Source organism: Streptomyces sp. Sge12 (assembly GCF_002080455.1).
Taxonomy (GTDB): Bacteria; Actinomycetota; Actinomycetes; order Streptomycetales; family Streptomycetaceae; genus Streptomyces.
Genome location: NZ_CP020555.1, coordinates 4,803,832 through 4,861,502, shown reverse-complemented (window position 1 = coordinate 4,861,502; position 57,671 = coordinate 4,803,832). Strand labels below are relative to the sequence as shown.

Below are 57,671 nucleotides of genomic sequence, written 5' to 3'. Positions count from 1 at the left end.
GCGGAAGGAGAAGGACTCCGCGATGATCGCGAAGACGAGGACGCCGACCGGCCAGTACCAGGCCTCGATCGGGTGCGGGTGGTTGATCTTCTCGATGCCCTCGTAGATGGCGAACATGCCACCGACGGTGAAGAGCACGATGGAGACGAGGAAGGCGTAGATGTAGCGCTCGCGCCCGTACCCGAAGGGGTGTTGCGGCGTGGCCTCGCGCTGGGCCTTCTTCCCGCCGAGGAGCAGCAGCCCCTGGTTCCCGGAGTCGGCCAGCGAGTGGACGCTTTCCGCGAGCATCGACGAGGAGCCGCTGAAGAGGAATGCCACGAATTTGGCTACAGCGATGGCGAGATTGGCGGCGAGTGCCGCCACGATCGCCCTGGTACCGCCCGACGCGCTCATGGGTGCAGGATGTCCTTCCTAGCCACTGACTACCGGCCGCACATTGTTGCAGCCGGTGGGACGGACGCCACGTCAGACCACCACGGTGGCACGGAAGACCGTCCCGCTTCCGGACAGTTCGACCTTTTCGCCCGCCGGTACGAAGACCGACTCGCCGGGGGCCAGGGTCAGTTCGCCGACGTGCGGGGAGCCGGCCGTGCACAGCAGGATCTGCGGGGTCTCGTGCGGGAGCACGCGGGAGGCGCCGCCGGGCGCGAGCAGGAAGCGGGAGAGCCGGAACTCGTCGATGGGGGTCTCGTAGACCTCCTCGCCGTCGCCCTCGGGGCGCAGCAGGTTCGGCTCGCCCGGCTCGAACTTCGCGATCCGCAGCAGTTCGGCCACGTCCACGTGCTTGGGGGTGAGTCCGGCGCGCAGCACGTTGTCCGAGTTGGCCAGCAACTCGACGCCGAGTCCGTCGATGTAGGCGTGCGGGACTCCGGCGCCGAGGAACATCGCCTCGCCGGGCTGGAGTCGGACGTGGTTGAGCAGCATGGCCGCGATGACTCCCGGGTCGCCCGGGAAGTGGTGGACGAGAGTGGCGTACGGGGCGTACGGGCCACCGAGGCGCGTCACGGCCGCGGCGACCTCGTGCACGGTGTGGGCCATCTCGACGCGGTCGGCGGTCAGTACGGCCGTCAGCATCTCGCGCAGGGCCGCCTCTTCGGGGTGGGCGCGCAGCAGGTCGACGTACGGCTTGAGGCTGTCCACGGCAAGGCCGGCGAGGAGCTCCGCCGCGTCCAGTGGCGGCCGGAAGCCGCACAGCCCGTCGAACGCGGTGAGCGCGCAGATCATTTCGGGCTTGTGGTTGGGGTCCTTGTAGTTGCGGTGGTCCGCGTCGATCGGGACCCCGCGGCGCTCCTCGTCCTCGAAGCCGGCCCGGGCCTGGTCCAGGTCGGGGTGGACCTGGAGGGAGAGTGGGGCGCCGGCGGCGAGGATCTTGAACAGGAAGGGCAGCCGGGGACCGAACCTGGCGACGGTGGCGGCGCCCAGCTCGCCCTCGGGATCGGCGGCGATGACCTCGGAGAGCGCCTGCTCGCCCGCGCCCCGGTCGAGGCGGGAGGGGGCGCCCGGGTGGGCCCCCATCCACATCTCGGCCTGGGGCTCACCGGTCGGTTCGACACCGAGGAGCGCGGGGATCGCCGTGGTGGATCCCCAGGCGTAGGGGCGGATCGTGTTCGTCAGGCGGTCCATCGTCGTCTTCCTGGATAGAGCTGGGTACGTGCGTGCCTCAGCTGTGTCCCCCGGAAGCCAACGCCAGGTAGGCGGTGGCGAAATCCGTGACGGCGAGGAGTTCGGCGAGCTGCTCCAGCTCGACGCCCTCCTCCGGTTCGAGCTCGCTGACGGCCGTGTCGTGGCTGTGGGCGAGTTCGCGTGCGGCGGGGGCGGCGGTGAGGCCGCCGGTCGGCCGGTCGCGCAGCAGGACGATGCGGGCGCGGAGGGCCTGGGGCTCTTCGACCCGGTCACGGAAGAAGTCGTCGGGGTCGGCGCCGGCGGCGAAGGACCCGGCGAGCAGGACGCCGTGGGCGGGCAGCGCCTCGGGAAGCACCGCGGACAGGGCGGGGCGGCCGGCGAGCTCGGCGAGCGTGGCGGCGAACCGGCGGCCCGCGGGGGCGGCGCCGGTGCCCTCGCTCCAGATGAGCGGGAGGGAGTCGGCCAGCTCGGCGGCGAGGGTCTTGGCCGGGTTGGAGTAGGTGGCGATCGCGGGCCCGCAGCGTTCGGCCGTCCGGTCGAGCCGGTCGGCGACGAGCTGCAGGGTGTCCGGGGCGGCCGTGATCAGGCCGACCTTGTCGAGGAGCAGCAGCAGGGGCGTCAGCAGGGCCCACAGGGCGCCCGGTCCCGCCGCGGCGGACTCGTCGTACTCCTGGTACGGGGCCTTGGCCATCGGTACGAGGAGCCCGTGCGCGCCGTCCACCGCCTCGCTCAGGGGTGAGCGTTCGGGGGCGACGGCGACGACGGTGCAGCCGCGCCGGTAGGCCTGCTCGGCGAGGACGGCGAGCCCGGGCTCGGTGCCGTCGGTGGTGGCGAGGAGCAGCAGGTCGACGGGGCCGGCCCAACCGGGCAGCGCCCAGCGCAGCGCGCCGGCCGCGTGGGCGACGCCGGTGGGGTCCAGCCGGATGACCGGCGCGGAGGCCCCGGCGAGGGCGCCGAGCAGGTCGGCGACGCCGGTGGCGGCGGTGCCGGGGCCGGCGATCAGGACGGAGCGCGGGCGGCCGTCGGGACGCAGCTCGGCAAGGCCGGCCTCGTTCGCGTGCCGGGCGGCGGTACGGACTCTGGCTCCCGCCTCGGCCGCACCGCGGAGCAGGCCCCGGCGGTCGACGCGGGCGAGATCGTCCGGTGCGTCGAGGAGCGACTCGTCGAGCATGGCGGCCTCCGGCGGTGTTGACGGATCCAGGGTGGCGGAATCGGTCTCAGCGTCTGCGTGTGCCCTTGTTCCGGGGCGCGCGGCAGGGGGTCAGGCGGGGCGGCGGGCCTCGTCCACGAGGAGCACCGGGATGCCGTCGCGGACCGGGTACGCGAGGCCGCAGTCCTGGCCGGTGCAGATCAGCTCGGGGGCCGTCTCGTCGGCCGACTTGTCCTCGAGGGGCGAGTGGCAGGCGGGGCAGGCGAGGATCTGCAGGAGGCCGGCTTCGAGCGGCATGGGGCGGTTCCCTTCGGGCATGTGGGTGGGGCGAGGTCAGCGTACCGCCGAGTCCGTGGCGGTGCGGTGTCGTGGGGCGGGTCGGTCCGGCCCCCGGGGCCTGCGCCCCGGGGGAACCCGGCTCCGCCGGGCACCGGGCTCCGCCCGGACCCGCGCCTCAAACGCCGGCGAGGCCGGGATGGCCGGAGCCCGGACTTCGGCGGGGCTGGGGTCAGGCGCGGATGAGGGACAGGGCCTCGTCGCGGACCTTGGCCAGGGTGGCCTCGTCACGCGCCTCCACGTTCAACCGCAGCAGCGGCTCCGTGTTCGAGGCCCGGACGTTGAACCACCAGTCCTCCGCCGTCACCGTCAGACCGTCCAGCTCGTCCAACGTCACGCCCTCGGTACTGCCGTAGGCGGCCTTCACCGCCGCCAGACGCGCCCCCTGATCGGCAACCGTCGAGTTGATCTCCCCCGACCCCGCGTAACGGTCGTAGGAAGCCACCAGCTCCGACAACGGCCCGTCCTGACCACCCAGCGCCGCCAGCACATGCAACGCCGCCAGCATCCCCGTGTCCGCGTTCCAGAAGTCCTTGAAGTAATAGTGCGCCGAGTGCTCACCACCGAAGATCGCACCCGTCCTCGCCATCTCCTCCTTGATGAAGGAATGACCCACCCGCGTCCGCACCGGCGTCCCGCCGTTCTCACGGACCACCTCCGGCACCGACCACGAAGTGATCAAATTGTGGATCACCGTGCCCGAACCACCATTACGGGCCAGCTCACGCGCCGCGACCAGCGCCGTGATCGCCGACGGCGACACCCCCACACCCCGCTCGTCCACGATGAAACACCGGTCCGCGTCACCGTCGAACGCGATACCGAGGTCGGCGCCCTCGGCAAGGACACGGGCCTGGAGGTCCACGATGTTCTTCGGATCCAGAGGATTCGCCTCATGGTTCGGGAACGTGCCGTCCAACTCGAAGTACATCGGCACCACATCCAACGGCAGACCCTCGAACACCGTCGGAACCGTGTGACCGCCCATCCCGTTGCCCGCATCCACCACCACCTTCAGCGGACGGATCGAGGACAGGTCCACCAGACCCAGCAGATGCGCCGCATACCCCGGCAGACTGTCCAGCTCCGTGACCGTCCCCGCCACCGTGCCCGACGCCACCGCCGGCGCGCCCCCGTCCGACCACTTCTCCACCAGCTCACGGATCTGCGACAGACCCGTGTCCTGACCCACCGGAGCCGCACCCGCACGACACATCTTGATCCCGTTGTACTGCGCAGGATTGTGCGACGCCGTGAACATCGCACCCGGCAGACCCAGCGCACCCGACGCGTAATACAACTGATCCGTCGAACACAAACCGATCAACGTCACATCCACACCACGCGCCGCCGCACCCCGCGCGAACGCCCCCGACAAACCCGGGGAGGACGGCCGCATGTCATGACCGATCACGATCGCATCAGCACCCGTGACCTCGACGAACGCCGCACCGAACAACTCGGCCAACGACTCGTCCCACTCGTCCGGCACGACACCACGCACGTCATACGCCTTGACGATGTTCGAAAGATCTGCGGCCACTGCCTGCCCTCCTGAAGGTCCTGTGCGGTTCAGCAAAACCTACCCTGAACCGGGAGCAGCTCTTCAGACCGTGGGGGCGTCAGGAATCGGGCGATCTCAGGACGCGCAGGTGGCCGCGACGGGTCTCGCCGGTGGACTGGCCGCCCCGTTCGGAGCCCCCGGCCTCGGCCGCGCGCCCCGGCGGGCGGGCGGCTTCGCGTACTGCGTTGGCCAGGGCTTCGAGGTCGTCGCCGCTGGGGCGGGAGGGACCGGAGCCGTCGGACAGGCGCACGACGTCCCAGCCCCGTGGGGCGGTCAGGCGCTCGGAGTGCTCGGCGCACAGGTCGTAGCAGTGGGGTTCGGCGTAGGTGGCGAGCGGGCCGAGAACTGCGGTCGAATCGGCGTAGACGTACGTCAGTGTCGCGACGGCAGGGCGGCCGCACGCAGTGCGCGAACAGCGACGTACAAGGCTCACGACGTTGGACGGTACCGCACTCTTGACCGGGCCGCGACGACTCCACCGCCGCTCACTCCCCCGTGTCGTGCTCGGGGCTACCCTGCGGGGGTGACGGACACCCCTCTTCCTCCCTGCCCCGCCGAGCCCCCCGCGGGGGCCGCAGCCGAGCCGCGCCTGCGTCGGCGCGACCGGCACGGGCGCGGGATGCGCGGTCCGGTGGCCCCTCCTCAGGTGCCGCTGTCCGCGAGCCGGTCGGAGCTGTTCGGGGACCTCGTACGGGACTCCGTGGAGCGGCTGGAGCGGCGCTGGCCGCAGCTGGCCGACGTGGAGTTCCTGATCGGTGACGTGCCCGGCCCGCCGGGTGGCGCGGACGGCGGCTGGAACGACGAGGCGGTGCCGCTGGGCGCGGTGTCGGAGTCCCGCGAGGGGCGGCCGGCCCGGATCGTGGTGTTCCGGCGGCCGGTGGAGATCCGTACCAAGACGCGGGACGAGAAGGCGATGCTGGTCCACGAGATCGTGGTGGAGCAGGTCGCGGAGCTGCTGGGGCTCTCGCCGGAGACGGTGGACCCCCGGTACGGCCAGGACTAGCCGCCGTACCGGGGGCGTTGCGTCATCCGGTCATCGGGTCAGGACCGAGAGGTCCTGGGCGGCCTTGGGGACCGACACCGTGGAGTGGTCGTCCGAGAACCCCTGGACGGTGAACATCGCGATGCCCTCGTGCGGGAGGGACAGGGTGCGGGCCGCGTGGACCGGGCCGCCCGAGAGGGTCTCGACGGTGAGGGCGTAGGCGCCCTTGCCGCCGGCCGGGGCCAGGGTCAGCGTCTGGGTGGTGCCCGCCTTGACGGTGACCTCCTGGGAGGCCGGTTCGCCGCCGCCGGTGCCCGGCGAGGCGGTCACCTTGACCTTCGCGTCGGCGGCCGGTGCGGTGAGGGACAGCAGGGTCGTGTTCTCCTCGGGCCGGTTGTCGGCCACGGTGGCCCGGGTGCCGACCGGTCCGGTCGCGGGGATGAAGCCGATCTCCTGCTTGGCTCCGCTGCCGCGGACCACCCGGAGCGCCGCGACGACCGGGGCGGACTTCTTGGGGTCGGCGGGGGTCAGCAGCAGTGAGCCGGGCTCGCCGCGGGTCACGTCGCCCAGATCGACGGCCGCCGTCATCCCGGCCTTGACGTGCACCTGCTCGTTGCCCGCCGGGCTGATCGCGCCGCCCGGTCCGGCCAGCCGCACCTTCAGGTCGGCGTCCTCCTCGCCCGGTGCGAAGACGACCAGCCGTACGGAGGCGGCGTCCGCCGGGATGCCGGGCAGGACGACCGAGCCCGCCGGGTCGGCGGAGGCGGCCAGCCAGTCGGAGCCCACCTGCTCCTCCCCGACCTGCACGGATGCGCCCACGCGGCCCGCACGGGTCGTCACATGGGCGGTGGCGTCCGCGAGCTGGGCGCCCGGGACGAGGGACGACAGCAGCACGGTCTTGGAGGACTTGGGGTCGACCCGGATGCTCTCGCTGGCGCCGGCGTCGGGCTTGGCCGGTCCGTCGGGTCCGAAGAGCTTGATGTCGACGATGGCCGCGGCGTCGTCGGGGTTGGTGAGGTGGACGTAGTCCTCGCGCCCCTTGGCCGTGCTCACGGCGGGGAACCAGAAGTCGGTGCCGGGTGCCGTGCAGCCGGCGCCGAGGACGCCGCGGGTCCGGCCGACCGAGACCTTGGTGGTCAGCTGGGCGGTCCAGCCGGGGGCGAGGACGCCGTCCGCGCTGCCGGTGAGGGCGGGCGCGTCGGCGCCGCTGGCGGTGGCCCCGACGGGCTTGCCCGGCTCCTTGGGCTCCAGCACCGGTTTGGCGTCCTTGGTCGCACCGAGCAGCCGGGCCGAGCCCTTGCCCTCCCCGGTGGGGGCGCCGGGGGTGAAGGACGTGTACGTCGTCTCGGCGATGTCCGAGGAGCTGGGCCCCGGGCACACCAGCAGGGACCGCTCCACCGGCATCCGGGCCGCGGCCTTGCCGTCGGCCGCCCGTCCGTCGGCGGGGGGCGCGGTGAGGGCGGCGACGCCGGTGATGGCGGCGAGGGCCGCGGTCACCGCCGCCAGCGTCAGGGGTGCGCGCTGCTTCACTGCTGGGGGCTCCCGTCCGGACGCGGGTCGTGCGGTGCGTGGGGGTGGTGGGGGTCGTACGGCTGGTAGGGCTCGTACGGGTAGGCGTACTGCTGCTGGTCCGGGTCCTGGACCGGCTGGTGCTGCGGCTGCTGCGGGTACGGGACCTCGTAGACCGGTTGGCCCTGTTGGTCGTACTGGCCCTGTTGGTCGTACTGGCCCTGCTGGTCGTACTGCGGGTACTGGTCGTACGGGGCCGGCTGCTGCCCCTCGTACGCGTATCCGCCCTGGTCGCCGTAGGCCTGGTACGCGTACGCGTCCTCGCCGTACACCGGCTGCGCGGGGATCTGCGCGTACGGGTCGGCGTCCGCGGCGGTCTCCACCGGTGCGGGGGCCGCTTCGGCCTCGGCGCGCAGCCGGCGGGCCCGGCGGCCCTCGCCGGCCTCGCCCGGACCGGGCTGCGCGAAGATCGCGGCCTCCTCCTCGGGCAGGTCGTCGTCGAGCTGTGCGCGGCGGCCGGGCAGGGCCATGACCAGCAGGACCAGGGCGAGCAGGCCCTGGGCCCAGTACCAGGCGGTCCGCAGCAGGGAGTCCTCGTGGACGAGGTCGAGGCGGCCGCCGTCGGCGGGCAGTTCGAAGCCCTGCGCCCAGCCGTCGAGGGTCTTGGGCTTGAGGGGCTTGCCGTCGACGGTGGCCTTCCAGCCCTCGTCGGCGCGGTCGGCGATGCGCAGGACGCGGCCCGCCTCCCCGGAGGGGATCTTGCTGTGGGCCTCGACGGGACCGGCCGCGACCGGGATCGGGGCCTCGCCCGGCTTGCCGGAGACGATCACCGCGCGGGGCAGCCAGGGCTCGACGCCCCACAGGGCGGTGCCGTCCTGCTGGTGGCGACGGCTGAGGCCCGGGGTGGCGTCGAGGACGCGGCGGATCTCCTCGGGGCCGCCGGGGCGGAACATGACGAAGCGGATCGCGAAGGCGCTGAGCTGGCTGGACTGGTCGGCGCCGGAGCCGGCCACGAGGTTGGAGACGACCTTGTCGAGGCGGGCGTCGGCGCCGGTGCGGGCGGCGACCTCCGCGTCGCCGATCCGGCCGCCGGAGCCGCGGACGAGGCTGTAGGAGACGTGGGCGGGCGGGTCCAGGTCGAGGATCAGGGTGCGGGTCTGGTTGTCGTCGCCGCCCGCGTCCGCGACGAAGGCCGGGACCTGTACGGGGTCGCGGCGCTGGAGCGGGCCGTCGGCGCCGGCGAGCATCCAGGTGGCGGCGGCCACCAGCGGGCCCGCGGCGGCGGCCAGGGCGATCAGGGCGGCCAGCGGCTGGCGCCAGCCGAAGCTGCGCGCGGCGACGCGTTCGCGGGCCCCGTCGGCGCCGAGGGCGGCGGCCGCGAGCAGGGCGACCCCGTAGACGAGGGTGGCGGGGCCGGCCCAGGCGCTGCGGTTGACGAGGACGGCCAGGAGCAGCGCGGCCAGGGCGGCGGCCCAGGCGGTGCGGACGGCGAAGGCGCGGTCGCTGCGCAGCAGGGCGGCCAAGGCGGCGAGGACGATGCCGATGAGCAGCAGGGCCGCGCCGGTGCCGGGGCCGCCGGGGCTGACGGTGAGCAGGCCGAGGGCGTCGGCGGAGCCGGCTCCGTAGGGCAGTCCGGCCTCCTGGAGGAGGCGCCCGGGGTGCGTGAGCAGGCCCAGCGACCAGGGGGCGAGTACGACGAGCGGGACGCCGAGGGTGGCGAGCAGCCGCAGGCCGTACGCCTTCCAGTGCGCGCGGCGCAGGACCAGCGCGGCGGTCCCGAGGACGGCGGCGAGCGGCCATACGACGGGGGTGAAGGCGGTGGTGAGGGTGAGCAGGAGCGTGTACGTCCACACCGCGCGCCGGCCGCCCCGCCGCTCGGTGGCCTGCGCGCCGTCGGCGAGGTCGAAGGCGGCGACGGCGGAGCGGGCGAGGAGGGGGAGCACGACGGCGAGGACGGCGGTGCCGAGGCGGCCGCCGGCGAGGGCTCCGGTCACGGCGGGGAGGAAGGCGTAGGCGACGGCCGCCCAGGCGCGCAGCAGCCGGGAGGTGACGAGCGGCCGGGAGGCGAAGTAGGCGGTGAGGCCGGCGAGCGGGACGGATCCGACGAGCAGCAGGGTCAGGGCGGCCTGTGTGGAGCCGAACAGCAGGGTGGCGAGGGTGCCGAGGACGGCCAGGTAGGGCGGGGCGGGGGCGGTGGAGCCGGTGCCGACGGCGTGCCAGCCGCCGGTGTAGGCGCCCCAGAGCGCGGAGCCGCTGTCGGGGGCGGGCAGCAGGGCGCCGCCCATCAGGGAGCCGCCGCCGATCAGGCCGCGGCAGGCGGCGAGGGAGACGACCAGGAGGAGGCCGAAGAGGAGGGGCGCGGGGTTGCGGGCGAGCCGCTTGAGGCGGGCGAAGCGCTCGACCTCGGGGAGGTAGTCGCCGTCCTCGCCGGGGGCGTTCAGGATGCTTCCGCCGCCGTGGCGGCCGGCGGGGGCGGCGTCGGTGTCGCGGTCGGCGCCGAAGTAGCCGGCGAGCTGTTCGGCGTTGGCCCGCAGGGAGGCTCCCGGCGGCGGGAAGAGCGGGCGCAGTTCGGCGGCGGGGACGGCGGGCCTGCGGCGGGCCTTGCGGGCGGCGAGGACGCGGCCGGGCCGGAGCAGGGTGGCAAGCAGGCCGGTGAACTCGTCGACGGCCTGGCCGGGGGCCTTGCCGATGAGGTAGGCGAGGGTGCGCAGCACGGTGCCGAACAGGACGCGCAGCAGGACGTAGGGCAGGGCGCGGCCGGAGCTGTTGGCGAGGATCGTGTAGACGGCGCCGGCCTTGTCGACGCGGTGCGGGCCGGCGGCGGTGCGTCCGGCGCAGTCGACGGTGCGGCGTTCGCGGGCTGCTGCCTCGGCGTGCCGCAGGACGGCGTCGGGGGCGACGAGGACGGTGTGGCCGGCGCTCTGGGCGCGCCAGCACAGGTCGACGTCGTCGCGCATCAGGGGCAGGCGCCGGTCGAAGCCGCCGAGGGCGTCGTAGACGTCGCGGCGGACGAGCATGCCCGCGGTGGAGACGGACAGGACGGGGCGGACCTGGTCGTGCTGGCCCTGGTCCTGTTCGCGGCGGTCGAGGCCGGTCCAGCGGCGGCCGCTGCGGGCGATGGTGACGCCGGCTTCGAGGAGCTGCTTCTTGTCGTACCAGCCGCGCAGTTTGGGGCCGATGACGGCGGCGTCGGGGTTGTCCTCGGCGACGCGGAGCAGTTCGGTGAGGGCGTCGGGTTCGGGGGCGCTGTCGTCGTGCAGGAGCCAGAGCCACTGGACGGGTTCGCCGTGGGGGAGGTCGGGCAGGTCGTACGCGTCGTCGCGCCAGGTGCGGCTGACGGGGTCCCAGCCGCTGGGGCGCTTGAGGTACGGGAGGTCCTCGGGGGTCAGGGTGCCCGCGGAGCGCGCGGCCTCGTCGACCGCGGTGCCGAATCCGGTGCGGCGGGCGAGGTGCAGGACGCGGTCGTCGCCGAGGGCTTCGGTGAGCAGGCGCGCGGATTCGTCGGCGCTGCCGGTGTCGGCGGCCATGTGGTTCTGCGCGGGGCGTTCCTGGCCGAGGAGGCCGGCGAGCGTCCGGGGCAGCCAGCGGGCGCCGTCGTGGGCGACGAGGACCGCGGTGACGACGTGCCGGGGGAACTCGGGTGTGCCTGGGGCCTGGTAGGAGGCCGTCGACTGGCTGTGCAGGGACATCGCGGTACGGGCCCTCCGGCCGGGGGTCCGGGGGTGGTGTGCCCTCGGAGGCTGCTGGACAGCGCCCCACCCTAACGGCTGCCACGACAGCGGTCCGCCTCCTGCGGGGAAGGTGCAGGAGGCGGACCGTTTGCCGTGCCGTGTGCGATGCCGTGTGTTGTGCCGTGTCGTGCCGTGTGCCGTGCGGTGTCGTGCTTTCGATATGTCGTGCGATGTGCGGTAGGTGCCGGACCGGTGGTGGGTCGGCCGTTTCAGACCGCGGCCTTTTTCAGGCGGCGGCGTTCCCGCTCGGACAGACCGCCCCAGATGCCGAATCGCTCGTCGTTGGCGAGTGCGTACTCAAGGCATTCGGAGCGGACTTCGCAGGCGAGGCAGACCTTCTTGGCCTCGCGGGTGGAGCCGCCCTTCTCGGGAAAGAAGGACTCGGGGTCGGTCTGGGCGCAGAGAGCGCGCTCCTGCCATCCGAGCTCTTCGTCCGCCTCCTCGACCAGCAGTTCCTGAAACAGCTCGGTCATGTGCGCCCCTCGCTCTGTCTGTGCGTCCCCGTGACGATGTCGTCACTGATTGCTACGTAACGACACGAGTGAAATTACAAGTGCGTGGCTCCGGGGCAGTCAAGCCGAGATCTGCTATTGGGCCCCTTATTCACTCTGCGGAACCAAGCGTATGCAGTAAGTGTTCATATCGCCAAAAATCGTGACACATGCCACCGGCACCACGGGATGCCGTCTTTACCCGTATTCCACGCGCCACCTCCGAACAGGGTTGCGATCACGTCGGAGAAGCGGCGCAGATCACATTCAGGTCACGGATGTGAGGTTCAGGTTTGAGCCTCGACACAGCGCCAATCCCCTGCTTTGGCCTGCACAAACCTTTCTCCGGGCACGGTAACCGGATGAGGTGAAACTTTTACACCAAACCGGACATTGAGTTGACAGTCAGGCCCCCGAACCGTTCTCCTTGTTCCCATGTCAGCGCCCGCAGCCGCCACCCGGACCCCCATTCGTGGGTTCCTGTGCGCTGCCCAGGTTCGCTGTTGCTGTTGCAGCTGTTGATGCCCGCGGAGCCCCGGCTCCCGAGAGCTCCGGCCCGCCCCCGCAGCAACCGCCAGCACGACTGACATCCGTCGAGGTACCCCCCACGATGAACAGCACGTACAGCGCCACCCCCGCCGCCTCCGCCGCTCCCGCGGCCGTCGAGAGCGACCTCCAGATCGCCGGCGACATCCTCGCCGTCCAGCACCTGCTCCAGCCCGCCCGGGAACACCCGGCCACCGTCGCCGAGTTCGTCGGGCTGGCCCGTTCCGTCGCCGAGGACCGCGCCTCCTGGGAGCACCTCGTCCGGTACGACGCCACCACCCGCTGGTACCACCGGCTGCGCACCGGCCCCGGATACGAGGTCTGGCTGCTCAGCTGGGTCCCCGGCCAGGGAAGCGGCCCGCACGACCACGGCGCCTCCTCCGGCGTCATGACCGTCCTGGAGGGCGAGCTCACCGAGCACACCACCCGCGGCCGGCTCACCCACCGCCCCGGCACCCAGCGCGTCCTCGCCCCCGGCCAGGCGCACGAGGTCGTCAACGACACCCTCGACGGCGCGGTCAGCCTGCACGTCTACTTCCCCGGCCTGACCGAGATGCCGATGCACAGCTGCTCCCCGGCCGAATCGGCGACCGTACCCGCCTGACCCCCGAACGGCCCGACCACCGCCCCTCGACGACAGCCTCCGGCTGACAGACTGTCTGCATGCGCATCGTTGTTCTGGCCGGCGGTATAGGCGGCGCCCGGTTCCTTCGCGGTCTCAAGTCGGCAGTGCCCGACGCGGACATCACGGTCATCGGCAACACCGGTGACGACATTCACCTCTTCGGGCTCAAGGTCTGCCCCGACCTGGACACGGTGATGTACACCCTCGGCGGTGGCATCAACGAGGACCAGGGCTGGGGGCGCACCGACGAGTCCTTCACCGTCAAGGAGGAACTCGCGGCGTACGGGGTCGGACCCACCTGGTTCGGCCTCGGCGACCGCGACTTCGCCACCCACATCGTGCGGACGCAGATGCTCGGCGCGGGCTACCCGCTGAGCGCCGTCACCGAGGCCCTCTGCGACCGCTGGCAGCCCGGCGTACGGCTGCTGCCCATGACCGACGACCGGGTCGAGACCCACGTCGCGATCACCGAGGCGGGCACCGGCGAGCGCCGCGTCATCCACTTCCAGGAGTACTGGGTCCGGCTGCGCGCCTCGGTGGACGCGGAGGCCGTCGTACCCGTGGGCGCCGAGCAGGCCAAGCCCGCACCGGGCGTGCTGGAGGCCATCGCCGCCGCCGACGTGATCGTCTTCCCGCCGTCGAACCCGGTGGTCTCGGTCGGCACGATCCTCGCCGTCCCCGGCATCCGGGACGCCGTGGCCTCCGCCGCGGCGCCCGTCATCGGCCTCTCCCCCATCGTCGGGGGCGCGCCCGTGCGCGGGATGGCCGACAAGGTGCTCGCCGCCGTGGGCGTCGAGTCCACCGCCGCCGCGGTCGCCCTGCACTACGGGACCGGGATGCTCGACGGCTGGCTGGTGGACACCGCGGACGCCGGCGCCGTCGCCGAGGTGGAGGCCGCCGGCATCACCTGCCGCGCGGTGCCGCTGATGATGACCGACCTGGAGGCCACCGCGGAGATGGCCCGCGCCGCGCTGGAGCTGGCGGAGGCCTCGCGGTGACGGGGGCGCCCGCGTACGAGGTGCGGGCCGTCGAAGGGATACCGGAGGTCAGGCCGGGCGACGACCTGGCGAAGCTGATCACGACGGCCGCCCCCGACCTGCGCGACGGCGACGTCCTGCTGGTCACCTCGAAGATCGTCTCCAAGGCCGAGGGCCGGATCGTGGAGGCGGACTCCCGCGAGGCCGCGATCGACGCCGAGACCGTACGGGTGGTCGCCCGCCGGGGTCCGCTGCGGATCGTCGAGAACCGGCAGGGCCTGGTGATGGCCGCGGCCGGCGTGGACGCCTCCAACACCGCTCCGGGCACGGTGCTGCTGCTGCCCGAGGACCCGGACGGCTCGGCCGCCGCGATCCGCGCCGGCGTGCGCGACACCCTGTCCGTGGACGTGGGCGTGGTCGTGACGGACACCTTCGGGCGGCCGTGGCGCACCGGGCTGACGGACGTGGCGATCGGCTCGGCGGGCGTACGGGTCCTGGACGACCTGCGGGGCCGCACGGACGCGCACGGCAATCCGCTGAGCGCGACCGTGGTGGCGACCGCGGACGAGCTGGCCGCCGCCGGCGACCTGGTCAAGGGAAAGGCGGCCGGACTGCCGGTGGCCGTCGTACGCGGTCTGGCCCACCTGCTGGGCGAGGGCTCCTCGGCCCGGGACCTGGTGCGCTCACCGGCCGACGACATGTTCCGGCTGGGCACCTCGGAGGCGGTACGGGAAGCCGTGACGCAGCGCCGTACCGTACGGGCCTTCACGGCGGAGCCGGTGGACCCGGGCGCGGTCCGGCGGGCGGTGGCGGCGGCCGTGACGGCCCCGGCCCCGCACCACACGACGCCGTGGCGGTTCGTGCTGCTGGAGTCCGAGGCCTCCCGGGTGCGGCTGCTGGACGCGATGCGGGACGCGTGGATCGCGGACCTGCGGGCGGACGGCAAGTCCGAGGAGTCCGTCGCCAAGCGGGTCAGGCGCGGGGACGTGCTGCGGGCCGCGCCGTACCTGGTGGTGCCGTGTCTGGTGACGGACGGCGCGCACCACTACGGGCACGCGCGGCGGGACACCGCCGAGCGGGAGATGTTCGTGGTCGCCATGGGCGCGGGCGTGCAGAACCTGCTGGTCGCGCTCGCCGGGGAGCGGCTGGGGTCGGCGTGGGTGTCCTCGACGATGTTCTGCCGGGACGTGGTGCGGGAGGTGCTGGAGCTGCCGCAGGACTGGGACCCGATGGGAACGGTGGCGGTGGGGCACCCTGCGGCGGCCCCTGCGGAGCGCCCGGGGCGGTCCGCGGCGGACTTCATCCAGGTCCGCTGAGACACCAGCACCCGTTAGAAACGGCCGATGTCGCTGCGCGGCATCCGGGGCGCGCGGCGGGGCGGGGTGCGGCCCGCCAGGAGGATGAGGCGGGCCGCGCGGTGGCGCTGGCCGGCGTACGGGGCGAGGAGCTCCAGCATGGCGGCGTCGTCGGTGTCGCGGTCGCCCGTGAGGGCGAAGCCGATGATGCCGGGCAGGTGGAGGTCGCCTGTGGTGATCGCGTCCGGGGCGCCGTTGCTGCGCTGGAGGGTCTCGGCGGAGGTCCACGGGCCGATGCCGGGGACGGCCTCCAGCCTGCGCACGGCTCCGGGCAGGTCCATCGCGGCCGCCTCCTCCAGCCGGTTCGCCACGCGGACGGCCCGCAGGATCGTGTCGGAGCGCTTGGCGTCGACCCCGGCCCGGTGCCAGTCCCAGGAGGGGATCATCGCCCAGGTCCGCGGGGCGGGCAGGACGTACAGGTCCGGGTTCGGGCCCGGGGCGGGCTCGCCGTACTGGCGCACGAGGCGGCGCCAGGCGCGGTAGGCCTCGTCGGCGGTGACCTTCTGCTCGAGGACCGTGGGGATCAGGGATTCGAGGACCAGGCCGGTGCGGGTCAGGCGCAGGCCCGGGCGGCGGCGGTGGCTCGCGTGCACGAGGCGGTGGCGGGGCACGAACGCGGCGGGGTCGTCACCGGCGCCGAGCAGCGCGGGCAGCTGTTCCAGGAACCAGTCGGCGCCGGGGCCCCAGGCCTCGGCGGTGATCTCCGTGCCGGTCCCGGAGACCCGCAGGGTGGCGGCGAGGCCCTGCGGGCTGCGGCCGGTACGCCAGACGGAGCCGTCGGGGGTGGTGCGGAAGGTGGGGTCGGCGGGGCCCCGGCGGAGCGGGCCGAGGGTGAGCCCGAGGTCGACGGGCCCGTCGGGGGTCCAGCGGCGCTCCCTGGCCCCGGAACCGGCGGCGCCGCCCCGGCCCGCGGGTACGTCGGTCCGGCCGCCGCGGACGGCGGCGCGGGTCAGGGGATCGAAGCGGCCGGCCATGCCCCGAGCCTAAGCCGTCTCTTCCGGATCCTGTCGGGCCCGCGACGCCCGGCACCGCACCCGGCCGCGTTGCCGGGGCGCCCGAGGACGTCCGGTACGCGGTGCGCTCCTCCGCCTTGCCATGTACGGCAGCGGACGCCGCGGGCCCGGCCGACAGGATCCGGAGAGACGCCTGGCCGGGCCCGGCCGCGTCCCCCGGGGCGCCGCAGGGGGTGCGGGGCGGAGCCCCGGCAGCGGCACCGCATCCACGGACCCTGCGGACCGCCGGAGGCTACGGGCGGCCCTGGAGCTTGGCCGAGGCCGTGCGGGTCGCGCCCAGCTTGCCGTAGAGCTTCGTGCCCGGGCATTGGGTGGCGAAGCCGTCCCGGTGGCCCGCGATGACGTTCATCGACACGTTCCTGCCCTTGGGGTAGCGGTTGCCGCCGCCCGAGGTCAGGGTCGTCTTCGCGCGCGGGTCCCGGCCGAAGAGGCCGAGCTTCCAGGCGGTGAGGCGGGCGACCGCGTCGACCGCCACCGCCGGCGGGGCCGAGGAGGTGAAGGTGCCCAGCACCACGACGCCCATGCTGTTGGTGTTGAAGCCCATGGTGTGCGCGCCGAGGACCGCCTTGGAGACGCCGCCCGCGCGGCCCTCGTAGACCGTGCCGCACTTGTCGACGGCGAAGTTGTAGCCGAAGTCCCGCCAGCCGTTGCTGACCACGTGGTAGCGGTAGAGGCTGCGCAGGACCGCGGGGGCGTCCTTGCAGGCGTAGTTGTTGCCGGAGGCGCTGTGGTGGACGAAGGCCGCCTTCACCGTGCTCGTGTAGACGAAGCCCGGCTCGCGCAGGCCCTCGTTCGCGCCCCAGCCCTTGCGGGTGACGATCCGCGGGCGCGGGCCGATGTACGGGGCGGCCGCGGCGGTCAGTGCGCCGTCGCTGGCGAAGACGGCGTCGGCGGTGGAGTCGGCCTTGTCGAGTGCGGTGATCTCGTTCGCGCCGAGCGAGGCGTGCGGGACGTTCGCGGCGGAGGACTCCGCCGTCGCCATCGACATGGCGGGCACCATCTCGCCCTTGCCGTCACCGTCGCCCTCGGGGCCGGTGTTCTTGCCGTCGGAGCCCGTGGCGGGGACCTCCGCGCCCGGGTCGACGAGTTCGATCCGCATGCCCGAGGGCAGCCGGGAGGGGGCGCGGGTGGTGGGGGCGCCGGGCTCGGCCTGGACGCGGATCTCCACGCCGTCGGACTCGCCCACCCACAGCGGGGCGGTGGCGCCGCGGATCGGGCGGGAGCCGCGTTCCGCCGCGTCGGGGTCGGCGGCGTGCTCGCCGTTGTGGGTCTCGACGTCCTGCCAGTCCGACCAGGTGGCGGTGCGGACGGAGCGGGTGCGTACCTGGACCCGGCCGTTCAGTTCGGTGGCCGCGTCGTCCCAGACCACGCCGACCAGCGAGAACGTCTTGACCTCGCGTGCGGTCAGCCCCTGCGTCTCGGGGCGGCCCGCAGAGGCGCTCATTCCGGGGACTCCGGGTGCCCGCGTCGCCGAGGGCCCCAGGGGGACGAGCGGCAGCGACTGGGTGGACCCGGCGGGGGTTACGGGGGCGGACTCGGCCAGGGCGGGAGTGGGGAGCGCGAGGGGCAGGGCCAGTACGGCGGCCGTCGCGACGCCGATCGAGGAAGCAAGGAATCCACGCATGAACAGGATGGTGAGCACCCGGACCGCCGGGCGCCATCGGAGAACTGACGCTCCGTCCGACACGCCGTGGATACCCCTCCCCCGTACGGGGGAGCCGGCGGCCCCCGTACGAGGGACGGGCCCGCGTACCCTGTGCCGGGTGAACGCCATTGACCGCACCCCTGCCGACCTGCTGCGATCCGCGCTCGCCGCCGATCCGGGCCGCCCGCTCGTCACCTTCTACGACGACGCCACCGGCGAGCGCGTCGAATTGTCCGTCGCGACCTTCGCCAATTGGGTGGCCAAGACCGCCAATCTGCTCCAGGGGGATCTGGGGGCCGAGCCCGGGGACCGGCTCGCGCTGATGCTCCCGGCGCACTGGCAGAGCGCGGTCTGGCTGCTCGCCTGCGCCTCGGTCGGGGTCGTCGCCGAGGTCGGTGGCGATCCGGCCGGAGCGGACCTCGTCGTCAGCGGGCCGGACACCCTGGAGCAGGCCCGGGCGTGCGGCGGTGAGCGCGTCGCGCTCGCGCTGCGGCCGCTGGGCGGACGCTTCCCGCAGCCGCCGGCCGGTTTCGCCGACTACGCGGTGGAGGTGCCGGGGCAGGGCGACCGCTTCGCCCCCTTCGTGCCGGTGGACCCCGAGGGCCCGGCGCTGGTCGTCGACGGCGAGGAGCTCACGCACACGGCGCTGGTGGCCCGTGCCCGCGAGGACGCGGCGAAGCGGGGCCTCGGCGAGGGCTCGCGGGTGCTGACCGGGCTCGGCTACGACACCTGGGAGGGGCTCTCGGCCGGGCTCTACGCCGCGCTGGCCGCGGGCGGGTCCGTGGTGCTGTGCCGGAACCTGGACCGGCTCTCCCCGCAGGACCTGGCCCGGCGCGGCGAGAGCGAGCGCATCACCCACACCGTCTGATCGCCGGCCGGACGCCCTTCGCCCACACTGGTGAAGGGCAGGTACGGGCGATTTGTCACCCGCATGGCCCTAGACAGGCCCCTGCCCCCGGGCTGCTCCGGCCGCCCGGGGGCAGCATCGGCAGTGGCCGTGCTCACCCGTACGGCCGACGGCCTTGAGTCGTAGCGGCGAGGGGACGGACGCCAGTGACGGACAGCGCAGGCATACCGGGCGGCACCGACGCGGACGGGGGCGCGGGGCGGCCCCCGCGCGGCCGTGGGCGCCGGAGCCGCCTGCTGCGCCGCGTCGGGCTCGGAATGGTCCTGCTGGTCCTGGCGGGCACGGCCACCGGCTGGTGGCTCTACAACAAGCTCGACGGGAACATCACCGAGGACACCTCGGCCGCGGCCGAGCTGCGGCGCTACGAGCGCGAGCGCCCGGCCCACCTGGCCACCGGGGCCCAGAACATCCTGCTGATCGGCTCGGACTCGCGCTCCGGCAGGAACAACGCCGGGTACGGGCGGGACAAGGGCACCGAGCGCTCGGACACCACGATCCTGCTGCACCTGCCGCAGGACCGCAGGAGCGCGACCGCGGTGTCGATACCGCGGGACCTGATGACGGACATCCCCGTGTGCACGCAGCCGGACGGCAGCCGCACCGCCGAGCAGTTCGCGCAGTTCAACTGGGCGTTCGAGTGGGGCGGGGCGGCCTGCACGATCCGTACCGTGGAGAAGCTCACCGGGATCCGGATCGACCACCACATGGTGATCGACTTCGACGGGTTCAAGAAGATGGTCGACGCGATCGGCGGTGTCGAGGTCTGCCTCAAGGAGCCGGTGAACGACGTGGAGGCGAAGCTGCGGCTGGCCGCCGGGCGCCAGACCCTCCGGGGCGAGCAGGCGCTGGGCTTCGTGCGCGCCCGGCACAGCCTGGGCAACGGCAGCGACACCGAACGGATGGGCCGGCAGCAGCAGTTCCTCGGCTCGCTCGTCAAGAAGGTGCAGAGCAACGGGGTGCTGCTCAATCCGACCCGGCTGTACCCGCTGCTGGACGCGGCGACCTCCTCGGTGACCACGGACCCGGCACTGGCCTCGCTGCGCGGCCTGTACGAACTGGTGCGGGGCATGCGGGACATACCGACCGATCAGGTTAAGTTCCTGACGGTTCCCCGCAAGCCCTATGCACCCAACCCGAACCGGGACGAACTGGTCGAGCCCGCCGCGGAACGCCTGTTCCAGCAGCTGCGGATGGACAAGCCGGTCACGGTGACCCCGCCGAAGCCCAGGCCGACTGCCCCCGCGGCCGAGGCCGCCGGCGACGACACCGAGTCCGATACGCCCGGAACATCCGATACGGACGCGGACGGCACGGACGAGGGAACCACCACATCCCCCCTGCCCGTCCCTACTTTCACCGGAACCACCGCGGGGAACGCCGACTGCCGGTAAAGCAATCCCAAAAGCCGGTGACCGAACCGAGTGGGATGGGTGGTTCACCCCGTTATAAGGGGAGTGGAATTTGTCACCAGCATGGTTTGCGGCCGAACAGGGCGGATAGGGTGAGCGATCCGGTGCCCGGCCGGACCAGAGATCGGGCACCAGCAGCCGGATCGTTGACCGTGCGCCTGGGGGAGGCGCGTCGCGAGGCACCGACGGAGGATTCGAGCAACCGTGGATGCGCAAAGCCGTGGGCGGGCGGAAGAGATCGACCCCGCTGACCAGTGGGTACTCAATCCCCGCACCGGCAACTACGAACTGCGACTGGCCGACTCCGCCGCGCAAGCGCGGCCCAAGGTCACCGCACCCCGCAGATCGCCGTCTGCTCCCTCCACCCCCACCTCCCCCTCACCCGGTGTGCCCAAGCCGCGGCGCGGCGATGCCCCGCCCGGCGGCCGGCGCGGTGGCCGCTCCCGCAAGGGCGGCGGCGCCGGCGGTGGTGGACGCCGCAAGAAGGCACTGGTCATCACCGGTGGGACGCTGGCGTTCCTGCTGGTCGGCGGCTCGCTGGCGGCGTACCTCTACTACGACCACCTGAACGGCAATCTGAGCGTCACCGACATCGCGGGCGCGGGCACCGGCGGGTTCAAGAAGGACCAGGCCATCAACATCCTGGTCATCGGCACCGACAAGCGCAGCGGTGCGGGCAACGAGGGCTACGGCGACAAGGAGAGCGTCGGCCACGCCGACACCACGATCCTCTTCCACATCGCCAAGGACCGCAGCAACGCCACCGCGCTGTCGATCCCCCGCGACCTGATCACCAACATCCCGGACTGCCCGACGAAGCAGCCGGACGGGACGACGAAGGACGTCCGGGGCTCGAAGGGGGTCCGCTTCAACAACAGCCTGGGTCAAGAGGGTCGCGACGCGGGCTGCACCATGCGCACCGTGAAGGGCCTCACCGGCATAGAGGTCGACAACTTCATGATGGTCGACTTCAACGCGGTGAAGACCCTGAGCACCGCGGTCGGCGGGGTGCCCGTCTGCCTGGAGAAGGCGGTCGACGACAAGGACTCCAAGCTCAAGCTGTCGGAGGGCGAGCACCGGTTGCAGGGCGAGGAGGCCCTGGCCTTCGTGCGGACCCGGCACGCCTTCGGCAACGAGAGCGACCTGGACCGGATCAAGACCCAGCAGCAGTTCCTGGGTTCGATGATGCGCGAGATGAAGTCCAAGGAAACGCTGACCAGTCCGAAGAAGTTCTTCTCGCTGGCGGAGGCGGCCACCAAGTCGCTGACCGTGGACCAGGGTCTGGGCTCCATCAACAAACTCACCGACCTGGCGGGCGAGTTGAAGGACATCGACCTCAAGAACATCACCTTCACCACCCTGCCGGTGCTCGACAACCCGGCCGAGAAGGTCAAGGCCACCGTCGTCGTCAACCAGGCCCTCGCCGATCCGCTGCTGCAGATGATCCGGGGGGACGTCTCGCTCACCGAGGTCGAGAAGAAGGAGCAGGCCGCCAAGGAGGCGGCCGACGCCGACGCGAAGGCCAAGCAGGACGCGCTGCTCCAGGGCAACCGCGCCCCCGCGGCGGACGTACGGGTCAACATCTACAACGGCGGCGGGCCCAAGGGCTCCGCCTCCACCACGGTGAACTGGCTGCAGAACAGCAAGGGCGTGTCCAAGTCCAGCAACGTCGGCAACGCACCCTCGAAGGTCGGCGCCACGCAGCTGGAGTACGCACCCAACCAGGCCGACCAGGCCCGGGCGCTGGCGGACATCATGGGCCTGCCGGCCACCGCGCTGAAGGTGGGGACGGCGAACGCGGCGTCGAAGACGGCGATGAAGCTGACGCTGGGTCCGGACTTCCAGCAGCCGGGTTCCCCCCTGGCGCCCGCCGCGCCGCAGCAGCTGCCCGAGGACGTGCAGCAGGCGCAGGCCGACAAGGCCGTCTGCGCCAAGTAGCGGGACTCGGCCGGGAGTACCGGCACGACTATCGACCACGAAGGATTTTGAGGGGGACCTGTGAGGCACAGCAGCGTGCGGGGGGAGGGGGCGACCGCCCGGACCACCGAGGAGATATCCGACGGCGGGACGGACGCCTCCGCCTCGGTGCCCCCACCGCGGGGCGGCTCCAGAGCGGCCCGCCGGGCGGCCGGGCGCCGTCCCACCAGACGGGGCCGTCGGCGCGTGCTGCGCTGGGTGGCCTCCGTGCTGTCCCTGCTGATACTCGGCACGGCGGCGGCCGGATACCTGTACTACCGCCATCTGAACGGCAGCATCCAGACGGACGCGCTGAACCTCGGTGAGACCAAGCTGGGCGGTTCCAAGCCCAACGCCTTCGGGCAGACCCCGCTGAACATCCTGCTGATCGGCTCCGACGCGCGCGACGACGAGGCCAACCAGTCCCTCGGCGGCGGCACGAGCACATTCAACGGCCCGCCCCTGGCGGACGTGCAGATGCTGCTGCACCTGTCCGCGGACCGCAGCAACATGTCGGTGGTCTCGATGCCGCGCGACACGATCCTGATGATGCCCAAGTGCACCGAGCCGGGCGGCAAGGTGCACCCCGCCAGCAAGGGCCTCGTCCAGACCAACGAGTCCCTGCAGCGCGGCGGTCCGGGCTGCACCGTCGCCGCCTGGCAGGAGCTGACCAAGATCCCCATCGATCACTTCATGATGATCGACTTCAAGGGTGTGGTCTCGATGGCGGACGCCATCGGCGGCGTCCCGGTCTGTGTCGAGCAGAACGTCCACTCCCGCACCCGCGACGGCAAGGGGTCCGGCCTGAAGCTGCCGAAGGGCACGAGCGTCATCCAGGGCGAGACCGCCCTGCAGTGGCTGCGCACCCGCTACGGCTTCGAGGACGGCACGGACATCGGCCGCACGCACGCCCAGCACCAGTACATGACCTCGATGGCCCGCGAGTTCCGCAAGAACGCCAAGCTCACCAACCCGGTGAAGCTCAACAGCCTGGCGCAGGCGGCGATCCAGGCCATGGTCGTCGACACCGGCCTGAACAAGATCGACAAGCTGTACGACCTGAGCGTGGAGCTCAAGAAGGTGCCGCCGGGCCGGATCACCATGACCACCATGCCGTGGGTCTACAGCAACAAGCCCGGCATGGACGGCCGGGTCGAGCCCATGGCGGGCGAGGCCGAGGCCGTGTTCCGGATGGTCCGCGAGGACATCGCGCTCGACGGCAAGGGCTCCGGCACGCCGGCGGAGGGCGCCTCGCCGTCCCCGGGTGCCTCCGCTCCCGGGACCGCCCCGAGCACGGCGCCGACCACGGCCCCGGCCGCGGCTCCCGCGAAGATCGCGGTCTCCGTGCGCAACGCCACCGGCGGCAAGGACGGCGCCGAGGCCAGGGTCAAGAACCGGGCGAACGACGTTGCCGCGCTGCTGGTCGGCAAGGGCTTCACCAAGGCCGGCGCCGACACCCAGACCGGGGCCGAGGACACCACGGTGATCCGCTACGCCACGGACGCGCAGGCGGCCGACGCGGGCGCCCTGGCCACCGCCCTGGGGCTGCCCGCCGCATCGGTGCAGAAGTCCGAGGACGTCGCCGGGATCACCCTGTTCGTCGGCAAGGACTGGCGGAGCGGCAACGCGCCGACCCCGCCGCCGCCCGCCCCGACCGTGGCCCCGACCTCGGCCCACGCGCTCAACGGCGACAACGAGGGCGCCTGCATGCCGATCCAGCCGGGCTTCACCTGGTAGGCGCGCATACGGAAGGGGCCCGGACCGGCGGCTGCGACGTACGCAGCCTCCGGTCCGGGCCCCTTCCGCATGCGCGGGACCGCGGTCCGGGACCGATGTCCCGGACTGCTGTCTCAGACCTGCGAGGAATCCCGGTGCACGGCCGGGCGGCGGCTCGCGATGACCTTGTTCGCCAGCGCCCTCGGGCTGGTGAGGAAGCCGAAGCCCCAGCTCAGGTGCATGGTCGCCAGGGCGACGGGGATCTGCGCGCGGGCCTTGATCCCGAGCCCCTTGCCGGCCGGGACCGAACCCGCCGCGATCGCCGCGAAGTAGCCGGCCGGGACGGCGAAGCCGAGGGGGGTGACGGCCACGCCCACGACCACACCCGCGGCGATCGCGCAGACGAGGGTCGGCGGGGCCAGGTAGCGCAGGTTGATGGAGCCCGAGTGGTAGCGGGCCACCACGTGCCGCCAGCGCCCGTAGTCCTTGTACTGCTTGGCCAGGGCCCGTACGGAGCGCCGCGGGCGGTACTGGACCATCAGCTCAGGCGAGAACCAGATCAGGCCGCCGGCTTCGCGGATGCGGAAGTTCAGCTCCCAGTCCTGGGCGCGGATGAACTCCTCGTTGTATCCGCCCTGCTGTTCCAGCGCCTCGCGGCGGAAGACGCCGAGGTAGACGGTCTCGGCCGGGCCGGCCTGGCCGCCGGTGTGGAACGGGGCGTTGCCGACACCGATCTTCGAGGTCATCGCCGCGGCGACGGCCTCCTCCCAGGCGTTCTGGCCCTCGGCGTGCATGATGCCGCCGACGTTCTGGGCGCCGGTCTCCTCCAGGAGGCGGACGGCGGTGGCGATGTAGTTCGGCGAGAGCATGCCGTGGCCGTCGACGCGTACCACGATCGGGTGACGCGAGGCCTTGATGGCGGCGTTGAGCGCCGCCGGGGTCCGGCCGGTGGGATTCGGGACGGTGTGGACTCGGGGATCCTCGGCGACGAGTTCGGCGGCGATCTCGTCCGTGCGGTCCGTGGACGGCCCGAGTGCGATCACCACCTCCATCTCGCCCGCATACTCCTGTTCGAGGATGTGGCGGACGGAATCGCGGAGGTAGTGCTCCTCATCGAGCACCGGCATGATCACCGAGACTGCGGGCTGCTGGGCGGGCATGTGGTCCTTCAAGGTCGGGTATCGGTGTCACGTTACCGCGTACGGGGGAACCGGGTGCGCGCCGAGCGACCGGTACGGACAGCGGCTGATCGTATGGGCCTACTGTCTGTCGCATCAGCTGAATCCCGCCGGTGTCCCGACCGGTCCCCCTGCTGCCCCCGCGGAGGTGTCCACCGTGCCCCAGCCGCACCGTCCCGCCCGTCCCGCCGGGCCGCCCCAGCCGCAGCGTGCCCGGCGCGGCGGACGCGGCGGTCCCGCCCGGCACCGGGACGGACGACCCCGGTGGGGGGTACGGATCGCGGCCGGGCTCTCGGTGGCGGTACTGGGCTCGGGGGCCGTCGGACATGCCGTGATGACCGGCCTGGACACCGGCATCGAGCGGGTGGACCCGTTCAAGGACATGAAGAACCGCCCCCAGGCCGGACACGGTCTCAACTTCCTGCTGGTGGGCACCGACGGGCGGGAGAAGATCTCCCCGGAGGAGAAGCGCGAGTACCGCCTGGGCGGGGCGCCCTGCCACTGCACGGACACGATCATGCTGGTGCACCTGTCGGCGGACAAGGAACGGGCCAGTGTGGTCAGCCTGCCCCGCGACAGCTACGCCGAAGTGCCCGCGCACCGGGACCTCGTCAGCGGAAAGGCGCACAAGGCCCACCCCGTTCGGCTGAACGCGGCCTACGCGGAGGGCGGGCCCAACCTGACCGTGCGGACCGTGGAGAACATGACGCGGGTGAAGATCGACCACTACCTGGAGGTCGACTTCACCAGCTTCATGAAGACGGTCGACGCGATGGGCGGCGTGGAGATCTGCACCGCCAAGACCATGCGCGACCGCAACACCGGCCTCGACCTGCTGCCCGGCAGCCACCGCCTCAGCGGCGGACAGGCCCTGCAGTACGTGCGGTCGCGCCATATCGACGGGGCCTCCGACCTCGGCCGGATGCAGCGCCAGCAGCGTTTCATCGCCGCCCTGATCAAGCAGGCGACCGGGGGCGGAGTGCTGCTGAACCCGGTGAAGTTCAAGGAGGTCAGCTCCACCCTCCTCGGGTCGGTCCGGGCCGACAAGGACTTCGGCTCGGAGCAGATGCTGGCCCTCGGCCAGGCGATGCGCGACTTCACCCCGTCCTCGTCGGAGTTCGCCTCGGTGCCCATCGGCAGCCCCTCCTTCCCCGTGAAGGGCATCGGCTCCACGGTGAAGTGGGACGAGCCGAAGGCGGCCAAGCTGTTCGAGGCGCTGCGCGAGGACCGGCCGCTGGCCCCGGCCCGGCCCGGGAGGACCGGCGGCGGCCCGCCGGCGGCCGTGCCGGTGGACGTGCCCCCGCGCCAGGTCCGCGTCCAGGTGGAGAACGGCACCCGGATCGACGGGATGGGCGGCCGGGTGGACGCCGCGCTGCGCGCCACCGGCTTCGACACCACCCGGGCCCCGGGCAATGGCGCCAGCCGCGAGGTCAAGCGCACGGTGATCACCTACGACCCGCGCTGGGACCGCTCCGCCCGCTCGGTGGCGACGGCGCTGCCGGGCAGCGAGCTGCGGGCCGTGGCGGGCCAGGGCCGGACGGTGGTGGTGATCGCGGGCGCGGACTACCGCAAGGTGGTGCCGGTGCGCGCCGAGGACCCGTACCAGGGCACCTTCGGCGTGGTCACCGGCGACCAGGTGGTCTGCGGGAAGTGAGCGGGCGCGGCCGGCCGGGGGCGCGGCCGGCCGGGGGCGGCGTCAGTCGTCGAAGCCCTGGGCCGACCGCTCCTCGCGCAGCGCCATGATGGCCTGGCGGCGGGCGAGCCGGTGGGTGCGGCGGATCTGCGCCTCCTGGTAGCGGCGCTCGTCCTGTTCCGTCTCCGGGAGGACCGGCGGGACCTCGCGGGGCTTGCCGTCGGCGTCCACCGCGGCGAAGACGAGGTAGGCGCTGCCGACCTGGGTGGCGGGGGTGGACTCGTTCCACCGCTCCGCGAGGACCCGTACGCCGATCTCCATGGAGGAGCGGCCGGTCCAATTGCACTGGGCCTTCACGTGGACGAGGTCGCCCACGCGCACCGGCGCGAGGAAGGCCATCTCGTCCATGGAGGCGGTGACCGCCGGGCCGCCGGAGTGGCGGCCGGCCACGGCGCCCGCCGCGTCGTCCACCAGCTTCATGATCACGCCGCCGTGCACCGTCCCGAGGAGGTTGGTGTCGTTGGCGGTCATGATGTGGCTGAGGGTCGTCCGGGAGGCTGCGGTGGGCTTCCCGGGCAGCTCGCCCGGTATCTGTGTCATACGGACACCTTAGTTGGGCCGGGGAGGCATCGACTCTGCAACAGCAGCGGAACGGAATGCCGACCGGGCTGTCGGACCACCCACCCGGGCAGGCATTCTTGGGCCCATGAATGACTGGCCAGAAGGTCGTGACGACGCGTACGGGCGCGGCAGCGCGCAGCCGCAGCCCGAGGGCGTGCAGCGGATGCGGCACATCCAGCGGCAGCAGCAGCCGCAGCAACCGCCGCGGCCCCCGCAGCCGCCGCGCCCGCAGCGGCCGGCGGGCCCGCCGCCGGCGTACGGCGTCCCCCCGCAGCAGGCGGGGAGCCACGACACGTACGACGGCTACGACAGCGGCTACAACACCGGCCAGGTCTACGGTTCGCCCGCGGGCGGGCCTCCGGGCGGGCCGACGGGCCCCGATGGGCCGTCCGGGCCCGGCCGCCCCGGTCGGGCGCCCGGCCCCGCGCCGGACTGGCGCAAGCGGATCAAGGTCGGCGGGATCGTACTGGTCTCCGCGCTCCTTGTGACGTCCGTCTCCACCTACTTCTGGGCCGACTCCAAGGTGCGCCGCGAGGTGGACCTCTCCAAGGTCATCGAGCGCCCGAAGGAGGGCGACTGCACGACGTACCTGATCGTGGGCTCCGACAGCCGCGAGGGCATGTCCGATGAGGAGAAGAAGAAGCTGCACACCGGCTCGGCCGAGGGCAAGCGGACCGACTCCATGATGATCCTGGCGAAGTGCTCCAGCGGGAACACCATGATCTCGCTGCCCCGTGACTCGGACGTGGAGATCCCCACCTTCGTCGGCTCGCAGTCCGGCAAGAAGTTCGCCGGCCAGGGGCGCCGGGTCAAGCTCAACGCGGCGTACGCGGAGGACGGGCCCGAGCTGCTGGTGCGGACGGTGGAGCACAACACCGGCCTGCGCATCGACCACTACGCGGAGATCGGCTTCGCCGGCTTCGCGAACATCGTGGACGCGCTGGGCGGGGTGGAGCTCGACATCGAGGAGGGCTTCAAGGACGAGAAGTCGGGCGCCGACTTCAAGGCCGGCAAGCAGACCCTCAACGGCGAGCAGTCGCTGGCCTTCGTACGGACCCGGTACGCCTTCGCCGAGTCCGACCTCCAGCGCACCAAGAACCAGCAGAAGTTCCTGTCGGCGCTGGCCAGCCAGGCCGCGACCCCCTCGACGATCCTCAACCCGTTCTCGCTCTACCCGATGCTGGGCGCGGGCCTGGACACGCTCATCGTGGACAAGGACATGGGCCTGTACGACATGGGCCAGATGTTCTTCGCGATGAAGGGCGTCAACGGCGGTGACGGCGTGTCGATGAACATGCCGATCTCCGGTCAGCGCGGCGGCAACCTCGTCTGGGACAAGGCGAAGGTGCAGCAGCTGGTGAAGCAGATCCAGAACGACGAGAAGGTCACCGTCCGCGGCAACTGACGGCGGGCAGGGAGCGCGGCCGGGCCGGCCGTGCTCCCACCCGGACCGGGACCCGGACCGGGACCCGGACCGGGATCGCGTCCGGGGTCAGGCGTCCGGGGAGAAGCGGATGGCGGCGGCGGGGAGCTGTGCCTCGCACCACACGCGGGCGCCGGCGCGCAGTTCGTTGTCCGCTCCCACGGCCGCGCCGTCGCCGACGACCGTGCCGTCGAGCACGGTCCGCGCGCCCACCGAGGCGCGGGCGCCGATGAGACTGGCGTTCACCTGGGCGTCGGGACCGATGACGGCGTCCTCGAGGACGATCGAGCCCTGGACGACCGCTCCGGCCCCGATCCGGGCCCCGGCACCCACCACGGTGCCCCCGGAGAGCTTGGCGCCGGCCGCCACCTCGGCGCCGGGCAGGACCAGGGACTCGCCGCGGCGTCCGGGGACGGCCGGGGAGGGGACCACTCCGCGTACGAGGTCGGCGGAGGCCTGGATGATCGATTCGGGCTTGCCGAGGTCCATCCAGTAGGTGTTCTCGGTGACGCCGTGCAGCTTGGCCCCCGCGGCGAGCAGGCCGGGGAAGGTCTCGCGCTCCACGGAGACCGGGCGGCCGGCCGGGATGGAGTCGATCACGCTGCGGCGGAAGACGTAGCAGCCGGCGTTGATCTGGTCGGTGATGATCTCCTCGGGGGTCTGCGGCTTCTCGGTGAAGGCCAGCACCCGCCCCTCGGAGTCGGTGGGGACCAGGCCGAAGGCGCGCGGGTCGTCGACCCGCACCAGGTGCAGGGAGACGTCGGCGTCGGCCGCCTCGTGGGACTCGACCAGGCCGGCGATGTCGAGGCCGGTGAGGATGTCGCCGTTGAAGACGAGGACGGAGGAGTCCGGGCCGCCGGTCAGGCGCCGACCCGCGTTGCGGATGGCTCCGCCGGTGCCCAGCGGCTCGTCCTCGACCACGTACTCCAGGCTGAGGCCGAAGTCGGATCCGTCGCCGAAGTAGGGCTCGAAGACCTCGGCGAGGTAGCAGGTGGCCATCACGATGTGCGTGACGCCGGCGGCGGCGGCCCTGGCTATCTGGTGGGCGAGGAACGGCACGCCGGCCGTGGGAACCATCGGCTTGGGCGTGTTCACCGTCACGGGTCGCAGGCGCGTCCCTTGTCCGCCGACCAGCAGGATCGCTTCCGTCATTGCGTTCTCCCCAACCGATTCCGGCGTACGAAGGTCCAAATTTAGCCCATCCGGAGAGCGCTCCAGGGCCGGAGCCGGATGGGGGGTGGCCGGGTGCGCGCCATCGGGCACAGCACTGCACATGTCATGAAATGACCGGGTAGTGGCCGGGTCGTTCGATCCGCCGTGCGGCGAACGGGGGTGCCCGGCCGGGTAGTTGCCGGCCGGGCCGCGACGGGCGCCGGCCGCCGCGGACGGCGTGTACCGGGAGAAACCCGGCACCCGGCATCCGGCACCCGGCCGGAGGGGCCCCGTACGTGCGCGAACGTCCCCCGGCACGGCCGGGGGACGTTCGCCTCACCTCGGGTCGAACAGCGCGGCGGGCGCCGTTACGGCAGGTTGCGGGCCATGACGATCCGCTGGACCTGGTTGGTGCCCTCGTAGATCTGGGTGATCTTGGCGTCGCGCATCATGCGCTCCACCGGGTAGTCACGGGTGTAGCCGTAACCGCCGAGGAGCTGGACGGCGTCCGTGGTGACCTCCATGGCCACGTCGGAGGCGAAGCACTTGGCCGCGGCACCGAAGAAGGTCAGGTCGCCGTCGACGCGCTCCGACTTGGCGGCGGCCGAGTACGTGAGCTGGCGGGCGGCCTCGATCTTCATGGCCATGTCGGCGAGCATGAACTGCACGCCCTGGAAGTCGCCGATCGGCTTGCCGAACTGCTTGCGCTCCTGGACGTAGCCCTTGGCGTAGTCCAGGGCGCCCTGGGCGATGCCGAGCGCCTGGGCCGCGATGGTGATGCGGGTGTGGTCCAGGGTCTTCATCGCGGTGGCGAAGCCGGTGCCCTCGGCGCCGATCATGCGGTCGGCCGGGATCCGGACGTTGTCGAGGTAGACCTCGCGCGTCGGGGAGCCCTTGATGCCGAGCTTCTTCTCCGGGGCGCCGAAGGAGACGCCCTCGTCGGACTTCTCGACGACGAAGGCGCTGATGCCCTTGGAGCGCTTCTCCGGGTCGGTGACGGCCATGACCGTGTAGTACTCGGAGACGCCCGCGTTGGTGATCCAGCGCTTGACGCCGTTGAGCACCCAGAAGTCCCCGTCGCGCACGGCGCGGGTCTTCATGCCGGCGGCGTCGGAGCCCGCGTCCGGCTCGGAGAGCGCGTACGAGAACATCGCGTCGCCCTTGGCGAGGGGGCCCAGGTACTTGGCCTTGAGCTCCTCGGAGCCGGAGAGGATCACCGGGAGCGAGCCGAGCTTGTTCACGGCCGGGATGAGGGAGGAGGAGGCGCAGACACGGGCCACCTCCTCGATCACGATCACGGTCGCAAGGGCGTCGGCGCCCGCGCCGCCGTAGGTCTCGGGCACGTGGACGGCGTGCAGGTCGCTCGCGACCAGGGCGTCCAGGGCCTCCTGCGGGAAGCGGGACTCCTCGTCGACCGCGGCTGCGAACGGCAGGATCTTCGCCTCGGCGAGCGAGCGGACCGACTCGCGGAGCATGTCGTGCTCCTCGGCCGGGCGGTACAGGTCGAAGTCGGCAGAACCCGCCAAGATCTCTCACTCCCCAGGGTGATGCGTGATGCTAACTACCGTTAAGTAACCCAAGCTTAGTGGGCCGGTCACGGATGGCGATATGGACGGCCCACGTGAGATGGGTGACAGAGGTGGCCTCCTGGGGAAGGTCCCCGCTGGTGGGCCCGACTATGCTCAGTGGCCGCAAACGGCCCCGCACCTCTGGAGCACCCATGGCCCCCCTCAGGATCACTGTGATCGGCACCGGCTACCTCGGCGCGACCCACGCCGCGGCGATGGCGGAGCTGGGCTTCGAGGTGCTGGGGCTGGACGTGGTGCCGGAGAAGATCGAGCTGCTCGCCTCCGGCCGGGTGCCCATGTACGAGCCCGGGCTGGAAGAGCTGCTGGCCAAGCACGTGGCCGGGCTGCCGGGCTCGACCGGCCGGCTGCGGTTCACCACCTCCTTCGAGGAGGTCGGGGAATTCGGCGACGTCCACTTCGTCTGCGTGAACACTCCGCAGAAGCACGGCGAGTACGCGTGCGACATGTCCTACGTCGACTCCGCGATGGCCTCCCTGGCCCCGCACCTGACCCGGCCGGTGCTGGTCGTCGGCAAGTCCACGGTCCCGGTGGGCTCGGCGCAGCGGCTGGCGGCGAAGCTCACCGAGCTGTCCCCGGCGGGCGCGGACGTGGAGCTGGCCTGGAACCCGGAGTTCCTGCGGGAGGGCTTCGCCGTGCAGGACACCCTGCACCCCGACCGGATCGTGATCGGCGTCCAGGGCGAGCGCGGCGAGAAGCTGCTGCGGGAGGTGTACGAGACGCCGATGTCCGAGGGGACCCCGCTGGTCGTCACCGACTTCCCGACGGCCGAGCTGGTCAAGACCGCCGCCAACTCCTTCCTCGCCACCAAGATCTCCTTCATCAACGCGATGGCGGAGGTGTGCGAGGCCGCCGGCGGCGACGTGGTCAAGCTGGCCGAGGCCATCGGCTACGACGAGCGGATCGGCGCGAAGTTCCTGCGCGCCGGGATCGGCTTCGGCGGCGGCTGCCTGCCGAAGGACATCCGGGCCTTCATGGCACGCGCCGGCGAGCTGGGCGCCGACCAGGCGCTGACCTTCCTGCGCGAGGTCGACTCCATCAACATGCGGCGCCGCGGGCACATGGTCGAGCTGGCCCGGGAGGCCGTGGGCGGTTCGTTCCTCGGCAAGCGGGTCGCCGTGCTCGGCGCCACCTTCAAGCCGGACTCGGACGACGTCCGCGACTCCCCCGCGCTGAACGTGGCCGGGCAGATCCACCTCCAGGGCGGCCAGGTCACCGTCTACGACCCCAAGGGCATGGACAACGCCCGGCGCGTCTTCCCGACCCTCGGCTACGCGGACTCCGCGCTGGCGGCGGCCCGGGGCGCGGAGGTCGTCCTGCACCTCACCGAGTGGCGCGAGTTCCGCGACCTCGACCCGGCGGAGCTGGCCGCCGTGGTCACCGACCGCCTCGTCCTGGACGGCCGCAACGCGCTGGACCCGGTGCGGTGGCGTGCCGCGGGCTGGACCTACCGGGCGATGGGCCGCCCGCGCGCCTAGCCCTCGGGCCGGGCGGGAGTGCGGCGCCGTTGCCGGGGCACGGCCCCTGCCCCGCGCCTCAATCGCCGGCGGGGCTGTTCTCGGCGGGGCCTAGCGGCGGTGGCCGGCGGCGCGGGCGGTGAATTCCGCGTCGCGGACCACGCGCAAGGCGTTGCCCCAGGTCAGCAGGGCCACCTCGGACTCCGGCCAGCCGCGCTCCAGCAGCTCCGCGATCAGCCGCGGATAGCCGGAGGGATCGGTCAGCCCCGTCGGGCGGGGGTGGCCCGGTCCGGTGCCGAAGCTGGCGCCGAGTCCGACGCCGTGCGGGCCCGCGATCGCCCGTACGTGGTCGAGGTGGTCCGCCACCGCGTGCAGGGAGTCCCCCGTGCGCGCCGTGTCGAAGGTGACCATCGCGAGCCCGTTCGCCTCCCGCAGCGCGGCCAGGACCTCGTCGGTCACGTTGCCCGGATGCGGGTTCAGCGAGGCCGCCGCCGTGTTCGAGATGATCACCGGCGCCTTGGAGGCACCCGCGATCCGGCAGGCCACCGCCGGCGGGCAGTCCGTGAGGTCCAGCAGGATCGCCAGCCGGTTCGCCTCGCGGACCACCTCGTGCCCGAAGGCCGTCAGCTCCTCCTGGGCCCAGGGCGCTCCCGCCGGCGCGAGGACCCGTACGCCCAGCGCGTGGAAGGCGCGCAGCGCACCCAGGGAGTCGGTCAGCGTGCGGCCCGGCACGGGGCCCAGGAACGAGGCGATGCGGCCTCGGTTGCGGGCGTCCGCCATGTCGTCGGCGCTGAGCGCCAGGCACAGGCTGTCGGGGTAGCGGCGCATCAGGGTCAGCGCCGTGTCGATCTGGTCCAGCGTGTCGGAGAGCACCTGCTCACCGGCGGCGTTCTCGTGCGCCCGCGCCGACGGCACGAGCAGGGACCAGAACTGGGCCCCCACTCCCCCGGTGCGCAGCCGCGGGATGTCGGTGTCCACGCCCGTGTCCGAGGTTTCGATGTCGTGGTACGGGCGCTGGTGCAGGGTCCAGACCAGGGTGTTGCAACCGTCGGCCACGGGATGGACGGCCAGCAGCGCGACGGCCCGGTCGAGGGCGCCCGCCGCCACCGCTACCGCGGGTGCGGGGAGGTCTTCGGCTCCGATGCCCACGGAGTGGGGTTCATCCTGCAGGTCGGCCATGGCGTTCGCTCCGGTCTCGGCGGCAGCAGGGAGAGGTGGTGCCACCGTGACACGCGGGACGGCAGGGCCGCCCGGCGGACGCAGCGTTCGAGTGAACCCGCAGGTCACACCCTGTTACCGCATCCGCCGGGCACCGCGTCCGCTACCGGATCACCGCATTCGACGGGCCCCGGGACGACGACAGGTCCCGCGCCACCGACTCCGCGTCGCGCAGCACCCGTACCGCGTTGGACCAGGTCAGCTTCGCCAGGTCGGCACGGGACCAGCCGCGCGTGAGCAGCTCGGCCACCAGGTTGGGGTAGCCCGCCACGTCGTCCAGGCCGGACGGGGTGAAGGCCGTGCCGTCGTAGTCGCCGCCGATGCCGATGTGGTCGATGCCGGCCACCTCGCGCATGTGGTCCAGGTGGTCGGCCACCGTCGCGGCCGTGGCCACCGGGCGCGGGCGCTCCGCCTCGAAGGCCCGGTGCAGGGCCATCGCCTCGGGGGTGGTGTCCAGGTGGTGGAAACCGTGCGCCCGCAGGTTCTCGTCCGCGGCCAGGGTCCACTCGACCGCGGCCGGGAGGATGAACTTCGGCACGAAGGTGGCCCTCGCCACCCCGCCGTTGCCCGGCAGCGTCGCCAGCACGTCGTCGGGGATGTTGCGCGGGTGGTCGCAGACCGCCCGCGCCGAGGAGTGCGAGAAGACCACGGGCGCGGCCGAGACCGCGATCGCGTCGCGCATCGTCGTCGCGGCGACGTGCGAGAGGTCCACCAGCATGCCCACGCGGTTCATCTCGCGCACGACCTCGCGGCCGAAGTCGGTCAGACCGCCGTGCCGGGGCTCGTCGGTCGCCGAGTCCGCCCAGTCGATCGTGTCGTTGTGCGTGAGCGTCATGTACCGCACGCCCAGCCGGTGCAGGGCGCGCAGGGTGGCGAGCGAGTTGTTGATGGAGTGGCCGCCCTCGGCACCCATCAGCGAGGCGATCCGGCCGTCGGCGCGGGCCGCCTCCATGTCGTCCGCCGTCAGTGCCCGCACCAGGTCGCCCGGATAACGGTCGATCAGCTGGGCGACGATGTCGATCTGCTCCAGGGTGGCGCTGACCGCCTCGTCGCCGGCGTAGTCGGAGCGCACGTAGACCGACCAGAACTGCGCGCCGACCCCGCCGGCGCGCAGCCGGGGGATGTCGGTGTGCAGGTGGGCGGACTGGTCGCCCGCGATGTCGCGTTGCGCCAGGTCGTAGCGCACCTGCTGACGCAGCGCCCAGGGCAGGTCGTTGTGGCCGTCCACGACGGGGTGCTCGGCCAGCAGCTCGCGCGCCTCGTCCAGACGCTGCGCCGCGCTCACTTGCCGAACCCGAAGGATTCCGCGTTCGCGACCTTCGTCCGCAGCCGCTTGCCCTTCTCGGTGGCCTGGTCGTTCAGCTCCTGCTGGAAGTCGCGCATCCGGGCCAGCAGCTCGGTGTCGTGCGCGGCCAGCATCCGTACGGCCAGCAGCCCCGCGTTGCGCGCCCCGGCGACGGAGACGGTGGCGACGGGAACCCCGGCGGGCATCTGGACGATCGACATCAGCGAGTCCATGCCGTCGAGGTACTTCAGCGGCACCGGCACGCCGATGACCGGCAGCGGGGTGACCGAGGCGAGCATGCCGGGCAGGTGGGCGGCTCCGCCCGCGCCCGCGATGATCGCCTTCAGCCCGCGGTCGGCGGCCCGCTCCCCGTACGTGATCATCTCGCGCGGCATCCGGTGGGCGGAGACGACGTCGACCTCGTAGGGGATCTCGAACTCGTCCAGGGCCTGGGCGGCCGCCTCCATGACGGGCCAGTCCGAGTCGGAGCCCATGACGATGCCGATGACGGGGCCTGCGGAGGTGGTGCTCATGCGGTGATCGTTCCCCTGAGGTAGCCGGCTGCGTGGCGTGCGCGTTCCAGCACATCGTCCAGATCGTCGCCGTAGGTGTTGACGTGGCCGACCTTGCGGCCGTGTTTCACGTCCTTGCCGTACATGTGGATCTTCAGCTGGGGGTCGTGGGCCATGCAGTGCAGGTACGCCGCGTACATGTCGGGGTAGTCCCCGCCCAGCACGTTCGCCATGACCGTCCACCGGGCGCGGGGGCGCGGGTCGCCGAGCGGGAGGTCCAGGACCGCCCGTACGTGGTTGGCGAACTGGGAGGTGACGGCGCCGTCCTGGGTCCAGTGGCCGCTGTTGTGCGGGCGCATCGCCAGCTCGTTGACCAGGATCCGGCCGTCGGTGGTCTCGAACAGCTCCACGGCCAGGTGGCCGGTCACGTCGAGTTCCTTGGCGATGCGCAGGGCGAGGGCCTGGGCCTCGCCCGCGAGGGCCTCCGAGAGGTTCGGGGCCGGGGCGATCACCGTGTCGCAGACCCCGTCCACCTGGACGGACTCCACGACGGGATAGGCGACCGCCTGTCCGTGCGGGGAGCGGACGATGTTGGCCGCGAGTTCGCGGACGTAATCGACCTTCTCCTCCGCGAGGACGGGGACGCCCGCCTTGAAGGGGGCTGCCGCGTCCTCGGGGGTGCGGACGAACCACACCCCCTTGCCGTCGTACCCGCCCCGCACGGTCTTGAGGATGACGGGGAACCCGCCCACCTCGTCCGCGAAGGCGGTCACGTCGTCCGGATCGCTCACGATCCGGTGCCGGGGGCTGGGCACGCCGATCTCGTCGAGCTTGGCGCGCATCACCCCCTTGTCCTGGGCGTGCACCAAAGCATCGGGCCCCGGGCGGACGGGGATGCCGTCCGCTTCCAGGGCCCGCAAGTGCTCCATGGGTACATGCTCGTGGTCGAAGGTGATCACGTCACAGCCGTGCGCGAAGGCGCGCAACGTCTCCAGATCGCGATAGTCGCCGATGACGACATCGCTCACGACCTGGGCCGCAGAGTCCTGCGGGCTGTCACTGAGGAGCTTGAATCTGATGCCGAGGGGGATACCCGCCTCGTGGGTCATGCGGGCGAGCTGACCGCCGCCGACCATGCCGACTACCGGGAACGTCACTCCTCCAGGGTATCCGCCGGTATTCGGCCACCGGGACCCGCCCGGGCGCGGCCCCGGCTCGATCCGTACGTGTGCCGTGCGTCGCACGGTGCCGGAAGGCACAGACGGAGCGCTGGGGGGAGACTTAGAGTGGTTGGGTTGACGGAGAACACCGGACGCCCCGTAAGCGGGCGGTGACCGACAGGACTGACCTACTGATGAGCACGCCGGGCGGATCTGTCCTCGAACGTGTACGCGGCCTCGTGCGAGAGGTCGCCAAGTTCGGGGCGGTCGGCGGTCTGGGCGTCCTGGTCAACCTGGGTGTCTTCAATCTGATCCGCAACACGACCGACCTCCAGGTGGTGCGCGCGAGCGTGATAGCCACCGTCGTGGCCATCGCCACGAACTACATCGGCTTCCGCTACTTCGCCTACCGGGACCGCGCCAAGAGCGGCCGCACCCGCGAGCTCGTCCTGTTCGCCGTGTTCAGCGGGATCGGCCTGGTCATCGAGAGCGGTGTGCTCTACACCGCCACCTACGGCTTCGGCTGGGACGGCCCGGTCGCGAGCAACGTGTTCAAGTTCATCGGCATCGGGACCGCCACCGTGTTCCGCTTCTGGTCGTACCGGACCTGGGTCTTCAGGGCCCTGCCGGTGCCGGTCGACGCCACCGAGCCGATGCCGGATCCCGCGCCACTGCCGAAGCCGGAGCGCCGGCCGGAGCCGCTGCCCGAGCCGGCCCCCGCGAACAACTAGGCCGGCTGCCGGCTGCCGGGCGCCCCGGCCCTCAGCGCACCGTGGTCTGCGGTTCGGCCGGTTCGGGCGCCGTCCGGCTGAGGAACAGCGCGAACACCGGCGGCTGCGTCTGGAGCAGTTCGAGGCGCCCGCCGTCCGCCTCCGCGAGGTCCCGGGCCACCGCGAGGCCGATCCCGGTGGAGTTGCGGCCGCTGATGGCCCGCTCGAAGATCCGGTTCCCGAGGTCCGGCGGAACGCCCGGCCCCTCGTCCGTGACCTCCAGCACCGCCTGGTTGCCGATCACCCGGGTACGCAGCGCGACCGTGCCGCCACCGTGCATCAGGGCGTTCTCCACGAGGGTGGCCAGCACCTGCGAGACCGCGCCCGGGGTGCCCACGGCCCGTACGCCCTGTTTCCCGGAGCGGACGATGGCCCGGCCGGCGCTGCGGTAGGCCGGCCGCCACTCCTCCACCTGCTGTTTGACGACCTCGTCCAGGTCGAAGGGGACCGCAGAGCCGGTCCGCGGGTCCCGCGAGTTCGTGAGCAGTCGCTGCACGACGTCCGTGAGCCGCTCCACCTGGGTCAGGGCGATCGTCGCCTCCTCCCGGACGGTCTCCAGGTCCTCGGTGACCGTGATCTCCTCCAGCCGCATGGAGAGCGCGGTGAGCGGGGTGCGCAGCTGGTGGGAGGCGTCCGCGGCCAGGCGCCGCTCGGCCGTCAGCATCCGGCCGATCCGCTCGGCGCTGGAGTCCAGTACGTCCGCGACCCGGTCCAGCTCGGGGACCCCGTAGCGCTTGTGCCGGGGCCGCGGGTCGCCCGAGCCGAGCCGCTCGGCCGTCTCGGCGAGGTCGGTGAGCGGGGAGGCGAGCCGGTTGGCCTGGCGTACGGCGAGCAGTACGGCCGCCACGACGGCCAGCAGGGCCACCGCACCGACCACGGCCAGGGTCCGGCCGACCTCGCGGGTCACGATGGAGCGGGACTCCTCGACGACCACGACCTCGCCCTGCTCCCCGCGGGCGACACCGCGGATGACGCTCTCCGGGATCGGGGTGCCCACCTGCACGGCGGGCCGGCCCGGGATGGTGATCCGCGCGTAGTGGCCGGCGTCCAGCTGCTCGCCGAGGGCCACGGGGTCGATCGGCTTCTTCTCCAGGACGTTCGCCTCGACGATGCCCACGAGCCGCAGCGCCTCGGACTCGATGCGGTCCTGGGCGCTGCTGGTGATGGTCCGGGTCTCGACGATGACGAGGGAGACCCCGAAGACGGCGATCACGACGAGCACCACGGCGAGCGTGGAGTTGATCAGGCGGCGGCGCATGCCCTAGAGCATGCCCCAGGTGCGGCCGCGGGAGGCGCTCCGCTCCCGGTCGGCCTCCGGTCGGCGGGCGGCCGGAGCGCGGTCAGCTCTTCTCGAAGCGGAAGCCGACGCCGCGCACGGTGGCGATGTAGCGGGGGTTGGCGGCGTCGTCCCCGAGCTTCTTGCGCAGCCAGGAGATGTGCATGTCGAGGGTCTTGGTGGAGGACCACCACGTGGTGTCCCAGACCTCGCGCATGAGCTGGTCGCGGGTGACGACCCGGCCCGCGTCGCGGACCAGGACCCGCAGCAGGTCGAACTCCTTGGCGGTGAGCTGGAGCTCCTCCTCCCCCATCCAGGCGCGGTGCGACTCGACGTCGATCCGCACGCCGTGGGTGGCGGGGGGCTGGAGGGCCTCGGCGGCGCCGCGCCGGAGCAGGGCCCGGACCCGGGCGAGCAGTTCTGCCAGCCGGAAGGGCTTGGTCACGTAGTCGTCGGCGCCCGCGTCCAGGCCGACGACCGTGTCGACCTCGTCGGCGCGGGCGGTGAGGACCAGGATCGGGAAGCCGTGGCCCTCGGCGCGCAGCCGGCGGGCGACCTCCAGGCCGTCCATGCCCGGCAGCCCCAGGTCGAGGACGACGAGGTCGACGCCGCCCTGCAGTCCCGCGTCCAGCGCGGTGGGGCCGTCCTCCCGGACCTCGACCTCGTACCCCTCCCGGCGCAGGGCGCGGGCCAGGGGTTCCGAGATGGATGCGTCGTCCTCGGCGAGCAGTACACGCGTCATGTGGGTGATGGTAGTGCGCGGCGGCTGGATCCAGGGGCCCGCCCGCAGACCCCTCTCGATCTGGGCTTATGAACTGCTCAGGGCCTTCGAATATGGTCGAACGGTTCCCGACGCGCCTTGTGATCCATCTCTCAAGTCCTTTCAAATGCCACCGTGTCGTGTCGTATGGTGGCGAGACGCCTGATGCACTACCTCAGGGACCTTTGTGCCGAAAACCGAGCCAAGGGTCTCTATTTCTGTCCTGATCGGACAGGGCAGTCCTGTCGGACTCACCTGTCCGGGCTTGATGACAGTGAATGACCTGTGGGCCGGGCCCCTCCGCGATGGTGCGAGAGCGGGCGTGGATCCCGGTTGCGGATGTTCCTTCGCCTCCAACCCCCGTGGGGGGCGAGACCCCCGGGCGTGGGGTGGGAGATCCGCCGCCGGTGCCGGCCACCCCCCACCGGGCGCGGATGAGCTCACGAAGCCAAGCGTCCCGAGCAAGCAAGGATCGACCATGGCTTCCAGCCTGACGACGGCTTCTCCGAGCCCCGCTCACGAGAAGACCCTCCTCGGCCACCCGATCGGCCTGGCCACGCTGTTCATGACCGAGATGTGGGAGCGCTTCTCCTACTACGGCATGCGTGCGCTTCTCGTCCTGTACCTGGTCTCCGGCGGTGCGGACGCCGCGACCGGGAGCCAGGGCGGTGGCCTGGGCTTCAAGATGGGTGTCGCCACGGCGATCTACTCCGTCTACGTGGCCATGGTCTACCTGATGGCCATGCCCGGCGGCTGGTTCGGCGACCGCGTCTGGGGCGCCCGCAAGACCGTCACCATCGCCAGCTTCGTGATCATGGCCGGTCACGTGGCCCTCGCGCTGCCGGGGCAGATCTCGTTCTTCGCGGGTCTGCTGCTGGTCGCCGTCGGCTCCGGTCTGCTGAAGGCCAACATCTCCACGATGGTCGGCCACCTGTACGCCGGCCCGGACGACCCGCGTCGTGACGGCGGCTTCACGCTGTTCTACATCGGCATCAACCTGGGTGCCTTCGGTGCGCCGTGGGTGATCGGCATCATCGGCGAGACCTTCAGCTGGCACCTCGGCTTCCTGCTCGCCGCCATCGGCATGGGCATCGGCCTGGCCGTCTTCCTGGTCTTCGGCCGCACGCTGAGCCCGACCAGCAGCATCGTCCCGAACCCGCTCTCGACCACCGAGCGCAACGGCCTCCTGGTCAAGGTCGTCGCCGCCGTCGCGATCATCGGCGCGTTCTACGGCACCGTCGTCGCGATGGGCCTGTTCACCATAAACTGGGCGCTGTACCCGATCACCATCGCCGGTCTGGTCATCCCGGTCACCGTGCTGGTGCGCATCAAGCGGGACAAGGCCCTGTCGGGTCCCGAGCAGTCCAAGATGTCCGCGTACATCTGGTTCTTCGTCGCCGCCGCCGCGTTCTGGATGATCTACGACCAGGGTGGCTCGACGCTCTCCCTGTTCGCCGACAACAGCACCGGCTCGATCTTCGGCTGGACCCCGTCCACCGTCCTGTACCAGGCGCTGAACCCGCTGTTCGTCATGGCGCTGGCCCCGGTCTTCGCGTGGCTGTGGCTGTGGCTGGCCCGCAAGAACGAAGAGCCGAACACCATCGTGAAGTTCGCGATGGGCCTCGTCCTGGTCGGCGCGTCCTTCTTCATCTTCATCATCCCGATGAGCATGGCGGGCGACGGCACCAAGGTGTCGCCGATGTGGCTGGTCTCGATCTACATGATCCAGACGATCGCCGAGCTGTGCCTGTCCCCGGTCGGCCTCTCCGTCACCACCAAGATGGCGCCGCAGAAGTACGCCTCCCAGATGATGGGTGTCTGGTTCCTCGCGGTCACCGCCGGTGACTGCACCACCGGTCTGCTCGCACTGGCCGGCGTGGACCTGAACGGCACGATCATCATCGGCCTGCAGGCCGCCGCGGCCGCGCTCGCGGGTGTCGCGGTCTTCATGTACCGCAAGCGGGTCCAGGCCCTGATGGGCAACGTGCACTGACGCACCCCGCCCGACGACGAACGGCCCGGCACACCGGAAGGTGTGCCGGGCCGTTCGCGTGTCAGCGGGTGCCGCGCAGGCGGCGCCACGGGGTGAACGTGAACACCGCGCCGCCGAGCAGGATCACCGTGCCGGCGACCAGGGCGAGGGCCTTGATGCCGCCCTCGTCCTCCGCGCCGGTCTCGGCGAGGCCGCCGCCCGAGGTGCTGCTGGCGGAGGCCGTGGAGGAACCGGAGCCGCCCGGCTGGGCGGCCGTGTCCAGTTCCAGCGAGACGCCGCTGCTCGTGGCCTTGCAGGGGACGTTGATCGGCGTGGAGCCGGGGGCCATCGTGACGTCGATCGTCAGCTGGTCCGGGCTGAGCGTCACCTTGCCGGACTTGCCGGGCTTGTAGGTGCCGGTCATGTCGCTGAGGCTGACCGGGGCCTTGTCCGGGATCGGTTCGGCGTTGGCCGGGCCGGAGACCTTGACCGTGCCGCTGTCCGCCCCGCCGAGCTTCACGTCCATCGAGGGCTTGAGGGCTCCCGCGGGCAGGGCCATGGGCGCCGCCATCGCGCCCTTGGCGGTCTTGACCGTCAGGTCGTAGCTGCCGCCGTTCTTCTTGGCGTTGATGGTGACCGGGGTCTTGATGCCGCCGGGGACGACCGGCCCGCAGTCGAAGGCCACCTCGACCGCCTTGCCCGGGAAGTCGGTCTGGCCGCCCCCGCCGCCGGTGGTGGAGCCGCCGGAGGTCGACCCGCCCGTGGTGGTGGAGCCGCCCGTGGTCGTACCGCCGGTGGTGGTCGTACCACCGGTCGTCGTACCACCCGTCGTCGTACCGCCGGTCGTCGTGCCGCCGCTGGAGCCGGCCGACACGTCGATCGTGGCCCCGACGCCCACGGCGCCGGTCGGCGCGCACTTGGTGACGAACGTGCCGAAGGAGAAGGTGACCGCCACGTCGTACTTGCCGGGGGTCAGGGTGATCTTCCCGGCCTTGGTGAGCTTCAGCTTGCCCTTCATCACGGACATCTGCATGGGCGCCTTCTTCGGGATCGGCGGGTTCTTCTTCTCCCCGACGACTTTCAGCTCACCGCCCCCGCCGCTCACGGTGATCCAGCCGGTGGGCTGGACCGCGTCCTGCGGGATGTCCATCAGGTCCGTGTTGTTCGAGGCCGGTTTCACCGTCTCCCAGGACACGTCGACCTCGTCGCCGACCTTCGCCGAGGCCGGAGCGGTGACCTTGGCGGTGGTCTCCCCCTCCACCGGAGCGCCGCCCCCGGCCGGGGGGACGCACTTGACGTTGAACTTGGTCTCCGCGGCCTGGGCGGGGGTCGTTCCGATGGCGATACCGGCGCCGCCGAGCAGCAGCGCGATCACGGCCGCGCTCACCCTCCGTTGGGTCTTCACGAATGTCCCTTCGTCGTCGAACGGTTCTCAGACGGTGCGGACGCCTGTGGTGCTGTGCCCGGCGCGCTGTCCGGGGTGAACCACGGCAGGACCGCCGTGGTGGTCTGGGGGGACTGCTCCGGGCCGTCGGAGCGCGGGGCCGGCCCGGGTGGCCGCAGGGCCGGGATCCTCGGCAGCCGGGCCGTCACGGCGGCGGCCGCGTCGGGCAGCCGTGCGCCCCGGTGGCGGCCGGCGGCGGGGGCGGTGCGCGGCCGGACCCGGTCGACGACGGCCATGCCGATACGGAAGACCGCGGCCGGGATCACCAGCAGGAGCAGGCCCCAGAAGAGCAGCACCCCGTACGGGCGGTCCACGCCCCAGGGCTGCGTGGCCACGACGGTCTCGCCGTACTTGAGGGAGATCGTGTAGTCCCCGTGGGCGCCCGCGGCGAGGGCGACGTCGAGCGCGATCTCCGCCTTGCCGCCGGGCGGGATGGTCCCCTTCCAGCGGGCCTCCTCCCACAGCGGGGCGAACACCCCGTGCGCGGTGCCGAGCTGGAAGACCGGGTCCTTGACCGGGACCGGGCCGAGATTGCCGACGGTGACCTTGAACTTCCGGGCGGGCGGGGCGCCGAACCAGGTCAGGACCCCGTCCTCGCCCTCCAGCCGGACCCCGGTGAGCATCGCGAGGCGGGCCGTGCCGGATTCGGCGGGCAGCTCGGCGACCGGGTGGTCGGTGATCTTCAGCGGGGTCGCGACGGTGGACTGGTCGCCGTTGACGGAGGTGACGTTGACGATGCAGGGGCACGGCTTGGGCGGTGCCACCACGGGCAACCGGGCGGTGAAGCTCCCGTCGGCGGCGACCGAGACGGCCGCGCCGTCGGCGTTGGCGCAGCTGTTGGTACCGCCGATCATGTTCTGCCCGCAGACCAGCAGCATCACCAGCGTCCTGGCCGGCCAGCCGGTACCGGTGACCGTGATCGCGGTGCCCTTGGCGGCCTCCTGGAGGGACAGCGCCACGGTCGGCCTGCCCTCGGCCGCGGCGGCCGGGCCCGCGGGGAACAGGGCGAGGGCGCACACCGCCAGCCCCGCGGCCAGCAGGGCTGCGACTCTTCTCACCTGGCGGCTCCCGTCAGTTCGTGGTGCGGTGCAGGGGTCGTCGGTCCGGCCGCGGGCGGCGCGTCCGGCGCCGGGCCCGGGTCGGGCCGCCGGCCGCGTACGAGGTACAGCGCGGCGGCGGTGGTCGCGCCGAGGGCGAGCAGGCCGGCCCCGGTCCAGCCGGGGAGGCCGCCCGGAACGAGCCAGCGCGAGCCGCCGGCCTCGGCGCGGGCGCCGCCGGGGGCGGTCACGGTGAGGGTGACGCGAACCCGGTCGAGGGCCGGGGCGCCGGGCCAGGGCTCGATGAGCTCCACCCGCTGGCCGGGGAGCAGCTCCACCGGCAGGGTGCGGGCCCGCGGCGGGGCGGGCGCGTCGCCGACGAGGGAGTCGGCCCGGATCCGGAGTGCGGGGGTGAGGGCCACGTTGCCCCGGTTGACGAGGGTGTAGGCGATGACGGCGGAGCGGCCCCGGCCGCGTACGGCGACGTCCTCGACCGTGAGGGCGGCCAGGGCGGGGCCGCCGACCCGCAGGTGGACCCGTACGGCCACCTCGTGGCCGGCCTCGGTGGCGACGACGGCGGCGGGGTGGTCGCCGGGCGGGGACGCGGGCGGCACGGTGAGCGTGAAGGGGACCACGGCGCGGGTGCGGGGCGGGACCGTCACGGTGGTGGCGGTCCCGAAGCTGATCCAGGAGCCGGCCCCGGGGGTGGCGGGGGCGGCGGCGGTGGCCGGGCGGACCGCGAGGGCGCCGTCGGCGGTGTTGTAGGCGTCGGCCCCGCGCAGCGTGACGGTGCGTTCCCGGTCGGTGGTGTTGACCAGGGCGAGGCGGTCCTCCAGGACGGTGCCGGGGGCGCCCGCGAGGTAGAAGTACGGGCGGACGGCGGCTGCCGTTCCTGCGGCGGGCTCGGCGGTCCAGCCCGGCTCGTCGGCGGCTGCGGCGGCCGCGGGGGACGCAGGAGCCACGAGGAGCGCGGCGGCGGCGAGCAGGAGCCCGGCGCCGGCGCGCCTCAGGGTGTGGAGCACGGGCATGACCGGGGTGCTCCGTTCAGGACCGGGCCCGCTGGCCGCGCCGGGTCAGCCAGAGCACTCCGGCGGCGCCGGAGAGCAGCACGGTGCCGCCGAGGGTGCCGAGGGCGAGGGCGGAGTCGGTGGGGCCGGTCTGCGGGAGGGTGTCGCCGGTGGAGTCGGCGCCGGCGCCGGACTGCGCGCCCGCGCCGCCGGGCGCGGTGACGTCGAGCTCCAGCGAGGGCTTCGGGCTGTTGCCGGGGGTGCAGGTGGTCGTGGTGCTCATCGCCATGATGGTGAGCACCCCGGCGGTGAAGGTGACCTTGCCGCTCTTCTTGGGCGTGTAGGTGCCCGAGAGGTCGGTGATCCTGATGGGGGTGTCGGGGGGCACGGCCTCGGGGTTGGGCGGCCCCGAGACCGGTACGGACACCTTCTCGGCGCCGTCGACGAGGATGACGGCGCTCGGGTTCATCGCGCCCTTGCCCAGCTCGATGGGGCTGGACGAGACGCCCTTCTGGAAGGACATCGTCAGCTTGTAGCCGTCGCCCTCCTTGACGGCCTTGATGTCGATGGGCGACACCGCCGACTTGTCCCCGATCGGGGTCTTGCAGTCGTAGGCCACGTCGACGACTGCGGCATGGGCCGCCGGGGCGGTGAGCAGCACCGCCGTTCCGGCCAGCGCGCAGGCCAGCGCGAGCGCGGTGGAGCGTTTGCGGTCGGACACCTTCGTCTTCCCCTCGAGCCACAGATAACTGACGGGACATCAGATCGGTGGCTCAAGGTACGCCCGGGGTCTTACGGAGGGAAGACAAAGGACAACCCGGGATTGACCGTTCGTCAGTGCCGGCGGCGGCCCCGCTGCCAGACGGCGGAAACGAGCGGGACGCCCGGCCGGTAGGCGAGGTGGACGTGGCTCGGGGCGTCCAGCAGGGCCAGGTCGGCGCGGGCGTCGGGAGCCAGCGTGCCGATGTCGTCGCGGCGCAGGGCGCGGGCGCCGCCGGCGGTGGCCGACCACAGGGCCTCGTCGGGGGTCATGCGCATGTCGCGGACGGCGAGGGCGATGCAGAAGGGCATCGAACTGGTGTAGGAGGAGCCGGGGTTGCAGTCCGTGGACAGGGCGACGGTCGCCCCCGCGTCGATCAGGCGCCGGGCGTCGGGCCACTGGGCGCGGGTGGAGAACTCGGCACCGGGCAGCAGGGTGGCGACGGTGGTGCCGGCGGCCTGGGCGAGGGCGTCGACATCGGCGTCGGTGAGGTGGGTGCAGTGGTCGGCGGAGGCCGCTTCGAGCTCGACGGCGAGCTGGACGCCGGGCCCGTGGGAGAGCTGGTTGGCGTGGACGCGCGGGATCAGTCCGGCGGCGGCGCCGGCGGTGAGGATCGCGCGGGCCTGGTCGCCGTCGAAGGCGCCCTTCTCGCAGAAGACGTCCACCCAGCGGGCGTACGGGGCGCAGGCCGCCAGCATCTCGCCGGTGACGAGGTCGACGTAGCCGGCCGGGTCCTCCGCGTAGTCGGGGGAGACGATGTGCGCGCCGAGGTAGGTGACCTCCTCGGTGTGCGCGGCGGCGATGCGCAGGGCGCGGGCCTCGTCGGCGACGGTGAGGCCGTAGCCGGACTTGGTCTCGAAGGTGGTGGTGCCCTGGCGGCGGGCCTCGTCGAGGTGGCGCACCAGGCCCGCCTCCAGCTCCGCGTCGGTGGCGGCCCGGGTGGCGGCGACGGTGGTGCGGATGCCTCCGGCGGAGTAGGCGCGGCCGGACATCCGGGCGTTGAACTCCTGGGTGCGGTCGCCCGCGAAGACGAGGTGCGAGTGGGAGTCGACGAAGCCGGGGATGACGGCGCGACCCTGCGCGTCGAAGGCCTGGTCGGCGGCCGGCGCCCTGTCCGCGGGACCGACCCAGGCGATCTTGTCGCCGTCGATGACGACGGCGGCGTTCCCGATCAGGCCCAGGGGGGAACCGTCCCCGACGGAGGGGTCGTTGGTGACGAGGCTGCCGATGTTGGTGAGGGCGGTGGTGGTCATGGGGGTCCTCTCAGAGGGTTCGTTCCCCCACCCCGCCCCTTCCCGAAGCTGGGGCTCCGCCCCAGACCCCGTTACGTGCGCTTCGCGCCCGTGCCCTCAAACGCCGGGCGGGCTGAATCTTCAGCCCCGCCGGCGTTTGAGGCGCGGGGGTCTGGGGGCGGAGCCCCCGGTTTCGGGAAGGGGCGGGGTGGGGGACAGGCCCGCCGCAGGCGGCACGGTCAGCGGCGGACGGCGGCGATCGATTCGGACAGGGCCGTCGGGACGTCCCCGACCAGAGTGTGGGCGCCGTCGCGGACGACATGGCGGCCGCCGACCACCGTGTGGCGGACGTCCGACGCGGTGGCGGCGAAGACGGCCGTCTCGGCGCCGAGCCGCGGCAGCGGACCGGCCGTGCGTACGGAGTCCAGCGCGATCGTGGTGAAGTCCGCGAGCGCCCCCACCTCCAGGCGGCCCGCGTCCGGGAGCCCGAGCGCGGCGTGGCCGTCCTCGGTGGCGGCGGTGAGCAGCGCGTTCGCCGTCCAGTGGCCCCGGGTGCGGCTGCGCAGGCGCTCGTTCAGCTCCATCGCGCGGGCCTCTTCGAGCAGGTCGATCACGGCGTGGCTGTCGCTGCCCAGGGACAGCGGGCTGCCCGCGTGCTGGAGGCGGGTCGCCGGGCCGATGCCGTCCGCGAGGTCGCGTTCGGTGGTGGGGCACATGCAGGTGCCGGTGGTGGTCCCGCCGAGGAGGGCGATGTCCGTGTCGGTGAGGTGCGTGCTGTGGACGCCGGTGGTGCGCGGGCCGAGCACCCCGTGGTCGGCCAGCAGCTGGGTCGGCGTACGCCCGTGCGCGGCCAGGCAGGCGTCGTTCTCGGCGGTCTGCTCCGAGAGGTGGACGTGCAGGGGCGCCCGGCGCTCCTCGGCCCAGCCGGCCACGGTGGCCAGTTCGGCGGCCGGCACGGCGCGGACCGAGTGGACGGCCGCACCGATCAGGGCGTGCTCACGGGGCTTCAGCGCGCTCGCGCGCTCGGCCCAGGCCTCGGCGGTGCCGTCGGAGAAGCGCAGCTGGTGGCTGTTGGGCGCCTCGCCGAAGCCGGAGGACAGGTACGCCGTGTCCAGGAGGGTGATCCGGATGCCGGCCGCGGCGGCGGCCTCGATCAGGGCCTCGCCCATGGCGTTCGGGTCGGCGTACGCGGCGCCGCCGGGCGCGTGGTGGACGTAGTGGAACTCGCCGACGTTGGTGATGCCGGCCAGTGCCATCTCGGCGTAGACGGCGCGGGCGAGCGCGAAGTAGCTCTCGGGGGTGAGGTTCTGGGCGACCTTGTACATCAGGTCGCGCCAGGTCCAGAAGGTGCCCGAGCCGACCTGGACGGTGCCCCGCAGGGCCCGGTGGAAGGCGTGGCTGTGCGCGTTGGCCAGGCCCGGGATCGTCAGGCCGCGCAGCACCTCCGCGCCGGGCGGCGGGCCGCTCACACCGGTGCGCAGGGCACCGATGCGGCCCTGGGGGTCGACCTCCAGGGCGACGCCCGGCTCGACGTGGGTGCCGAGCCAGGCGTGCTCCAGCCAGTACGTCGTCAGCGACATGCCAGGCCTTCCAGTACGTCGGCGAGGGCGAGGACGCCTGCCACGCAGTCGTCCTCGGCGGCGAACTCCCGCGGGGAGTGGGAGACGCCGGTCGGGTTCCGTACGAACAGCATCGCGGTCGGGACGGCGGCGGAGAGGATCCCGGCGTCGTGTCCCGCCCCGGTCCCGAGAACGGGGACCGAACCGCCCAGGATCCGGTTCATCTCGTCGCGCAGGGCGTGCTCGAACTCGACGACCGGAGTGAAGGACTCCCGGACGATGCCGAGGTCGATGCCGTCCTGGTCGGCGCGCTCGCGGGCGGCCTTCTCGATGGCGGTGACGACCGTGTCGAGGGTGGCCTGGTCGGCGGCCCGGGAGTCGAGCCAGCCGCGCACCAGCGACGGGATGGCGTTGACCCCGTTGGGCTCGACCGAGATCTTCCCGAAGGTGGCCACGGCCCCGGCGAGGGCCGCTTCGGTGCGCGCCGCCAGCACGGTCGCCGCGTAGGTGAGCATCGGGTCGCGGCGGTCGACCAGCCGGGTGGTGCCGGCGTGGTTGGCCTCGCCGCGGAAGTCGAACCGCCAGCGGCCGTGCGGCCAGATCGCGGAGGCGATGCCGATCCGGTCCCCGGACAGGTCCAGGGCCCGGCCCTGCTCCACGTGCAGTTCGACGAAGGCGCCGATGCGGCCGAGGCGTTCGGGGTCGGCCCCGATGGCCTCGGGGTCGTATCCGGCGGCCTCCATGGCCCGCGGCAGGCTGACGCCGTCGGCGTCGCGCAGCTCGTACGCCTTCTCCTTGGTCAGCTGCCCGGCGGCGAGCCGGGAGCCGACGCAGGCGAGCCCGAAGCGGGCGCCTTCCTCGTCACCGAAGTTGGTGATGGCCAGGGGCCTGGAGAACTCCGCGCCCCTCCTGCGGAGTTCGTCCAGGGCTGCGAAGGAGGAGACCACCCCGAGGGGGCCGTCGAAGGCCCCGCCGTCCGGGACGGAGTCCAGGTGGGAGCCGGTGACCACGGCGTCCCCCGCGAGGGGGTCGCCGAGCCAGGCCCACTGGTTGCCGTTGCGGTCGGTCTCGTACGTGAGCCCGCGCGCCTCGGCCTGCTCCTGGAACCAGGTCCGGCAGTCGGCGTCGGCCCCGGTCCAGGCGTGGCGGCGGTAGCCGCCGGTCTCGGCGTTCCTGCCGATGGGCGCGAGCTCGGCCCACATGCCGTGGAACGATGCGGCCTCGCTCACGCGTCGTCGCCCTCACGCATGGGGACGCGGACGCCGCGCTCGTCGGCCACCGACTCGGCGATGTCGTAGCCGGCGTCGACGTGGCGGATGACGCCCATGCCCGGGTCGTTGGTGAGGACGCGGCGGATCTTCTCGCCGGCGAGCGGGGTGCCGTCGGCGACGGTGACCTGGCCGGCGTGGATCGAGCGGCCCATGCCGACGCCGCCGCCGTGGTGGATGGAGACCCAGGAGGCGCCGGAGGCGACGTTGACCATGGCGTTGAGCAGCGGCCAGTCGGCGATCGCGTCGGAGCCGTCGAGCATGGCCTCGGTCTCGCGGTACGGGGAGGCCACCGAGCCGCAGTCGAGGTGGTCACGGCCGATGACCAGCGGTGCGGCGAGGGTGCCGTCGGCCACCATCTCGTTGAAGCGCTCGCCGGCCTTGTCGCGCTCGCCGTAGCCGAGCCAGCAGATGCGCGCGGGCAGGCCCTGGAAGTGGACGCGCTCGCCCGCCATCTTGATCCAGCGGTGCAGGGACTCGTTCTCGGGGAAGAGCTCCAGCATCGCCTTGTCGGTCTTGTGGATGTCCGAGGCCTCGCCGGAGAGCGCCGCCCAGCGGAAGGGGCCCTTGCCCTCGCAGAACAGCGGGCGGATGTAGGCGGGGACGAAGCCGGGGAAGGCGAAGGCGCGGTCGTAGCCGGCCAGCTGGGCCTCGCCGCGGATGGAGTTGCCGTAGTCGAAGACCTCGGCGCCGGCGTCCATGAAGCCGACCATGGCCTCGACGTGCTTGGCCATCGACTCGCGGGCGCGGGTGGTGAAGCCGGCCGGATCCTTGGCCGCGTAGGAGGCCATGTCGTCGAAGTCGACGCCGACGGGCAGGTACGCGAGCGGGTCGTGGGCCGAGGTCTGGTCGGTCACGATGTCGATGGGCGCGCCTTCGGCGAGCATCTGCGGGAGCAGTTCGGCGGCGTTGCCGAGCAGGCCGATGGAGAGCGGCTTGCGGGCGTCGCGGGCCTCTACGGCCAGCTGGAGGGCGTGGCGCAGGTTGTCGGCCTTGACGTCCAGGTAGCGGTGCTCGATGCGGCGGTCGATGGCGCGCGGGTCGACGTCGATGCAGATCGCGACGCCGTCGTTCATCGTCACGGCCAGCGGCTGGGCGCCGCCCATGCCGCCGAGGCCGGCGGTGAGGGTGATGGTGCCGGCGAGGGTTCCGTTGAACTTCTTCGCCGCGACGGCCGCGAAGGTCTCGTAGGTGCCCTGGAGGATGCCCTGCGTGCCGATGTAGATCCAGGACCCGGCGGTCATCTGGCCGTACATGGTCAGGCCCAGGTGCTCCAGGCGGCGGAACTCCTCCCAGTTGGCCCAGTCGCCGACGAGGTTGGAGTTGGCGAGCAGGACGCGCGGCGCCCACTCGTGCGTCTGCATCACGCCGACCGGGCGGCCGGACTGGACGAGCATCGTCTCGTCCTGCTTGAGCGTCTGCAGGGTGCGGACCATGGCGTCGTACGAGCGCCAGTCGCGGGCGGCCTTGCCGGTGCCGCCGTAGACGACCAGCTTGTCGGGGTGCTCGGCGACCTCGGGGTCGAGGTTGTTCTGGAGCATCCGCAGCGCGGCCTCCTGCTGCCATCCCAGGGTGCTGAGGTCGGTGCCTCGCGCGGCACGTACGGGGCGGGGTCCTGACATGGCGGTGCCTCCTCCGATGTTGGTCAATCTATTCACATCCTCCCGTCCTGAATAGATTCAGTCAACAGCTGCGGGCATCGGCGTCGAATGATGGGATGGCCGATATGGCTGCACAGACGCACGAGAGCGCGAGCGCGACCGCCCGCCGGGACCTGGCCGTACGGGCCGCCGTCGAGCAGGGCCTCGTGGGCGGGGACGACAGCGCGCACCCCCTGACCTGCCTGCTGGACGTCGCCGGGATCCGCGCCTCCGCCGCCGCCCTGACCAGCGCCTTCGCCACCGCGGCGGCGCCCGGGACCCCGATCCTGCACGCCTTCGCCGTCAAGGCCGCCCCCCTCGTACCGGTCCTGCGACTGCTCGCCGACGCCGGCCTCGGCTGCGAGGTGGCGAGCCCCGGCGAGCTGGCGCTGGCCCGGGCTGCGGGGGTGCCGGCGGCCCGGATCGTCCTGGACTCCCCCGCCAAGACGGTGGCCGAGCTGCGCGAGGCGCTGGCCCTGGGCATCGCCCTGAACGCCGATAACCCACAGGAGCTGGCCCGCCTCGACGCGCTCGTCGGTGCGGCGGCCGCGCCCCCTGCGGCCCCGATCGGCCTGCGGGTCAACCCGCAGACCGGCGCCGGGGCCATCGACGCCCTGTCCACGGCGACCTCGACCTCGAAGTTCGGGATCGCCCTGCGCGACCCCGGCGCGCGCGAGCGGCTCGTACGGGCCTACCTGGACCGGCCGTGGCTCACCCGCCTGCACGTCCACTCGGGCTCCCAGGGCGTTCCCCTGGCCCTGATCGCCGAGGGCGTACGGGACCTGCACGCGCTGGCCGAGGAGATCAACGCGGCGGCCGGGCGGCGCCAGGTCGACACCCTCGACATCGGCGGCGGCCTGCCGGTGAACTTCGCCTCGGACGAGGAGACCCCCACCCACGCGCAGTACGTGGCCGCCCTGCGCGAGGCGGTGCCCGCCCTCTTCGACGGTTCCTACGGCCTGGTCACCGAGTTCGGCCGGTCCCTGCTGGCCAAGCACGGCCTGGTGCTGGCGCGCGTCGAGTACACCAAGACCAGCGGCTCCCGGCCGATCGCGCTCACCCACGCCGGGGTCCAGCTGGCGACCCGCACCGCGTACGCCCCGGCGGCCTGGCCGGTACGGATCCTGCCGTACGACGCGAAGGGCGTCCCGAGGACCGGCGACCCGGTGGCCCAGGACATCGCGGGCCCGGCCTGCTTCGCGGGGGACCTGCTGGCCACCGCGCGCGAGCTGCCGCGGCTCGCCCCCGGCGACCTGATCGGCGTCCCGGACACCGGCGCGTACTTCTTCACGGCCCACTACGGCTACAACAGCCTGCCCCGCCCGGCGGTCCACGGCTTCACGGTCGCGCCGACCGGCGAGGTCCGCTTCCACCTCGTCCGCCCGGAGCAGGACGTGCCGTCGATCGTCACGGAGGCGGGCGGAGCCCTCCGCGACGCCCTGCTCTAGCCCCGCCGGGCGGGCCCGGGGCGCGGGGCGGGCCCGGGGCGCGGGGCGGGCCCGGGGCTACTCCACGAACAGGCCCCGCGCAGCGGCCCGCGCGTCGAAGGCCTCCAGCCGCGCCTGCGCGTCCGGCAGCGCGTCCGCCATCGACTCCAGCAGCACCCGCCCCAGCAGCATCGGCGCACACGCCGTGTCGAAGGCCAGGCCGGTGCCGACCTGCGCGGGGATCAGCAGGTCCGAGTGGCGGGCCACGGGGGCGAAGGCCGAGTCCGCGACCGTGACCACGGTCAGACCGGCCGCCCGCGAACGCTCCAGCGTCTCCACGACCTCCCGCGGGTGCCGGGGCAGCGCGAAGCACAGCAGGGCCGTGGCGCCCTCGTAGCGCGCCGCGTCGATGCGGTCCTCCAGCATCGTGCCGCCCTCGTCGAGGAGGCGTACGTCCCGGTGGACCTTCGAGGCGAAGTACGCGAACCCGCGCGCCTGCGACGAGGCCGCCCGCAGCCCGAGCACCAGCAGCGGCGTCGAGGCGGCGAGCAGCCGCCCGGCCTCCTGGACCGGCGCGGGATCCGCGAGCATGGCCGCCAGCTGCCGCAGGTTCTCGATCTCGCCGAGGACGGCCTGCTGGTACTCGTTGTACGAGTCCTCGTGCGCGGCCTCGGGCCGCTCCGCGGGGGCCACCTCGCGCAGGTGGCGGCGCAGCGCCGGATAGCCGTCGAAGCCGAGCGCCACGGCGAACCGGGTCACCGAGGGCTGGCTCACCCCGGCCAGTTCGGCCAGCTCGACGCTCGACAGGAAGGGCACCTCCGCCGCCCCGCGCACCATGCAGTGCGCGATCCGCCGCTGGGTCGGCGTCAGCCGGTGCCCCTCGAACAGCTTCTGCAGCCGCGCGGCCGGGCTGTCACTCATCCCGTCCCCTCCGTCCCGGTGAGTTATTCAGTCACGGAGCACTCTGCATGCGGTTATGCAGCGGGGCAAGCCGTGCCCGCGATGCGGATACGGGGGACAGCCCCAGTGCCGGGGCCTGCGGGGGTTCCTACGGTGGGGGCATGGATGCCCACGCCCAAGAGCTGAAGAAGGAATTCGACGCGACGATGGACGCCCGGCGCGAGCTGGGCCCGGAGTACGAGGCCGCGCTGGTGGACTCGTTCGTCGAGAAGGTCGACACCCAGGTCCGGCGCCGGCTCGCGGAGGAACGCCTGGCCGCGGCCCGCGGCGACGGCCGGTCGCCGTCCGCCGCCCCGGGGGACGGGAACTTCGGCGAACGCTTCGGCTTCGCGATCATCACGCTGGTGCTGGCGGTCCCGCTGTCGGCCATCGCCGCCGCGCAGGCGCGGCTGCCGGGGCTGATCGTGGCCTGGGCGGGCATCGTGGGCGTGAACTTCATCCACGCCGCTCGCCTCCGACGGGGTACGCAGGCTCCCCGGGAGTAAGGCCCGTACGCCGGTGCGGCGCCGCTGCGGGGGCTCCGCCTCCGAACAGCCGCGCCTCGAAGCGCCGGCGGGGCCGGGGTGGAAAAGGATTGCGCGGGGACCGCCGCACCCTCGGTCGCCCGAGGGGCGGGACGACGGCGGTCCCCGCGAAGGACACGGCCGGGTCAGGGCCGTCCGCGTCCGTGGCGTACGCGAGGTCCGGGAGCCGCTCCGGAGGTCCGCACACGCCGTTCCGTGGTGCCGGCCGGGTTCCGGTCTCCCGAGCTTCCCTGCCGACAACCACCACTGTGCCCCAGCCGTGTTAAGCGGGTGCTGCCGTCACATGTCGGGCCCGTACCGTTTGCGCGACGGCCGCGCCACGGGCCGTGCCGGACGTCCGGGGGCGGAGGCGGGCCGTGGGCCCGCGCCCCGTCCCCCGAGCGGCCCGCAGGCTACTTCGCGGCCTTGGCCAGGAAGGCCAGCAGGTCCTGGCGGCTCACCACACCGGTGGGCTTGCCCTCGACCAGCACGATCGCCGCGTCCGCCTCGCCGAGCACCGACATCAGCTCGGACACCGGCTCGCCGGAGCCGACCTGCGGCAGCGGGGAGCTCATGTGCTTCTCCAGCGGGTCGGTCAGCGAGGCCCGCTGGGCGAACAGCGCGGCGAGGAGCTCCTTCTCGACCACGGAGCCGATGACCTCGGCAGCCATCACGTCGGGGTGGCCGGCGCCCGGCTTGACGATCGGCATCTGCGAGACGCCGTACTCGCGCAGGACCTCGATGGCCTCGCCGACGGTCTCCTCGGGGTGCATGTGGACGAGGGAGGGGATGCCGCCCTCCTTGTCGCTCAGCACGTCACCGATGCGCGCGGCGGGACCGGCCTCCTCCAGGAAGCCGTGGCCCGCCATCCACTCGTCGCTGAAGATCTTGCTGAGGTAGCCGCGGCCGCTGTCCGGCAGCAGGACGACGACGACGTCGTCCGGGCCGAGGCCCTCTGCGGCCTTCAGCGCGGCCACGACGGCCATGCCGCAGGAGCCGCCGACGAGGAGGCCCTCCTCCTTGGCGAGGCGGCGGGTCATCTGGAAGGAGTCCTTGTCGGACACCGCGATGATCTCGTCGGTGACGTTCGGGTCGTAGGCGGTCGGCCAGAAGTCCTCGCCGACGCCCTCGACGAGGTACGGGCGGCCGGAGCCGCCGGAGTAGACCGAGCCCTCGGGGTCGGCGCCGATGACCTTGACCTTCCCGCCGCTGACCTCCTTGAGGTAGTTGCCGGTACCGGAAATCGTGCCGCCCGTGCCGACGCCGGCGACGAAGTGGGTGATCTTCCCGTCCGTCTGCTCCCACAGCTCGGGACCGGTGGTCTCGTAGTGCGAACGGGGGTTGTTCGGGTTGCTGTACTGGTCGGGCTTCCAGGCACCGGGCTCGCGCGCGAGGCGGTCGGACACGTTGTAGTACGAGTCCGGGTGCTCGGGGTCGACGGCGGTCGGGCAGACCACGACCTCCGCACCGTACGCGCGCATCACGTTGATCTTGTCCATGGACACCTTGTCAGGACAGACGAAGATGCACTTGTAGCCCTTCTGCTGGGCCACGATGGCGAGTCCTACACCCGTGTTGCCGCTGGTCGGCTCCACGATGGTGCCTCCGGGCTTGAGGGCTCCGCTCTGCTCGGCGGCCTCGATCATCCGTACGGCGATCCGGTCCTTCACGGATCCACCGGGATTGAAGTATTCGACCTTCGCAAGGACGGTGGCCTGCAGGCCGTCGGTCACACGGTTGAGCTTCACCAGCGGGGTGTTGCCGACGAGGCTGATCATCGAGTCGTGGAATTGCACCATGTTCTCCAAGGAGGGGACTCCACGGGTTCTCCGGGAGGTCCGGCCAGAGTATGCCGAAAGGGATTGGCCGACCGTCCGTACGGGGCAGGTAGGGGTCAATGAGGACCGAGGAGGTGGCCTGAAGGATGTCCAGGGCGAGAACAGCCCGCCGGATCGCGGCGGGGGCAGCGTACGGTGGAGGCGGCCTCGGGCTGGTCGGGGCCGCCGCGGTCGGGCTGGTGGTGGCCGAGATGCAGTTCGCCAAGCGGACGGTCGGATCCGGCCTGCCGGACCCGCCGCGCGCCGACGGGCTGTACGGGAGCGAGTTCGGCGGGCCGGAGCAGAGCCCGGGCCCCCTGCGCCTGGGCATGCTGGGTGACTCCACGGCCGCCGGGCTGGGCGTACGGCGGGCCCGGCAGACGCCGGCGGCCCTGCTGGCCTCCGGGCTGGCGGCGGTGGCGGAGCGGCCGGTGGAGCTGCGCAACGTAGCCCTGTCGGGGGCCATGTCGGACGACCTGGACCGCCAGGTGGGCCTGCTGCTGGACGGCGCCCCGCCGCCCCCGGACGTCTGCGTGATCATGATCGGCGCGAACGACGTGACCCGCCGGATGCCGCCGACGCAGTCGGTGCGGCTGCTGACCTCGGCCGTGCGCAGGCTGCGCATGGCCGGTTCCGAGGTCGTCGTGGGCACCTGCCCCGACCTGGGCACGATCGAGCCGGTGTACCAGCCGCTGCGCTGGCTGGCCCGCCGGGTCTCGCGCCAGCTGGCCGCCGCGCAGACCATAGGGGTGGTCGCCCTGGGCGCCCGTACGGTCTCCATGGGGGACCTGCTGGGCCCGGAGTTCGCCGCGAACCCGCGCGAGATGTTCGGCCCGGACTCCTACCACCCGTCGGCCGAGGGGTACGCGACCGCCGCCATGGCCGTGCTGCCGACGCTGTGCGCGGCGCTGGGCCTGTGGCCGGAGTCGGACCGGCTGGACGTGTCCCGGGACGAGGACATGCTGCCGGTGGCGAAGGCCGCGTCGGCCGCCGCAGGCCAGGCGGGTACGGAGGTCACGGCGGTCCGCGGCCCCTGGGTGCTGCTCAAGCACCGCCGCAGGCGGCGGGTGCCGGCCACGGACCCGGCGCAGCCCGTGGTGCCGTAGACCCCGCCCGGGTGATCCGCACGGGCCCACGGGCCGGGCAGGGCCCCTGCGCGCCGTCGCGGTGCGCGCGTACCGTCGAAGGCCGCGGGCGAGTGCGTCCCGTGTCACACGCCCCGGCCGGTGACCTGGACCGTACGGGGCGGTAACTTCGCTTGCGGTCCCGCTCAGAGCCGCAACACACCCTTGGAGTCCCGATGCCCGAAGCCGTCATCGTTTCCACCGCCCGCTCCCCCATCGGGCGCGCCTTCAAGGGGTCCCTCAAGGACGTGCGGCCGGACGACCTGACCGCGACGATCATCCAGGCCGCCCTGGCCAAGGTCCCCGGGCTGGACCCGCGCGAGATCGACGACCTGATGCTGGGCTGCGGCCTGCC

48 protein-coding genes (2 of these 48 only partly in view) are annotated in these 57,671 nt (G+C 72.7%); 17 read left to right on the top strand and 31 right to left on the bottom strand.

The annotated features are described in order from the left end of the window. The 6 genes from B6R96_RS21755 to B6R96_RS21730 all read right to left on the bottom strand — a co-directional run. Window positions 1–393, bottom strand: the start of a protein-coding gene (locus tag B6R96_RS21755) for a cation diffusion facilitator family transporter (protein ID WP_081523340.1). 531 nt of this gene lie to the left of the window's left edge; only the first 393 of its 924 coding nucleotides appear in the window; the start codon lies at window positions 391–393; its stop codon lies off the left edge, out of view. 72 nt (window positions 394–465) lie between these two features. Continuing rightward, complete coding sequence (gene manA, locus B6R96_RS21750; protein ID WP_053169042.1) at window positions 466–1,623, bottom strand: mannose-6-phosphate isomerase, class I; 1,158 nt, start codon at window positions 1,621–1,623, stop codon at window positions 466–468. A gap of 37 nt (window positions 1,624–1,660) precedes the next feature. Beyond that, the gene (locus B6R96_RS21745) at window positions 1,661–2,794 is read right to left on the bottom strand and encodes an SIS domain-containing protein (protein ID WP_030390888.1); all 1,134 of its coding nucleotides are present in this window, start codon (window positions 2,792–2,794) and stop codon (window positions 1,661–1,663) included. A gap of 90 nt (window positions 2,795–2,884) precedes the next feature. Further along, window positions 2,885–3,070, bottom strand: coding sequence for a Trm112 family protein (locus B6R96_RS21740; protein ID WP_030015246.1), 186 nt, complete (start codon window positions 3,068–3,070; stop codon window positions 2,885–2,887). 211 nt (window positions 3,071–3,281) lie between these two features. After that, window positions 3,282–4,652, bottom strand: coding sequence for a phosphomannomutase/phosphoglucomutase (locus B6R96_RS21735; protein ID WP_081523339.1), 1,371 nt, complete (start codon window positions 4,650–4,652; stop codon window positions 3,282–3,284). A gap of 79 nt (window positions 4,653–4,731) precedes the next feature. Continuing rightward, complete coding sequence (locus tag B6R96_RS21730; RefSeq protein WP_030386989.1) at window positions 4,732–5,106, bottom strand: DUF3499 domain-containing protein; 375 nt, start codon at window positions 5,104–5,106, stop codon at window positions 4,732–4,734. Window positions 5,107–5,196: 90 nt separating this feature from the next. Between B6R96_RS21730 and B6R96_RS21725 the strand changes: the two genes are divergently transcribed. Further along, complete coding sequence (locus B6R96_RS21725) at window positions 5,197–5,676, top strand: metallopeptidase family protein (RefSeq protein WP_384512306.1); 480 nt, start codon at window positions 5,197–5,199, stop codon at window positions 5,674–5,676. Between the two features lie 30 nt (window positions 5,677–5,706). On the opposite strand, the gene B6R96_RS21720 is transcribed toward B6R96_RS21725, so the two are convergent. The 3 genes from B6R96_RS21720 to B6R96_RS21710 form a co-directional block, all read right to left on the bottom strand. Beyond that, entirely contained in the window at window positions 5,707–7,185 is a 1,479-nt protein-coding gene (locus B6R96_RS21720) for a DUF5719 family protein (RefSeq protein WP_081523337.1), read from the bottom strand. Further along, on the bottom strand, window positions 7,182–10,853 hold the full coding sequence (locus B6R96_RS21715) for a glycosyltransferase family 2 protein (protein ID WP_081523336.1): 3,672 nt from the start codon (window positions 10,851–10,853) through the stop codon (window positions 7,182–7,184). Before B6R96_RS21715 ends, B6R96_RS21720 begins: the two co-directional genes overlap by 4 nt. A gap of 251 nt (window positions 10,854–11,104) precedes the next feature. Next, window positions 11,105–11,368, bottom strand: coding sequence for a WhiB family transcriptional regulator (locus B6R96_RS21710; RefSeq protein ID WP_003983763.1), 264 nt, complete (start codon window positions 11,366–11,368; stop codon window positions 11,105–11,107). A 628-nt stretch (window positions 11,369–11,996) separates the two neighbouring features. Between B6R96_RS21710 and B6R96_RS21705 the strand changes: the two genes are divergently transcribed. From B6R96_RS21705 to B6R96_RS21695, 3 genes are read left to right on the top strand one after another with little or no spacing between them, the layout of a single operon-like run. Then, entirely contained in the window at window positions 11,997–12,536 is a 540-nt protein-coding gene (locus B6R96_RS21705) for a cysteine dioxygenase (protein WP_081523334.1), read from the top strand. 59 nt (window positions 12,537–12,595) lie between these two features. Then, complete coding sequence (cofD, locus tag B6R96_RS21700; RefSeq protein ID WP_081523332.1) at window positions 12,596–13,555, top strand: 2-phospho-L-lactate transferase; 960 nt, start codon at window positions 12,596–12,598, stop codon at window positions 13,553–13,555. Next, window positions 13,552–14,850 carry a coenzyme F420-0:L-glutamate ligase gene (locus B6R96_RS21695; RefSeq protein WP_081523330.1) on the top strand — a complete coding sequence of 433 codons (1,299 nt, stop codon included), beginning with the start codon at window positions 13,552–13,554 and terminating at the stop codon, window positions 14,848–14,850. Before cofD ends, B6R96_RS21695 begins: the two co-directional genes overlap by 4 nt. Window positions 14,851–14,864: 14 nt before the next feature. Here the strand turns inward: B6R96_RS21695 and B6R96_RS21690 are convergent, their stop codons facing one another. Continuing rightward, window positions 14,865–15,863: a DNA-3-methyladenine glycosylase family protein gene (locus B6R96_RS21690; RefSeq protein ID WP_081523328.1), complete on the bottom strand. Its 999-nt coding sequence runs from the start codon at window positions 15,861–15,863 to the stop codon at window positions 14,865–14,867. 271 nt (window positions 15,864–16,134) lie between these two features. Further along, window positions 16,135–17,526 (bottom strand): peptidoglycan recognition protein family protein, encoded by a 1,392-nt coding sequence (locus B6R96_RS21685; protein WP_081525191.1) that lies wholly within the window; start codon window positions 17,524–17,526, stop codon window positions 16,135–16,137. Between the two features lie 139 nt (window positions 17,527–17,665). Here B6R96_RS21685 and B6R96_RS21680 point away from each other — a divergent pair, with 139 nt between their 5' ends. From B6R96_RS21680 to B6R96_RS21665, 4 genes are all read left to right on the top strand, one after another. Continuing rightward, window positions 17,666–18,415 carry a TIGR03089 family protein gene (locus B6R96_RS21680; RefSeq protein ID WP_081523326.1) on the top strand — a complete coding sequence of 250 codons (750 nt, stop codon included), beginning with the start codon at window positions 17,666–17,668 and terminating at the stop codon, window positions 18,413–18,415. A gap of 185 nt (window positions 18,416–18,600) precedes the next feature. Further along, a complete protein-coding gene (locus B6R96_RS21675) occupies window positions 18,601–19,845 on the top strand; it encodes an LCP family protein (RefSeq protein WP_237291481.1) in 1,245 nt (414 codons plus the stop codon). Between the two features lie 222 nt (window positions 19,846–20,067). Further along, window positions 20,068–21,801 (top strand): LCP family protein, encoded by a 1,734-nt coding sequence (locus tag B6R96_RS21670; protein WP_081523322.1) that lies wholly within the window; start codon window positions 20,068–20,070, stop codon window positions 21,799–21,801. Between the two features lie 60 nt (window positions 21,802–21,861). Then, complete coding sequence (locus B6R96_RS21665) at window positions 21,862–23,556, top strand: LCP family protein (RefSeq protein WP_234431793.1); 1,695 nt, start codon at window positions 21,862–21,864, stop codon at window positions 23,554–23,556. Window positions 23,557–23,669: 113 nt separating this feature from the next. Here the strand turns inward: B6R96_RS21665 and B6R96_RS21660 are convergent, their stop codons facing one another. Then, window positions 23,670–24,695, bottom strand: coding sequence for a glycosyltransferase family 2 protein (locus tag B6R96_RS21660; protein WP_030387002.1), 1,026 nt, complete (start codon window positions 24,693–24,695; stop codon window positions 23,670–23,672). 166 nt (window positions 24,696–24,861) lie between these two features. Here B6R96_RS21660 and B6R96_RS21655 point away from each other — a divergent pair, with 166 nt between their 5' ends. Continuing rightward, a complete protein-coding gene (locus B6R96_RS21655) occupies window positions 24,862–26,367 on the top strand; it encodes an LCP family protein (protein WP_081523321.1) in 1,506 nt (501 codons plus the stop codon). Window positions 26,368–26,409: 42 nt separating this feature from the next. Here the strand turns inward: B6R96_RS21655 and B6R96_RS21650 are convergent, their stop codons facing one another. Next, window positions 26,410–26,946, bottom strand: coding sequence for an acyl-CoA thioesterase (locus B6R96_RS21650; RefSeq protein ID WP_052875169.1), 537 nt, complete (start codon window positions 26,944–26,946; stop codon window positions 26,410–26,412). Between the two features lie 106 nt (window positions 26,947–27,052). On the opposite strand from B6R96_RS21650, the gene B6R96_RS21645 reads away from it, so the two are divergent. Continuing rightward, window positions 27,053–28,372 (top strand): LCP family protein, encoded by a 1,320-nt coding sequence (locus tag B6R96_RS21645; protein WP_081523320.1) that lies wholly within the window; start codon window positions 27,053–27,055, stop codon window positions 28,370–28,372. Window positions 28,373–28,459: 87 nt separating this feature from the next. Here B6R96_RS21645 and B6R96_RS21640 read toward each other — a convergent pair whose 3' ends face one another. Together B6R96_RS21640 and B6R96_RS21635 are read right to left on the bottom strand one after the other, a co-directional pair. Continuing rightward, on the bottom strand, window positions 28,460–29,542 hold the full coding sequence (locus B6R96_RS21640) for a sugar phosphate nucleotidyltransferase (protein ID WP_081523318.1): 1,083 nt from the start codon (window positions 29,540–29,542) through the stop codon (window positions 28,460–28,462). A 368-nt stretch (window positions 29,543–29,910) separates the two neighbouring features. Then, window positions 29,911–31,068, bottom strand: a complete 1,158-nt coding sequence (locus B6R96_RS21635) for an acyl-CoA dehydrogenase family protein (protein ID WP_030387007.1) — start codon at window positions 31,066–31,068, stop codon at window positions 29,911–29,913. 194 nt (window positions 31,069–31,262) lie between these two features. Between B6R96_RS21635 and B6R96_RS21630 the strand changes: the two genes are divergently transcribed. Continuing rightward, a complete protein-coding gene (locus B6R96_RS21630) occupies window positions 31,263–32,606 on the top strand; it encodes a UDP-glucose dehydrogenase family protein (RefSeq protein WP_053169914.1) in 1,344 nt (447 codons plus the stop codon). A gap of 90 nt (window positions 32,607–32,696) precedes the next feature. On the opposite strand, the gene B6R96_RS21625 is transcribed toward B6R96_RS21630, so the two are convergent. From B6R96_RS21625 to B6R96_RS21610, 4 genes are all read right to left on the bottom strand, one after another. Further along, window positions 32,697–33,764: a membrane dipeptidase gene (locus tag B6R96_RS21625; protein WP_030387009.1), complete on the bottom strand. Its 1,068-nt coding sequence runs from the start codon at window positions 33,762–33,764 to the stop codon at window positions 32,697–32,699. 142 nt (window positions 33,765–33,906) lie between these two features. Next, entirely contained in the window at window positions 33,907–35,088 is a 1,182-nt protein-coding gene (locus B6R96_RS21620) for a dipeptidase (RefSeq protein ID WP_081523316.1), read from the bottom strand. Then, window positions 35,085–35,621, bottom strand: a complete 537-nt coding sequence (gene purE / locus B6R96_RS21615) for a 5-(carboxyamino)imidazole ribonucleotide mutase (protein ID WP_030387011.1) — start codon at window positions 35,619–35,621, stop codon at window positions 35,085–35,087. The genes B6R96_RS21620 and purE overlap by 4 nt, the downstream gene beginning before the upstream one ends. Beyond that, entirely contained in the window at window positions 35,618–36,757 is a 1,140-nt protein-coding gene (locus B6R96_RS21610) for a 5-(carboxyamino)imidazole ribonucleotide synthase (RefSeq protein ID WP_081523314.1), read from the bottom strand. Before B6R96_RS21610 ends, purE begins: the two co-directional genes overlap by 4 nt. Window positions 36,758–36,954: 197 nt before the next feature. On the opposite strand from B6R96_RS21610, the gene B6R96_RS21605 reads away from it, so the two are divergent. Then, complete coding sequence (locus tag B6R96_RS21605; RefSeq protein ID WP_081523313.1) at window positions 36,955–37,491, top strand: GtrA family protein; 537 nt, start codon at window positions 36,955–36,957, stop codon at window positions 37,489–37,491. A 31-nt stretch (window positions 37,492–37,522) separates the two neighbouring features. Here B6R96_RS21605 and B6R96_RS21600 read toward each other — a convergent pair whose 3' ends face one another. Together B6R96_RS21600 and B6R96_RS21595 are read right to left on the bottom strand one after the other, a co-directional pair. After that, entirely contained in the window at window positions 37,523–38,788 is a 1,266-nt protein-coding gene (locus B6R96_RS21600) for an ATP-binding protein (RefSeq protein ID WP_030387014.1), read from the bottom strand. An 82-nt stretch (window positions 38,789–38,870) separates the two neighbouring features. Then, complete coding sequence (locus tag B6R96_RS21595; RefSeq protein WP_030387015.1) at window positions 38,871–39,548, bottom strand: response regulator transcription factor; 678 nt, start codon at window positions 39,546–39,548, stop codon at window positions 38,871–38,873. A gap of 496 nt (window positions 39,549–40,044) precedes the next feature. Here B6R96_RS21595 and B6R96_RS21590 point away from each other — a divergent pair, with 496 nt between their 5' ends. Beyond that, entirely contained in the window at window positions 40,045–41,559 is a 1,515-nt protein-coding gene (locus tag B6R96_RS21590; RefSeq protein ID WP_081523311.1) for a peptide MFS transporter, read from the top strand. A 61-nt stretch (window positions 41,560–41,620) separates the two neighbouring features. Here B6R96_RS21590 and B6R96_RS37315 read toward each other — a convergent pair whose 3' ends face one another. The 8 genes from B6R96_RS37315 to hutU all read right to left on the bottom strand — a co-directional run bounded on the left by B6R96_RS37315 (window position 41,621) and on the right by hutU (window position 51,467). Further along, on the bottom strand, window positions 41,621–42,943 hold the full coding sequence (locus B6R96_RS37315; RefSeq protein WP_159396356.1) for a hypothetical protein: 1,323 nt from the start codon (window positions 42,941–42,943) through the stop codon (window positions 41,621–41,623). Next, window positions 42,940–44,040 carry a neocarzinostatin apoprotein domain-containing protein gene (locus B6R96_RS21580; RefSeq protein WP_081523307.1) on the bottom strand — a complete coding sequence of 367 codons (1,101 nt, stop codon included), beginning with the start codon at window positions 44,038–44,040 and terminating at the stop codon, window positions 42,940–42,942. Before B6R96_RS21580 ends, B6R96_RS37315 begins: the two co-directional genes overlap by 4 nt. Further along, entirely contained in the window at window positions 44,037–45,047 is a 1,011-nt protein-coding gene (locus B6R96_RS21575; protein ID WP_107475560.1) for a COG1470 family protein, read from the bottom strand. The genes B6R96_RS21580 and B6R96_RS21575 overlap by 4 nt, the downstream gene beginning before the upstream one ends. Before the next feature lie 16 nt (window positions 45,048–45,063). Next, a complete protein-coding gene (locus tag B6R96_RS21570; protein ID WP_053703197.1) occupies window positions 45,064–45,747 on the bottom strand; it encodes an LPXTG cell wall anchor domain-containing protein in 684 nt (227 codons plus the stop codon). A gap of 113 nt (window positions 45,748–45,860) precedes the next feature. Continuing rightward, on the bottom strand, window positions 45,861–47,039 hold the full coding sequence (gene hutI, locus B6R96_RS21565; RefSeq protein WP_081523306.1) for an imidazolonepropionase: 1,179 nt from the start codon (window positions 47,037–47,039) through the stop codon (window positions 45,861–45,863). A 218-nt stretch (window positions 47,040–47,257) separates the two neighbouring features. Further along, on the bottom strand, window positions 47,258–48,598 hold the full coding sequence (locus tag B6R96_RS21560) for a formimidoylglutamate deiminase (protein ID WP_081523304.1): 1,341 nt from the start codon (window positions 48,596–48,598) through the stop codon (window positions 47,258–47,260). Continuing rightward, window positions 48,589–49,779 (bottom strand): allantoate amidohydrolase, encoded by a 1,191-nt coding sequence (locus B6R96_RS21555; protein WP_081525189.1) that lies wholly within the window; start codon window positions 49,777–49,779, stop codon window positions 48,589–48,591. Before B6R96_RS21555 ends, B6R96_RS21560 begins: the two co-directional genes overlap by 10 nt. Before the next feature lie 23 nt (window positions 49,780–49,802). Next, window positions 49,803–51,467 carry a urocanate hydratase gene (gene hutU, locus B6R96_RS21550; RefSeq protein WP_030387024.1) on the bottom strand — a complete coding sequence of 555 codons (1,665 nt, stop codon included), beginning with the start codon at window positions 51,465–51,467 and terminating at the stop codon, window positions 49,803–49,805. Between the two features lie 104 nt (window positions 51,468–51,571). On the opposite strand from hutU, the gene B6R96_RS21545 reads away from it, so the two are divergent. After that, window positions 51,572–52,933 carry a diaminopimelate decarboxylase gene (locus B6R96_RS21545; RefSeq protein ID WP_081523302.1) on the top strand — a complete coding sequence of 454 codons (1,362 nt, stop codon included), beginning with the start codon at window positions 51,572–51,574 and terminating at the stop codon, window positions 52,931–52,933. Between the two features lie 57 nt (window positions 52,934–52,990). Here B6R96_RS21545 and B6R96_RS21540 read toward each other — a convergent pair whose 3' ends face one another. Further along, window positions 52,991–53,833 (bottom strand): MurR/RpiR family transcriptional regulator, encoded by an 843-nt coding sequence (locus tag B6R96_RS21540; RefSeq protein WP_053169934.1) that lies wholly within the window; start codon window positions 53,831–53,833, stop codon window positions 52,991–52,993. Window positions 53,834–53,973: 140 nt separating this feature from the next. Here B6R96_RS21540 and B6R96_RS21535 point away from each other — a divergent pair, with 140 nt between their 5' ends. Further along, a complete protein-coding gene (locus B6R96_RS21535; RefSeq protein WP_081523300.1) occupies window positions 53,974–54,357 on the top strand; it encodes a hypothetical protein in 384 nt (127 codons plus the stop codon). Window positions 54,358–54,788: 431 nt separating this feature from the next. Here the strand turns inward: B6R96_RS21535 and B6R96_RS21530 are convergent, their stop codons facing one another. Then, entirely contained in the window at window positions 54,789–56,171 is a 1,383-nt protein-coding gene (locus B6R96_RS21530) for a cystathionine beta-synthase (protein ID WP_030387028.1), read from the bottom strand. A gap of 128 nt (window positions 56,172–56,299) precedes the next feature. Here B6R96_RS21530 and B6R96_RS21525 point away from each other — a divergent pair, with 128 nt between their 5' ends. Next, complete coding sequence (locus B6R96_RS21525) at window positions 56,300–57,298, top strand: SGNH/GDSL hydrolase family protein (protein ID WP_030387029.1); 999 nt, start codon at window positions 56,300–56,302, stop codon at window positions 57,296–57,298. A gap of 194 nt (window positions 57,299–57,492) precedes the next feature. Next, window positions 57,493–57,671, top strand: the start of a protein-coding gene (locus tag B6R96_RS21520; RefSeq protein WP_030387030.1) for an acetyl-CoA C-acetyltransferase. Its footprint extends 1,042 nt past the window's final position; 179 of the gene's 1,221 nt are visible here — the first part of the coding sequence; the start codon lies at window positions 57,493–57,495; its stop codon lies off the right edge, out of view.

Bases quoted from the DNA above. Each gene is read 5' to 3' on its own strand.
- B6R96_RS21630 (WP_053169914.1), top strand. From the start codon at position 31,263: ATGGCCCCCCTCAGGATCACTGTGATCGGCACCGGCTACCTCGGCGCG.
- B6R96_RS21605 (WP_081523313.1), top strand. From the start codon at position 36,955: ATGAGCACGCCGGGCGGATCTGTCCTCGAACGTGTACGCGGCCTCGTG.
- B6R96_RS21645 (WP_081523320.1), top strand. From the start codon at position 27,053: ATGAATGACTGGCCAGAAGGTCGTGACGACGCGTACGGGCGCGGCAGC.
- B6R96_RS21625 (WP_030387009.1), bottom strand. From the start codon at position 33,764: ATGGCCGACCTGCAGGATGAACCCCACTCCGTGGGCATCGGAGCCGAA.
- B6R96_RS21590 (WP_081523311.1), top strand. From the start codon at position 40,045: ATGGCTTCCAGCCTGACGACGGCTTCTCCGAGCCCCGCTCACGAGAAG.
- B6R96_RS21660 (WP_030387002.1), bottom strand. From the start codon at position 24,695: ATGCCCGCCCAGCAGCCCGCAGTCTCGGTGATCATGCCGGTGCTCGAT.
- B6R96_RS21575 (WP_107475560.1), bottom strand. From the start codon at position 45,047: ATGCCCGTGCTCCACACCCTGAGGCGCGCCGGCGCCGGGCTCCTGCTC.
- B6R96_RS21685 (WP_081525191.1), bottom strand. From the start codon at position 17,526: ATGCGTGGATTCCTTGCTTCCTCGATCGGCGTCGCGACGGCCGCCGTA.
- B6R96_RS21560 (WP_081523304.1), bottom strand. From the start codon at position 48,598: ATGTCGCTGACGACGTACTGGCTGGAGCACGCCTGGCTCGGCACCCAC.
- B6R96_RS21740 (WP_030015246.1), bottom strand. From the start codon at position 3,070: ATGCCGCTCGAAGCCGGCCTCCTGCAGATCCTCGCCTGCCCCGCCTGC.
- B6R96_RS21540 (WP_053169934.1), bottom strand. From the start codon at position 53,833: ATGAGTGACAGCCCGGCCGCGCGGCTGCAGAAGCTGTTCGAGGGGCAC.
- B6R96_RS21555 (WP_081525189.1), bottom strand. From the start codon at position 49,779: ATGTGGGCCGAGCTCGCGCCCATCGGCAGGAACGCCGAGACCGGCGGC.
- purE (WP_030387011.1), bottom strand. From the start codon at position 35,621: ATGAGCACCACCTCCGCAGGCCCCGTCATCGGCATCGTCATGGGCTCC.
- B6R96_RS21705 (WP_081523334.1), top strand. From the start codon at position 11,997: ATGAACAGCACGTACAGCGCCACCCCCGCCGCCTCCGCCGCTCCCGCG.
- B6R96_RS21545 (WP_081523302.1), top strand. From the start codon at position 51,572: ATGGCTGCACAGACGCACGAGAGCGCGAGCGCGACCGCCCGCCGGGAC.
- B6R96_RS21535 (WP_081523300.1), top strand. From the start codon at position 53,974: ATGGATGCCCACGCCCAAGAGCTGAAGAAGGAATTCGACGCGACGATG.
- B6R96_RS21640 (WP_081523318.1), bottom strand. From the start codon at position 29,542: ATGACGGAAGCGATCCTGCTGGTCGGCGGACAAGGGACGCGCCTGCGA.
- manA (WP_053169042.1), bottom strand. From the start codon at position 1,623: ATGGACCGCCTGACGAACACGATCCGCCCCTACGCCTGGGGATCCACC.
- hutU (WP_030387024.1), bottom strand. From the start codon at position 51,467: ATGTCAGGACCCCGCCCCGTACGTGCCGCGCGAGGCACCGACCTCAGC.
- cofD (WP_081523332.1), top strand. From the start codon at position 12,596: ATGCGCATCGTTGTTCTGGCCGGCGGTATAGGCGGCGCCCGGTTCCTT.
- B6R96_RS21715 (WP_081523336.1), bottom strand. From the start codon at position 10,853: ATGTCCCTGCACAGCCAGTCGACGGCCTCCTACCAGGCCCCAGGCACA.
- B6R96_RS21650 (WP_052875169.1), bottom strand. From the start codon at position 26,946: ATGACACAGATACCGGGCGAGCTGCCCGGGAAGCCCACCGCAGCCTCC.
- B6R96_RS21525 (WP_030387029.1), top strand. From the start codon at position 56,300: ATGTCCAGGGCGAGAACAGCCCGCCGGATCGCGGCGGGGGCAGCGTAC.
- B6R96_RS21745 (WP_030390888.1), bottom strand. From the start codon at position 2,794: ATGCTCGACGAGTCGCTCCTCGACGCACCGGACGATCTCGCCCGCGTC.
- B6R96_RS21595 (WP_030387015.1), bottom strand. From the start codon at position 39,548: ATGACGCGTGTACTGCTCGCCGAGGACGACGCATCCATCTCGGAACCC.
- B6R96_RS21710 (WP_003983763.1), bottom strand. From the start codon at position 11,368: ATGACCGAGCTGTTTCAGGAACTGCTGGTCGAGGAGGCGGACGAAGAG.
- hutI (WP_081523306.1), bottom strand. From the start codon at position 47,039: ATGACCACCACCGCCCTCACCAACATCGGCAGCCTCGTCACCAACGAC.
- B6R96_RS21690 (WP_081523328.1), bottom strand. From the start codon at position 15,863: ATGGCCGGCCGCTTCGATCCCCTGACCCGCGCCGCCGTCCGCGGCGGC.
- B6R96_RS21600 (WP_030387014.1), bottom strand. From the start codon at position 38,788: ATGCGCCGCCGCCTGATCAACTCCACGCTCGCCGTGGTGCTCGTCGTG.